The sequence below is a fragment of the Parapedobacter indicus genome, assembly GCF_900113765.1.
GTDB classification, from domain to species: Bacteria; Bacteroidota; Bacteroidia; order Sphingobacteriales; family Sphingobacteriaceae; genus Parapedobacter; species Parapedobacter indicus.
Genome location: NZ_FOQO01000002.1, coordinates 1 through 57,671, shown reverse-complemented (window position 1 = coordinate 57,671; position 57,671 = coordinate 1). Strand labels below are relative to the sequence as shown.

45 protein-coding genes are annotated in these 57,671 nt (G+C 49.0%); 23 read left to right on the top strand and 22 right to left on the bottom strand.

Going from position 1 to position 57,671, the window contains the following annotated elements; all coding sequences use genetic code 11:
- The first annotated feature begins 62 nt into the window (after positions 1-62).
- The 4 genes from BMZ56_RS04010 to BMZ56_RS03995 all read left to right on the top strand — a co-directional run bounded on the left by BMZ56_RS04010 (position 63) and on the right by BMZ56_RS03995 (position 4,318).
- On the top strand, positions 63-1,664 hold the full coding sequence (locus BMZ56_RS04010; protein ID WP_090624562.1) for a peptide MFS transporter: 1,602 nt from the start codon (positions 63-65) through the stop codon (positions 1,662-1,664).
- Positions 1,665-1,700: 36 nt separating this feature from the next.
- Positions 1,701-2,426 carry a polyprenol monophosphomannose synthase gene (locus BMZ56_RS04005; protein ID WP_090624560.1) on the top strand — a complete coding sequence of 242 codons (726 nt, stop codon included), beginning with the start codon at positions 1,701-1,703 and terminating at the stop codon, positions 2,424-2,426.
- A gap of 46 nt (positions 2,427-2,472) precedes the next feature.
- Positions 2,473-3,495, top strand: coding sequence for a Holliday junction branch migration DNA helicase RuvB (gene ruvB / locus BMZ56_RS04000; protein ID WP_090624558.1), 1,023 nt, complete (start codon positions 2,473-2,475; stop codon positions 3,493-3,495).
- 76 nt (positions 3,496-3,571) lie between these two features.
- On the top strand, positions 3,572-4,318 hold the full coding sequence (locus tag BMZ56_RS03995) for a hypothetical protein (RefSeq protein WP_143072845.1): 747 nt from the start codon (positions 3,572-3,574) through the stop codon (positions 4,316-4,318).
- On the opposite strand, the gene BMZ56_RS03990 is transcribed toward BMZ56_RS03995, so the two are convergent.
- Positions 4,307-4,873 carry a HEAT-like fold family protein gene (locus BMZ56_RS03990; protein WP_090624554.1) on the bottom strand — a complete coding sequence of 189 codons (567 nt, stop codon included), beginning with the start codon at positions 4,871-4,873 and terminating at the stop codon, positions 4,307-4,309. The two genes, BMZ56_RS03995 and BMZ56_RS03990, sit on opposite strands and share 12 nt — an antisense overlap.
- Before the next feature lie 97 nt (positions 4,874-4,970).
- Between BMZ56_RS03990 and BMZ56_RS03985 the strand changes: the two genes are divergently transcribed.
- On the top strand, positions 4,971-6,188 hold the full coding sequence (locus BMZ56_RS03985; protein WP_090624552.1) for an NAD(P)/FAD-dependent oxidoreductase: 1,218 nt from the start codon (positions 4,971-4,973) through the stop codon (positions 6,186-6,188).
- Between the two features lie 58 nt (positions 6,189-6,246).
- Here BMZ56_RS03985 and xylA read toward each other — a convergent pair whose 3' ends face one another.
- On the bottom strand, positions 6,247-7,578 hold the full coding sequence (xylA, locus tag BMZ56_RS03980; protein ID WP_090624550.1) for a xylose isomerase: 1,332 nt from the start codon (positions 7,576-7,578) through the stop codon (positions 6,247-6,249).
- A gap of 30 nt (positions 7,579-7,608) precedes the next feature.
- On the bottom strand, positions 7,609-9,132 hold the full coding sequence (locus tag BMZ56_RS03975) for a xylulokinase (RefSeq protein WP_090624548.1): 1,524 nt from the start codon (positions 9,130-9,132) through the stop codon (positions 7,609-7,611).
- 120 nt (positions 9,133-9,252) lie between these two features.
- On the opposite strand from BMZ56_RS03975, the gene BMZ56_RS03970 reads away from it, so the two are divergent.
- Positions 9,253-10,269, top strand: a complete 1,017-nt coding sequence (locus tag BMZ56_RS03970) for a LacI family DNA-binding transcriptional regulator (RefSeq protein WP_090624546.1) — start codon at positions 9,253-9,255, stop codon at positions 10,267-10,269.
- 65 nt (positions 10,270-10,334) lie between these two features.
- Here the strand turns inward: BMZ56_RS03970 and nagA are convergent, their stop codons facing one another.
- The 5 genes from nagA to BMZ56_RS03945 form a co-directional block, all read right to left on the bottom strand.
- Positions 10,335-11,525 carry an N-acetylglucosamine-6-phosphate deacetylase gene (gene nagA, locus BMZ56_RS03965; protein ID WP_090625765.1) on the bottom strand — a complete coding sequence of 397 codons (1,191 nt, stop codon included), beginning with the start codon at positions 11,523-11,525 and terminating at the stop codon, positions 10,335-10,337.
- A 2-nt stretch (positions 11,526-11,527) separates the two neighbouring features.
- Positions 11,528-12,838 (bottom strand): sugar MFS transporter, encoded by a 1,311-nt coding sequence (locus BMZ56_RS03960; protein WP_090624544.1) that lies wholly within the window; start codon positions 12,836-12,838, stop codon positions 11,528-11,530.
- Positions 12,839-12,901: 63 nt separating this feature from the next.
- Positions 12,902-13,642, bottom strand: a complete 741-nt coding sequence (locus BMZ56_RS03955; protein WP_090624541.1) for a glucosamine-6-phosphate deaminase — start codon at positions 13,640-13,642, stop codon at positions 12,902-12,904.
- A 17-nt stretch (positions 13,643-13,659) separates the two neighbouring features.
- Complete coding sequence (locus tag BMZ56_RS03950; RefSeq protein ID WP_090624539.1) at positions 13,660-15,099, bottom strand: Gfo/Idh/MocA family protein; 1,440 nt, start codon at positions 15,097-15,099, stop codon at positions 13,660-13,662.
- Between the two features lie 27 nt (positions 15,100-15,126).
- Positions 15,127-17,190, bottom strand: a complete 2,064-nt coding sequence (locus tag BMZ56_RS03945) for an alpha/beta hydrolase (RefSeq protein ID WP_218146457.1) — start codon at positions 17,188-17,190, stop codon at positions 15,127-15,129.
- A 244-nt stretch (positions 17,191-17,434) separates the two neighbouring features.
- On the opposite strand from BMZ56_RS03945, the gene BMZ56_RS03940 reads away from it, so the two are divergent.
- Together BMZ56_RS03940 and BMZ56_RS03935 are read left to right on the top strand one after the other, a co-directional pair.
- The gene (locus tag BMZ56_RS03940; protein ID WP_090624535.1) at positions 17,435-18,457 is read left to right on the top strand and encodes a LacI family DNA-binding transcriptional regulator; all 1,023 of its coding nucleotides are present in this window, start codon (positions 17,435-17,437) and stop codon (positions 18,455-18,457) included.
- Between the two features lie 19 nt (positions 18,458-18,476).
- Positions 18,477-18,989, top strand: a complete 513-nt coding sequence (locus tag BMZ56_RS03935) for a TlpA family protein disulfide reductase (RefSeq protein WP_090624533.1) — start codon at positions 18,477-18,479, stop codon at positions 18,987-18,989.
- Positions 18,990-19,143: 154 nt separating this feature from the next.
- Here the strand turns inward: BMZ56_RS03935 and BMZ56_RS03930 are convergent, their stop codons facing one another.
- A complete protein-coding gene (locus BMZ56_RS03930; RefSeq protein ID WP_090624531.1) occupies positions 19,144-19,506 on the bottom strand; it encodes a DoxX family protein in 363 nt (120 codons plus the stop codon).
- 99 nt (positions 19,507-19,605) lie between these two features.
- Here BMZ56_RS03930 and BMZ56_RS03925 point away from each other — a divergent pair, with 99 nt between their 5' ends.
- Positions 19,606-19,947 (top strand): winged helix-turn-helix transcriptional regulator, encoded by a 342-nt coding sequence (locus tag BMZ56_RS03925; RefSeq protein ID WP_090624529.1) that lies wholly within the window; start codon positions 19,606-19,608, stop codon positions 19,945-19,947.
- Between the two features lie 63 nt (positions 19,948-20,010).
- Here the strand turns inward: BMZ56_RS03925 and BMZ56_RS03920 are convergent, their stop codons facing one another.
- Entirely contained in the window at positions 20,011-20,802 is a 792-nt protein-coding gene (locus BMZ56_RS03920) for a (Fe-S)-binding protein (RefSeq protein ID WP_090624527.1), read from the bottom strand.
- A 56-nt stretch (positions 20,803-20,858) separates the two neighbouring features.
- Positions 20,859-22,166: a 4Fe-4S dicluster domain-containing protein gene (locus BMZ56_RS03915; protein ID WP_090624525.1), complete on the bottom strand. Its 1,308-nt coding sequence runs from the start codon at positions 22,164-22,166 to the stop codon at positions 20,859-20,861.
- Positions 22,167-22,417: 251 nt separating this feature from the next.
- On the opposite strand from BMZ56_RS03915, the gene BMZ56_RS03910 reads away from it, so the two are divergent.
- Complete coding sequence (locus tag BMZ56_RS03910; RefSeq protein ID WP_090624523.1) at positions 22,418-24,838, top strand: alpha-ketoacid dehydrogenase subunit alpha/beta; 2,421 nt, start codon at positions 22,418-22,420, stop codon at positions 24,836-24,838.
- On the opposite strand, the gene msrB is transcribed toward BMZ56_RS03910, so the two are convergent.
- The 6 genes from msrB to BMZ56_RS03880 all read right to left on the bottom strand — a co-directional run bounded on the left by msrB (position 24,835) and on the right by BMZ56_RS03880 (position 31,418).
- Entirely contained in the window at positions 24,835-25,971 is a 1,137-nt protein-coding gene (msrB, locus tag BMZ56_RS26230; RefSeq protein ID WP_090624520.1) for a peptide-methionine (R)-S-oxide reductase MsrB, read from the bottom strand. The genes BMZ56_RS03910 and msrB overlap by 4 nt on opposite strands.
- A 186-nt stretch (positions 25,972-26,157) precedes the next feature.
- Positions 26,158-27,024, bottom strand: a complete 867-nt coding sequence (locus BMZ56_RS03900) for an ROK family protein (protein WP_090624517.1) — start codon at positions 27,022-27,024, stop codon at positions 26,158-26,160.
- Complete coding sequence (gene aroC, locus BMZ56_RS03895) at positions 27,008-28,111, bottom strand: chorismate synthase (protein WP_090624515.1); 1,104 nt, start codon at positions 28,109-28,111, stop codon at positions 27,008-27,010. Before aroC ends, BMZ56_RS03900 begins: the two co-directional genes overlap by 17 nt.
- Positions 28,112-28,182: 71 nt before the next feature.
- On the bottom strand, positions 28,183-29,442 hold the full coding sequence (aroA, locus tag BMZ56_RS03890) for a 3-phosphoshikimate 1-carboxyvinyltransferase (protein WP_090624513.1): 1,260 nt from the start codon (positions 29,440-29,442) through the stop codon (positions 28,183-28,185).
- Complete coding sequence (locus tag BMZ56_RS03885) at positions 29,442-30,548, bottom strand: chorismate mutase (RefSeq protein WP_090624511.1); 1,107 nt, start codon at positions 30,546-30,548, stop codon at positions 29,442-29,444. Before BMZ56_RS03885 ends, aroA begins: the two co-directional genes overlap by 1 nt.
- A 39-nt stretch (positions 30,549-30,587) precedes the next feature.
- Entirely contained in the window at positions 30,588-31,418 is an 831-nt protein-coding gene (locus BMZ56_RS03880) for a prephenate dehydratase (RefSeq protein ID WP_090624510.1), read from the bottom strand.
- A 264-nt stretch (positions 31,419-31,682) separates the two neighbouring features.
- On the opposite strand from BMZ56_RS03880, the gene BMZ56_RS03875 reads away from it, so the two are divergent.
- Positions 31,683-34,400 (top strand): alpha-2-macroglobulin family protein, encoded by a 2,718-nt coding sequence (locus tag BMZ56_RS03875; RefSeq protein ID WP_090624508.1) that lies wholly within the window; start codon positions 31,683-31,685, stop codon positions 34,398-34,400.
- A 10-nt stretch (positions 34,401-34,410) separates the two neighbouring features.
- Here the strand turns inward: BMZ56_RS03875 and BMZ56_RS03870 are convergent, their stop codons facing one another.
- Together BMZ56_RS03870 and BMZ56_RS03865 are read right to left on the bottom strand one after the other, a co-directional pair.
- Complete coding sequence (locus BMZ56_RS03870) at positions 34,411-34,956, bottom strand: GNAT family N-acetyltransferase (protein ID WP_256213775.1); 546 nt, start codon at positions 34,954-34,956, stop codon at positions 34,411-34,413.
- 18 nt (positions 34,957-34,974) lie between these two features.
- A complete protein-coding gene (locus BMZ56_RS03865; protein WP_090624506.1) occupies positions 34,975-35,586 on the bottom strand; it encodes an FMN-binding negative transcriptional regulator in 612 nt (203 codons plus the stop codon).
- Between the two features lie 72 nt (positions 35,587-35,658).
- On the opposite strand from BMZ56_RS03865, the gene BMZ56_RS03860 reads away from it, so the two are divergent.
- Positions 35,659-37,155 carry an aminotransferase-like domain-containing protein gene (locus tag BMZ56_RS03860; RefSeq protein ID WP_090624504.1) on the top strand — a complete coding sequence of 499 codons (1,497 nt, stop codon included), beginning with the start codon at positions 35,659-35,661 and terminating at the stop codon, positions 37,153-37,155.
- Between the two features lie 382 nt (positions 37,156-37,537).
- Complete coding sequence (locus BMZ56_RS03855) at positions 37,538-38,836, top strand: NAD(P)/FAD-dependent oxidoreductase (protein ID WP_090624502.1); 1,299 nt, start codon at positions 37,538-37,540, stop codon at positions 38,834-38,836.
- On the opposite strand, the gene BMZ56_RS03850 is transcribed toward BMZ56_RS03855, so the two are convergent.
- Both BMZ56_RS03850 and BMZ56_RS03845 read right to left on the bottom strand, forming a co-directional pair.
- On the bottom strand, positions 38,813-39,184 hold the full coding sequence (locus BMZ56_RS03850) for a DUF423 domain-containing protein (protein ID WP_090624500.1): 372 nt from the start codon (positions 39,182-39,184) through the stop codon (positions 38,813-38,815). The genes BMZ56_RS03855 and BMZ56_RS03850 overlap by 24 nt on opposite strands.
- A gap of 23 nt (positions 39,185-39,207) precedes the next feature.
- Entirely contained in the window at positions 39,208-39,990 is a 783-nt protein-coding gene (locus BMZ56_RS03845) for a patatin-like phospholipase family protein (RefSeq protein ID WP_090624498.1), read from the bottom strand.
- A gap of 38 nt (positions 39,991-40,028) precedes the next feature.
- On the opposite strand from BMZ56_RS03845, the gene BMZ56_RS03840 reads away from it, so the two are divergent.
- Positions 40,029-41,018, top strand: a complete 990-nt coding sequence (locus BMZ56_RS03840; RefSeq protein WP_090624497.1) for an ABC transporter substrate-binding protein — start codon at positions 40,029-40,031, stop codon at positions 41,016-41,018.
- Here the strand turns inward: BMZ56_RS03840 and BMZ56_RS03835 are convergent.
- Positions 41,015-42,049 carry an LLM class flavin-dependent oxidoreductase gene (locus tag BMZ56_RS03835; protein WP_090624495.1) on the bottom strand — a complete coding sequence of 345 codons (1,035 nt, stop codon included), beginning with the start codon at positions 42,047-42,049 and terminating at the stop codon, positions 41,015-41,017. The two genes, BMZ56_RS03840 and BMZ56_RS03835, sit on opposite strands and share 4 nt — an antisense overlap.
- Positions 42,050-42,196: 147 nt before the next feature.
- Between BMZ56_RS03835 and BMZ56_RS03830 the strand changes: the two genes are divergently transcribed.
- From BMZ56_RS03830 to BMZ56_RS03790, 9 genes are all read left to right on the top strand, one after another.
- Positions 42,197-42,787, top strand: coding sequence for an RNA polymerase sigma factor (locus BMZ56_RS03830; protein WP_090624493.1), 591 nt, complete (start codon positions 42,197-42,199; stop codon positions 42,785-42,787).
- Positions 42,788-42,875: 88 nt separating this feature from the next.
- Entirely contained in the window at positions 42,876-44,075 is a 1,200-nt protein-coding gene (locus BMZ56_RS03825; RefSeq protein WP_090624491.1) for a FecR family protein, read from the top strand.
- 272 nt (positions 44,076-44,347) lie between these two features.
- Entirely contained in the window at positions 44,348-47,743 is a 3,396-nt protein-coding gene (locus BMZ56_RS03820) for a SusC/RagA family TonB-linked outer membrane protein (protein WP_181127796.1), read from the top strand.
- Positions 47,744-47,756: 13 nt separating this feature from the next.
- On the top strand, positions 47,757-49,199 hold the full coding sequence (locus tag BMZ56_RS03815) for a RagB/SusD family nutrient uptake outer membrane protein (protein WP_090625763.1): 1,443 nt from the start codon (positions 47,757-47,759) through the stop codon (positions 49,197-49,199).
- Positions 49,196-50,683 carry a BNR-4 repeat-containing protein gene (locus tag BMZ56_RS03810; RefSeq protein WP_090624487.1) on the top strand — a complete coding sequence of 496 codons (1,488 nt, stop codon included), beginning with the start codon at positions 49,196-49,198 and terminating at the stop codon, positions 50,681-50,683. Before BMZ56_RS03815 ends, BMZ56_RS03810 begins: the two co-directional genes overlap by 4 nt.
- A 122-nt stretch (positions 50,684-50,805) precedes the next feature.
- Positions 50,806-51,396, top strand: a complete 591-nt coding sequence (locus BMZ56_RS03805) for an RNA polymerase sigma factor (RefSeq protein ID WP_090624485.1) — start codon at positions 50,806-50,808, stop codon at positions 51,394-51,396.
- A 106-nt stretch (positions 51,397-51,502) separates the two neighbouring features.
- Complete coding sequence (locus BMZ56_RS03800) at positions 51,503-52,639, top strand: FecR family protein (protein ID WP_090624483.1); 1,137 nt, start codon at positions 51,503-51,505, stop codon at positions 52,637-52,639.
- Positions 52,640-52,844: 205 nt separating this feature from the next.
- Entirely contained in the window at positions 52,845-56,114 is a 3,270-nt protein-coding gene (locus tag BMZ56_RS03795; RefSeq protein ID WP_177195020.1) for a TonB-dependent receptor, read from the top strand.
- A gap of 10 nt (positions 56,115-56,124) precedes the next feature.
- The gene (locus BMZ56_RS03790) at positions 56,125-57,582 is read left to right on the top strand and encodes a RagB/SusD family nutrient uptake outer membrane protein (protein WP_104443689.1); all 1,458 of its coding nucleotides are present in this window, start codon (positions 56,125-56,127) and stop codon (positions 57,580-57,582) included.
- The last annotated feature ends 89 nt before the right edge of the window (positions 57,583-57,671 follow it).

Here is a 57,671-nt window from a genome sequence, read left to right as displayed (position 1 = left end):
TTATTTGCAGCAGGTTATCCTAAATTATACTTGCCTTTTATGCACAAAATGAATATATTTTTATGGGATTTACGAATCACGAAGACCAACTGGATGCGCATCTGATTGAGCGCGGAGTCAGCACAAAACGGGTGTTTGACCATCCCGTGGGATTATTTGTACTTTTCTTTACCGAAATGTGGGAACGATTCAGTTATTATGGGATGAGGGCTTTGTTGACCTTGTTCCTTGTTTCTGAATTGGCGAAGGGGGGATGGGAATGGACCCGAGAAGACGCGATGCAGTTATACGGATGGTATACCGGGTTGGTTTACTTAACTCCGTTGATCGGTGGTTTCATCGCCGATAGGCTTACAGGCTACCGGAAGGCGGTTGTCCTGGGAGCGCTGATTATGACACTGGGACATGCCTCCATGGCGTTGGAAGGTGTAGGTTCCAGCTTTTTCTACATCGGTCTGGTATTAATGATTTTAGGGAATGGGCTATTTAAACCGAATATTTCTTCCATCGTGGGACAATTATACCCCGATAACAGCACCAAAAAAGATGCAGCTTACACCATTTTTTATATGGGGATTAATGCAGGCGCTTTTCTAGGAATGCTGCTTTGCGGGTATATCGGTGAAAAAATCGGCTGGCATTATGGATTTGGCTTGGCGGGTATATTCATGTTCTTTGGTATGCTGCAATTTTATTTTGCCCAGCGTATTTTTGGCGTGCTGGGTGAGTCGCCCAAAGAAACGCGTGAGCGAATAGCGGGCGAAAAACAGGTCAATGCCGTCGACGATTCCATCGAAAGCGAAACTTCTTCGCGTGTCGTGAGAGACCGACTGATTGTAATCATTGTTCTTTCTTTGTCGAGTATCTTTTTTTGGATGGCTTTTGAGCAAGCGGGCGGGTCCATGTCCATCTTTGCGAAAGATTATACCCAGCGGGTACTTGCAGGTAATGCAGCGCTTACCTTTAAATGGGTCGACGCTGCGTTAACACTTTTTCCATTGGTGATCGTCACGTGGGTGCTGTTTTCGCTGGCAAAGAAAATATTTTCCGAGTACCCAATTTCGATTCTGTTTACCGGACTGAGTTTCTTTGTCATTTGGTGTCTCGGTATATGGAAAGTATATCGTGAATTTAATGCATTGGAGACGGAAGTTGCTGCCTCCTGGTTTCAGATACTGAATTCGTTTTTCATCATTACATTGGCAACTCCATTCAGCAAAGTATGGGAAAAGGTATTTAATCCAACAGGGCCAGTTAAATTTGCGCTGGGATTAATCCTTCTTGGGATCGGTTTTGCCGTGTTGGGATATGGTAGTAAAGACATTCCTCAAGGAGCTGCTACCGCACAGGTCAGTATGATTTGGTTGGTTTTAGCCTATTTTTTCCATACCTCGGGTGAGTTGTGTCTTTCGCCCGTAGGGCTTTCCTACATGAGCAAGCTATCCCCACAGAAATTTGTGGGATTGATTTTCGGCGTATGGTTTGCATGCAGCGCAGTGGCCAATTGGCTGGCTGGTATGTCTGGCAGCTTGATTGACAAAATCAGCGAAACTTACTCACTTTCGACGTTCTTTTTGATTTTTGCTGTGATTCCTGGGCTTGCAGGGTTATTATTGATCTTGTTTTCTCCCATACTGAAACGGATGATGCATGGCATTCATTGATATTCCGTACCTTTACACGTAAAATTGAGAGTCAACGTGTCAGATAGTGTCGTTATCATCCCAACGTACAACGAAAAGGAAAACATCGAAAAGATCATCCGCAAGGTCTTTTCACTAGCGGTTGATTTTGATATATTGGTGGTAGATGATGGCTCGCCGGATGGGACAGGGATCATTGTTAAGCACTTGCAAAACGAATTTCCTGATCGGCTCTTCCTGGAAGAGCGCAAAGGGAAATCGGGCTTGGGAACAGCTTATATCCACGGTTTCCAATGGTGCCTGGCTAGGAATTACGCCTATATTTTCGAGATGGATGCAGATTTTTCCCACAATCCGGATGATCTTATTCGCCTGCGTGAAACGTGTGTGGTAGGAGCAGACATGGCCATCGGATCCCGGTATATCAAAGGCGTAAACGTCGTCAACTGGCCCATGAATCGCGTGTTGATGTCGTATTTTGCGTCGGGATATGTTCGGTGGATCACGGGGATTTCCGTGCGGGATGCCACGGCAGGCTTCGTTTGTTATCAACGCCACGTACTGGAAACGATACCGCTCGAACGGATTAAATTCGTCGGATATGCATTTCAGATCGAAATGAAATTCACAGCGATCAAATATGGATTTAAAGTGGTGGAAATACCGATTATCTTTACCGATCGTACCGAAGGAGAATCTAAAATGAGTACCCGTATTTTCAGAGAAGCTTTTTTCGGTGTCATCCAAATGAAAGTGAATAGTTGGTTCCGAAAATATAGCTGATAGCCGAAAGCTGATTACCGAAAGCTGATTACCGAAAGCGAAAAACATGAACGAAAATTTGGATCCGAATGCCGAAAGATTGTCGAATACGGAGCGCGAACTGGAAAAAGTACTCCGCCCCCAGGCCTTTGAAGATTTTACCGGCCAGCAAAAAATATTGGCAAATCTGAAGGTATTTGTGCAAGCAGCGAAATTGCGTGGCGAGGCACTTGACCACGTACTGCTGCATGGTCCGCCGGGTTTGGGTAAGACAACTCTTTCACACATCATTGCCAATGAAATGGGGTCGGGTATTAAAATTACTTCCGGACCGGTGCTAGATAAGCCAGGCGATTTAGCGGGCCTGCTTACAAATCTTGAGGAGGGTGATATTCTTTTCATCGATGAAATACACCGTTTAAGTCCGTTGGTGGAAGAATACCTTTATTCAGCTATGGAAGATTTCCGGATCGATATTATGCTTGAGACCGGCCCGAATGCACGATCCGTGCAAATTACCCTCAACCCGTTTACGTTGGTAGGAGCGACTACCCGGTCTGGGCTGCTTACGGCACCACTGCGTGCGAGGTTTGGTATTAATGCCCGACTGGAATACTATGATGCCAAGCTATTGACCACCATTGTGCTCCGGTCGGCCAGCATCCTTCGGACACCTATCACAGAAGAAGGGGCCTATGAAATCGCCCGTAGAAGCCGCGGTACACCCCGCATCGCGAACGCCTTGCTCCGGCGTACACGCGATTTCGCTCAAATCAAAGGAGACGGAAAAATTGACGTGCCCATTGCTCAGTATGCACTCAATGCACTCAATGTTGACGAACATGGCCTTGATGAAATGGACAATCGTATACTGCTTACTATTATTGAAAAGTTTAAGGGCGGTCCGGTAGGGATCAAGACCGTTGCAACGGCGGTGGGAGAAGACGAGGGGACTATTGAAGAAGTTTACGAACCCTTTTTAATACAGGAAGGATATTTAATGCGTACTTCGAGGGGCAGAGAATGTACAGAATTGGCCTATAGGCATTTGGGGAAAATAAATCCGGCAAAAGGGAATACACTTTTTTAATGCTTTTTGCGCAGAATGGTATAAGTATTGTTAGGTGATCCCTTGAAAAATTATCCGGTACGGTGAATCTATCGTTATGAGAAGAAGTTGCTTGATTGTATTGTTTGTTGTGGTCTTTCCTTATTTTGGTCGTGCGCAGTTTGGAAATGAATCGCCCATTCCTTATTTCCGTTATTCAGTATCAGCCGGTTTGGGCCCTACCCTGATGTATGGCGATTTGGAAAAACGGCAAGTCGGAGGAGCTGTATACTTGCGAGGCAATTATTTCCTCACACATGGAATCAGCCTCGGGCTGGAGTTGCAGGAAGGGCTGTTACGGGGGACGGACGAAGATAACGTAAGAAAGGCAACCAATCTATACCATGCCGCTATTTTGGGTGTCAATTTCCAACCCATTAAGTTTCTGCAGGACGACCACCTTCGGCGGATTGAATACCGTGAATCGTTCGGAAAGCGCGCACTTAATAGCGTATATATCGGTGCGGGTGTGGGCGCATTGTATAGCTTGCAGTGGGAGGGGCAGCGAAATGAGAAGCCCACAGGACCTAACAATAACAACAATACCATTCCGCAAGGACAACTTCTTTTGCAGGGAAGCCGGCAGGGGGTGAGTTACCTTGTAAATACCAACTTAGGAATTGAAATACCCCTGCATAACCTTAAACCGGATTTGCTTGATTCCTATATATGGAATCTGGTGGTTAATGGGCAGCTTAATTTTTCGTTAAACGACGAGTTGGACGGGTATAGCGGTGCTTACACGGGCAACGAGCACGACGATGTTTATGGGCTGTTTACCGTCGGTGTTAATCTACGGTTTTGATTTACTGAGCTTCGCCAATACTTTCTTTCCCCGGCTCTGCATGGCCGCCGATCCTTCACGTAATAGGTATTCGGTCTGTTGTTTCAATTCGTCTTTGATCCAATCAAATTCTGCAATCAGGTTGTAAAGAATGTCTAAGCAGTTGACCTGTACAGCCACAGGCGTACTTGTATCGATGAGCCATCCGAAAACCGTTTCTGCCAAGCGTTCGCGATCGGTCTGGAGATAGGCGTCACGGTAACTGTCCGGCGCCTTGGGATCGGTAATCATCATCAGTATTTTAGTGAAGTGGCGTTGGCAGCTGCGGTTTCGTTGATCTGGCAGCCTGGAGAGGAAATCTGCGAAAACCGATGAAAAGCGTTCCGGATAATAGGCTGCAATGTGCTCTAATACCCAGGCAGCACGGAAGGCTAAGGAATCATCCTGCTCATGGTAGGATAGCGCATGCCACCATGTCACCGGGATGGCTGTATCTGCAGCAAATACTGCCAAATCCGGTATTTTAATTTTTGCTTTCTTGGCGGTGAACGGGTCAAAAAGATTTTGCTTATCCATGCGTGCTGATAAACTGCAATAATAGGCAAAATATGCCAATGCATGAATAGCACCAAACAATCGAAATATTTTGCTGTTTATTGGGAAATTAAACTGTATGGACCTTCATTCCGGTCTTCCTTACTGGATTGTCAAGAACAAGTTGTTTGATTATTTCAACCCACTTCGCGCACCTTATACGGTTGACGTGGCAATCATCGGGTCGGGGATTACCGGTTCGCTGGTGGCGCACGAACTGTGTGAAGCGGGGATTCCTTGTGCCGTGTTTGACAAACGTACGATTGCCACCGGGAGTACGGCAGCCAGCACTTCGCAACTCCAATACGAAATTGATACACCGTTGTGCAAAATGGTGGATACTGTAGGCATGGATATGGCAGTGAAGGCTTACCATGCCAGCCTGCAATCCATTACTGATATCGAAAAAGTCTTTGACATCACGCGGGTACGCCCGGATTTCAGGCGAGTTTCCAGTATTTTCCTTGCCAGCGACCGCGGCGGGCTGCGCTTGCTCGAGCGGGAATACCAAATCCGAAAAAAACAGGATCTACCGGTAGATTTCCTGGATGCTGATGCGTTGTTTGCCGATCATCGGATCGACGGTCACGGTGCATTGAAGAATAGCGAGGCAGCGCAAATGGACTGTTACAAAGCGGCTACGGGGCTTCTTAAATACCATCTGAAGAAAAGTGGACTTACGCTTTTTTCGCATACGGACATCGTGGATTACGGGGAGAAGCCGAACGGATACGAGCTGTTGACCCGAGATGGAATACGGATCAGCTGCAAATATGTGGTCATTGCCGCTGGGTTTGAAGCAGGAAGGTTCCTGCCACGGCAGGTGATGAATCTGATTTCTACGTATGCGTTGGTATCGCAGCCGGTAGAACCGTCACTGCTTTGGCCTGAGCGAAGTCTGATTTGGGAAACAGCAAGTCCGTATTTCTACATGCGTACCACATTGGATAACCGCATGATGATCGGCGGCGAAGATGTGTCGTTTAGAAACCCCGAACGACGGGACCGCTTGCTGCGTTGGAAAATTAAGCGACTTGAAAAGAAATTTAAAGAAATTTACCCGGAGATTCCCTTCGCGGTAGACATGGCGTGGTGTGGAACCTTTAGTTCCACGGCCGATGGGCTTCCCTATATTGGTCTCTGGCCGGGCAGAAAGCGTATGTTCTTTGCCTTGGGATACGGAGGCAACGGAATCACTTTCAGCATGATTGCAGCTCAATTGATAAAAAATAAACTTAAGGGCATCAAAGACGATCGGGACAACGTATTTGGATTTAAACGGACAGGTAGGATTTGAAAAAGTTGGAAATTAAAAATGGAAATCTCCACTTTCAATTTCCAACTTTAATTTTCCACTAAATAAACCGGTTTATTATATTTTCAAATAGCTCCTGCTTGCCGCTGAGGATTTCCGGTTCTCCGGATGCTGCCGCGATATTGCGGAGATCAGCTAGCGTTAATTTGCCATTTTCAAAATCGTTGCCTTTTCCGGTATCAAAAGATGCATAGCGCTCGGCCCTCAGCTTGCGGTAGTCTGACTTCTGTAGGATATTGTCGGCCGTAACCAACGCGCGGGCAAAGGTGTCGGCACCGCCAATGTGCGCATGGAATAGGTCGGCACGATCTGTCGAATTGCGTCGTACTTTGGCATCAAAATTAATGCCGCCACCTCCAAAACCACCGGATTCGAGGATGATGAGCATGCATTCCGTGAGCTCATTGATATTATTCGGAAACTGATCCGTATCCCATCCATTCTGGTAGTCGCCTCGGTTGGCGTCCATTGAGCCGAGTAATCCGGCATCCGCAGCCACCTGCAACTCATGCTGGAACGTGTGTCCGGCGAGTGTTGCGTGGTTCACTTCCAGATTAAGCTTAAAGTCGTCAAGCAGGTCATACTGTCGGAGGAAACTGATCACCGTCGCCGCGTCGTAGTCGTATTGATGCTTTGTAGGTTCACAAGGTTTAGGCTCAATAAAAAATGTGCCTTTAAAACCTTGAGCACGAGCATAGTCCCGGGCGATGTGTAACATGCGCGCAAGGTGCTCTTGTTCCCGTTTCATGTCGGTATTCAGCAAAGTCATGTAACCTTCGCGACCTCCCCAGAATACATAATTTTCTCCGCCGAGGGCAATGGTAGCATCCAATGCCGTTTTGATCTGTGCACCTGCATGCGCGATAACCGCAAAATCGGGATTGGTGGCGGCTCCATTCATGTAGCGCTGGTGGGAAAACAAGTTGGCAGTACCCCATAGTAATTTCACCCCACTGGCGGTCTGCTTCTGCCCGGCATACTCCACCAAAGTCTGGAGCCGGCGTTCGTTTTCAGCGACATCATTTCCATAGTCAACCACATCTACGTCGTGGAAGCAATAATACGGCATTCCAATTTTCGTGAAAAACTCAAAAGCCGCATCCATCTTATCCTTCGCACGTTGAATGACATCGCTGTTTTCGTCCCAGGGAAAAAACAAGGTAGGTCCGCCGAACGGATCGGTACCATTGCCATTGAACGAGTGCCAGTAGGCTACGGCAAACCGCAGGTGTTCTTCCATGGTTTTGCCGGCAACAACTTTGCTGGCATCGTACCAGCGGTATGCAAACGGATTGTCCGATTCAGGACCTTCATATCCAATTTTACCGATCCCTTTAAAGTATTCTCTTTCGCCGATAAGTACGTTTGACATGTTCTTTTGTTTATTCGTTAATTTGTTAATTTATGAGGCGGTTGGTTCGCCGTTTTTTGAATTTTTCAATTCCTGGGTCAGTTGATCGTCAAGCAGTTGTTTCCATTCTTGGTATAATCCTTCGTAATAATCGGAGGTTTGCGGTTCGATGGTTTTCAGGGCTTTCAACTGGCTAAACGCTTCCTGCGGTGAGTTGAAAATACCCGCACCGATGCCTGCACCGAGGGCGGCACCGACGCTGCCATCGTTTTCATAGAGCTCAACGGGCACACCGGTGACGTCTACAAAAATTTCTGCAAATAGCTCGCTAAGGAACAGGTTAGCCTGCCCGGCACGGATAATGGACGGATTCATGCCGTTTTCACGGATGATATCAAGTCCATACCGGAATGCATAAGCAATACCTTCCTGCGATGCCCGGAATACATGGGAACGTCCATGGGCATTAAAATCGAGATCAATAAACCTTGCGCCGAGAATACGATTGTGAAGGATGCGTTCTGCACCATTGCCGAAAGGCAGGATTTTGAGGCCGTTGCTACCGGGACTTACGGCCTTGCCGATTGCATTCATCTGTCGGTAGTCGATGCCATGTCCGAAATGGTCCTTAACCCAACGGTTGAGGATACCGGTTCCGTTGATGCACAACAATACACCCGTCCGTGGTTCCTCTGCCGTGTAGTTGACATGAGCGAACGTATTTACCCGCGATGCAGGATCGTATACTAATTCATCACTTACTGCATAAATTACCCCGGATGTGCCCGCAGTGGCAGCAACTTCACCGGGCTGGAGCACATTGAGGGAGAGGGCATTGTTGGGCTGATCCCCCGCCTTGTACGAGACAGGGATGCCGGGCTTGAGTCCCAGCTGTTGGGCTACCTCGTTCCGTAACGTGCCATGCTCGCTAAACAGTGGTTTGATTTCAGGGAATATGGTTTCGTTAAACCCGAAATACTGTACGACGTCTTTTGAAATGCCATTGGCTTTGAAGTCCCAGAATACCCCTTCGGAAAGGGCCGATATGCTAGTGGTAGCGGAGCCGGTCAATTTGAGTGCGATATAATCGCCGGGAAGCATGATCTGGTGCGCCTTGGCGTAGGTATCCGGTTCATTTGCCTTTACCCAAGCCCATTTTGCCGCCGTAAAATTGCCGGGCGAATTGAGCAGGCGTTCCAATACATGATGTGGGCCCATATGCTCGAACGCCGTTTCGCCGATTTCCACAGCCCGACTGTCGCACCAGATAATGGAATTTCGTAGCGCGTCGCCGTTTTCATCAACCACCACCAATCCATGCATCTGATAGGCGATTCCAATTGCGCCGACATCCTGTGGTTTGAACGTGCCACCCGCTGTAAGTTTGCGAATCGCCAGTGTCGTCTGTTCCCACCACATATCCGGCGATTGTTCCGCCCAGCCAGGTATGACCGAAAGAATGTGGTTTTCCTGATCCTCCGGATAGCGGGTAGCCGCAATACAAGCCTGTGTATCTGCATCTACCACAGATATTTTTATAGATGAGGTGCCGATATCAATACCTAAGAGTAACATGGGGAAACTAATATAGGTTTCATAAAAATGCTAACGTTGGCATAAAGGTAGGTTATTCTTTGGGTATTTCCAAAATCTATCGTTATTTTGTTTACTTTTGGACACTAACCCGATTCGAATTTGAAAAAGATAACCATTTTAGATATCGCCAAGGAGCTTAACATCACCTTTTCCACGGTAGCCCGGGCACTTAATGATCACCCGGCCATTAGTGCGGCAACCAAAAAGGCCGTTCGTGAAACGGCGGATAGACTCGGATACCGGCCTAATAAAGTGGCTTCATCGCTACGTTCGGGTAAAACCAAGATCATCGGGGTTTTGGTGCCACGCTTGGATGTGAGTTTTTTTAGCTCGGTCGTGCATGGGATTGAGGGAGTAATGAACGAAAATGGGTATACCATCTTATTATATCAATCCCAAGAATCCGTTAAACAGGAAAATAAGGGCATCGATACTTTTTTGCGCTCGCGTGTGGATGGCATCATTGCTTCCATATCCCTGGAAACGGAGGGGCCGGGTGGATATGAGGAAGTGAAGGAGCGAAATATTCCGTTGGCTTTTTTTGACCGGGTGCCGCAGGGACTTGATGTACCCTCGGTTACCATCGATGACTATCGTGGTGGATTCATGGCCACCGAACACTTAATTAAGGCGGGGTACCGCCGGATTGTGCACATCAACGGATACCGGAATGTCCATATCTTCAACGAACGCCTGCGAGGTTATCTGGATGCCTTGACACAACACGGCCTTCCCATAGATGAAGACCTGATTGTCAAGGGCGACTTTTCGCTTGAATTTGGTCGCAAATGTGTGCGGGATTTATTGGCCAAGGGCACAGCCTTCGATGCAGTTTTTACGCTGGAAGATTTCACGGCCATGGGAGTGGTGCAGGAACTGAAGGCAGTTGGAAAACATGTTCCTAAAGAAGTAGGCGTAGTCGGATTTGCCAATGAAGCGTTTACGAGTTTGGTGAGCCCAGCGGTCTCCACATTGGATCAACGCACCGTTGAAATGGGGGAGGAGGTCGCTCAGCTGTTCCTTAGGCTACTCAAGAAGGGTAATTATTACAGCCACAAACCTGAGAAAATTGTGTTAATACCCAAGCTATTGGTCAGAGAGAGTTCGTCGCGATAAGGGGATAAAGATATGCTTACCTCGCTGGTTTACGTCAAATTGAGAGGTGCACATCGATAAATGGGTCAATGGTCGGTCGCGTTGTTATATACGAAGATCCCGTTGACAAGGGTGGCTTTGATAGTAAGCTTTTCATCAAATATAACAATATCAGCGTCTTTTCCAATGGCGAGCAAACCTTTCTTGTCGTGTATACCCAAAATCCGTGCGGGAGTAGCCGTAATCATCTGAATGGCTTCCGGGAGGTCGACTCCAGCAAGTTGAACCATGTTGCGGACAAGCCGGTCGGCTGTGGCTACGCTTCCCGCGAAGGAGCTACGATCGGGCAGTTTTGCCACCCCATCTTCAACGATAACCTTCAATCCGGTATCCCTGTTGCCGAGTACACTTTCTCCGGGAGGCATTCCGGCGCCTCGCATGGCATCGGTAATCAAGGCAGTGCGATGCGCTCCCTTGAACTTGTGTGCCATTTTGAGTAGCGACGCCGGCAGGTGGATGCCGTCTGCGATGATTTCGACATCCATTTCATCAAGTAGGTAGGCAGCTTCAATGACACCGGCATAACGGAAGCATTCCCGGCGTGTCACACCGGACATGCCCGAGTACAGATGTGTGGCCAATGTATATCCATTTTCTACGGCTTCTACCACATCTTCATAGATGGCATCGGTATGGGCTACCGCCGCCAGTACACCCTGCGATCGCAGGTAGCGCCCGAATTCGAGTGCCCCTGGCAATTCGGGCGCAGCGCTCCACCGCCGGATGTGCGAAGAAGCCGCAAGGATTTCCCGGTATTCCGCCGGGTCCGGATTGCGGATGTATTTCGGATCCTGCGCCCCGCGCTGACTGAGCGCAAAATAAGGTCCTTCGAGATGCAGTCCAACGAATTGTGCACCGCGACTATTCCGGCGATCTGCCCGCTCGTATACTTCCAGTGTTTTAAGCAGATCAGCCTTCTCTGCGGTGAGTGTGGTAGGGCACAACGCTGTCGTGCCATAGCGGGCGTGCGTTTCCGCGATCGCGAGGTAGGCCTCCACCGTATTGTCCATAAAATCATGACCACCACCGCCGTGTACGTGCAGGTCGATGAAACCGGGGGATACATAGTGGCCACCGGCGTCGAGGATTTCGGCATGGGGCACGTCGATATCACCTTGGCGGATATCGGCGATTTTACCGTCCATCACCAGTATGCAGCAATTGTCAAGGATGCGGTAGGGCATGATGGCCTTGCCGTTGATTATTTTTGTGTTCATCTTCAGATCCATTTTTTTATCCGGTACCCCCTGAACGCATAGAAAATAAGGTATACGTAGCAGGGTACCAATACCCAGTATCCGTCGCGCAATGAGTGGCTGTCTGCCAGGTATCCGTACAGCAGCGGTAGGAGTGCATTTCCGCAGAGGCCCATGATCAGGATGGAGCCGCCGAGTTTCGTAAAGCGCCCCAGGCCGTCCAACGCCAGGGGCCATATACCAGCCCACACCAAGGAGTTGGCCAGGCCCAACAGTACTACGAACCATATCGATACATGCGTCTCGTGTCCCAACAGTCGGATAGTGCCGGTGGCAAAGAGTATACCGAAAGAAAAGATCAGTCCGAGCACTGTGCAAAGCCGCAGAGCGGTGAGCTGACTGAACAATCGGGGTGTGCAGACAATGCCGATCAGGTAGCCGATGATGGTAGCCGAAAGTGTATAGGAAGGAAATGACTTGGCCTCCAACAAGTCGATGTCCATCGAGCCGGCGTAGCCAATAATGGTATCAATGGCAATGACCTGCGTGCCTACATGAAGGAAAATAGCCACAGCACCGAGGATAAGATGTGGAAACTGAAAGATGCTGGTCCGGCCTGCATTGACAGACGCCACCGCTTCCGTTTCATGCTCGGTGTCGATTTCGGGTAGCGATGAGTATCGTACCACCAGCCCAAGTGTAAGAAGTACCACGCTTACGCAACTGTAAGGCACGATGACGCGCCGGATGAGTGCATCGAGCGTCTGTGCACGTGTTTGATCGTCCATCAACGGAATCTGGCTGAATAGCTCACCGTCCGTCGGGCGGAGGATGACGGCAGCAAAAACCAATGGAGCTAGGATGCCGGCTCCCTTGTTGCAGATGCCCATGATGCTGATGCGCTGGGTAGCACGTTCCTGCGGACCCAGCACCGTGATATACGGATTGGCAGCTGTTTGCAGTACCGCTAAACCCGCACCGAGCGTAAATAAGCCCAGTAGGAAAAATTCATAGGTCCTTACCATCGCGGCAGGGACAAAAATAGCCGCCCCCAGGGCCATCATCCAAAAACCGGCCATCATCCCTTTTTTGAAGCCAACCCGTTTCAACAGGTAAGCGGAAGGCACGGACATTACAAAGTAGGCGATGTAGAAGGCAAAAGCAACCAAATACGATTGGAAGTGGTTCAGCTCGCAGGCAATCTTGAAATACGGGATGAGTATCGCGTTGACCCACGATACGAAGCCGAAAATAAAAAACAGCATCCCGATGATAAAAATCGAGCTATAGGTCTGTCGTTTGGTGAGTGATGCAGCAGTCGTTGCTATAGGCATAATTTGGTTTTATCTTGACAAGACGGCCGCTACCCTTCAATCGGATAACAGCCGTCTAGGTAATTACTGATCGCTAAGTAGTTTTGCAGATTCCCGGTCTAGGAAAAAGCTACAATCCGAATGCTGCTGTAAGATACTAGCGGGATACTGGTTGCTCACGGGCCGCTCTAAACTGTCTTTTACGGCTTGAGCTTTCCGTGCATCGGGTACCGAACAGATGATATGCGCTGATTTCATGATCTGGCGTACCGACATACTGATGGCTTGCCGCGGTACGTCGTCTACAGATGCAAACCAACCTTCGTTGTATTGCTGAGCCCGGCAGGGACCGTCAAGATTGACCACCAGATACGGTTGATCGGTGTCGAAATCTGCGGGTGGATCATTGAAGGCGAGGTGTCCGTTTTCGCCAATTCCCACCAGGGCAACATCAATGGGATGTTGCTGGATAAGCTGTCCCAGCCGCTCGGTTTCGGCTTCCGGGGTGGTTTCTCCGTCGATGAGGTATGCAGCTTTCAAAGGAGGCATCTGTTCGAGAAAACGCTCTTTTAAGTATTTGCGGAAACTGGCCTTGTGTGTAATGGGTAAGCCGATGTACTCATCAAGGTGGAACATGGTCACTGCAGACCAATCGATACCTTCTTCGGCAATCAATTGCTTGATCGTCTCGAACTGGCTCGTTCCCGTTGCCAGGATGATGTTGGCTGTTCCTTTTTGGGCAATGGTTTCGCGGATAATGGCCGCTGCTGCAGCTCCCGCCGCTTTACCTAATTCTTGTGTGTTTGAAAAAATATGAATATTCATTAGTATATTGAGTGTAATTATGCTAAGATGACATCAGTGTTTGCGCCTTTTTCAAGAGAAATATCCACGGGCTGGTTCGTTTTCCAGGCACCGTTGGTGAAGTCCGGGATGTCGATGGGTGCGCTTCGGTTGGCGGATGACCATTCGCTGAGGGGGCCGACAACGCTCCATGTCGCAGCGTCGTAAACATCCATATCCACGGGAAGGCCATTCCGCAGGCAGTCGATGAGGCGCCAATCCATCAAGAAGTCCATACCACCGTGCCCACCTACTTTTTTGGCCAGATCACCTACTTTCCGAACGATAGGCGGTGTATATTGCGCTTCCAGTTTGGCGAATTCCGCTTCGTCCAACCATCCCTCGTGTCCCGTAGCAATGCGAGGTGGGAGTGGGTATTTCTGTGCAGTTGCCTTCGTGCCACTCAGCAGGTGAATACGTGAGTAGGGGCGTGGAGAAGAGACGTCGTGCTGGAGCAGTATGGTCCGTCCCTTTGCGGTACGGATGGTGCTGGAGTTCATGTTGCTTCTGGAAGTCGGCCCGACATGGCTGCGCAATTCCGGATGTTCCTTTGCTGCTTCTTCAATGCGTTGCTTCAGCATGAAATCGTCAGACGCCATCGACGTCATGTATTCGAGGCGGTCGCCGCGGTTGATGTCCATGGCCTGACAAATCGGTCCGAGACCGTGCGTGGGGTAAAGATTGCCATTACGATGGGTGTTTTCTTCCAGCCGCCAAAAGTTATAGCGTTTTGTAGGGTCAACCAAACTGTCCAAGATATCATGGATATAGGCTCCTTCGCCGTGGATCAGTTCGCCGAAAAAACCTTGCCGAATCATGTTGAGTGTAAGAAGCTCAAAGAAGTCATAGCAACAATTTTCAAGAATTACACAGTGCTTGCGCGTCCGTTCGGAAGTCTCCACCAGCTTCCAGCAGTCTTCCACGGAGGTTGCCGCCGGAATTTCTGTGGCCACGTGCTTCCCATGTTCCATCGCATAGAGCGCGATGGGCGCATGCAGCTTCCAATGGGTGGCAATGTAGATGAGATCGATGTCTTCGCGTTCGCAGAGTTCCTTCCACGAATTTTCGTCGGTCGTGTATAAGGTCGCCTCATGCCCCGGCCGCTGGATGCGCTGCTTGGCGGCTTCGGCCTTTTCGGGTCTGACATCGGCAATTCCTTGGATGGAGACACCTTGGATATAGCTCATCCGCTGCACGGCGGCAGACCCGCGGTTGCCAACCCCGACAAAACCGATACGCACATTTTCCAAAGGAGGGGCGGCGTAACCACACATATTGAATTGCTTCGTGTGCGATTGGTTTGCCTGTTGGCGGATGTGCGACAGCGGCTCTTCTGTAGCCTTGGTATTTTCCGCGCAGGCTACCCCGAGCAGGGAGGTGCTAAATAGTCCCGCACCTGCGAGACCGGATTGTTTCAGAAACGTTCTTCTATTTGACATGTTTATTGACTTTTAATACCCGTGGGCTTATTGTTTATCAGCGAGGGCCGACCAAGGTTCAATTTGTGTGATATTTTTCGATGTCAGCGCAGTATAGCATTGGGGTAAGTCGAATTGGGCTAATACTCCGGGAATCAAGGCAGACAGGGGCCAATTGTATCGTTCACTTTGGGCGATATCCGCGTAGCTGGTAGGCGCATTCTTCAACGTTACCTGTGTAACGCCATCTGCCAATAAGGCGGCAAACGTAGCCGGGATGGCTCCCCAGCCCTTACCCACCAAATGAATATTTGTATGCCCGACAGACTTCAGTAGGTTAACTACCTGGAGTACGTCGTAAGTTCGCTGCCCGGCGTAGGGGTAATCGATCATCAGACCATGTACCGCGTAAAAGTAATCGCTTCCATAAGGCGTGTCAAATCCCCGGTTTGTGGTGTTAGGTTCCGATTCACCGATACCGCGTACGTCACATGCATAGAAGGCGGTGTCCGGGTGTTGAGTGATCAACTCCTTGACCAGTGGTTCGACACGGAGTTCCGCATCTGACGAACGGTGAGCAACATACAGGATCGCCGGATTTTGCTGGACGGGAAGGCGCGAGTAGTGTGGCTCGTTACGAAGCAAATAAAGTAAGGAAAAAATCCCTTCCTCCGTTTCAACTGCGTAATGTGCTGAATACTTAGTCGGATAAGACCGGTCGCCCGGACTTCGTAATATTCTGTAATCGGGCACTCGGTCAATAAGCGGGCACTTCAAACCCTTCAATACCGTTGTCTTGAGCGCTTCGCTTGTAGGGGTTTGCCTTTTTTTCGTTAACGTGATAGCTCGTTCATGAATGAATTGGTGAATCGTTTTTGAACCCAGTGCCCTGACCTGTCCCCGGGGTGTGCATTGTAGCGTTTTGTCCGTTTCGATGGTGAGGGCAGGTTCAAGGTGTTCGGTCGACAAGCGAGTGAACCGATTGAACCACCCATACATCGCCTCCCGGTTTCCCTTGGAATAACCATGGTAATCCGATCCGATGTGGCATTGGATTTTGTCTTCTGCACCCAGCAGTTTGTACAAATGTTTTAGGCGTTCAAAAGCTTCAAGAGCACCACGGACATCAAAAAAGTCTTTTTCTTGGGACAGGATAATCACGGGCTTAGGGGCCATCGCTGCTAGAAAATCGCTGTGATCTAATCCTTGGGCAATTGCGTTGGGTGGGCATTGTTCCGCATCGGCTGCCTCTTCATTTTCCAGATTGCGCCTCCACGTGGTAATGTAACATCCCGGTGCGGCCATGGTGATACGGGGATCGACTCCGCACAGTAACGCGGTTTGCGTACCTCCCCCGGAATTCCCTGTTACGCCAACGTGTTTTGGGTCCACTTCGGGTCTGCTTAGCAAGTAGTCCAAGGCACGAATTCCATCCCATGCAAACCAGTGACTGAGTGAACTTCCATTTAGCGTCAACTGATTGCCTATGTAATTATGCTCTTCCGTGCCGATTCGCATAAGGGGTTTGAGGTTCTCATCGACGTATTGCAATCGCTCTCCCTGTCCTACAGGATCGAATATCAGCACCACATACCCCTTTTTGACGAGTCCTTGGCAAAACGACTGGTAGGCAGCAGAAGCCTTTCCGTTGTCGCTATGTCCGCATGTACCCAATACGCCAGGCAACGGATGTTTCTGGTTAGTAGGAAGGTATAAATTTGCGGTCACCAGAAAATTTGGTCGGCTTTCAAAGACCACTTTTTCGATTACATAGCCTTCCCGTTCCACCTTTCCCAGTGTTTGGGCATTGAGAGGTGTTTTTTCCGGCCATGGACCCAATATGGTGTTGATTTTGCTTCGGACGTTTTCGATGTATTTTTCCGCGTCTTCCTTCGTCTTTAGTCCATTTCTTATCGCGTTGCTTTGGTGTTCTTTTTTGCGAAGGTAGCTTACCATGTATTCTTGCATGACACGCGGGAAGCGGTTGAGGCGTTCCAGCACCGATTTGTCGCTGTCGGGGATTGCTTCTATCCCAGCCCCGGCAGCAGATGGAGAAGACAAATGAGGGGAGGTATGCGCGGTTAAAGCCGTAAACCCTCCAATGCTTGCCATTTTTAGGAAATCTCGTCGGTTGTTATACGTTTTCATATGGTTGTTCGTCGAATCTGAGCCCTTTGTTTGAATAACTGGTTTTACCAAATTGGTATCTCAAAAGTATCGATAGCGTGCCTTGAATACAACAAAAAAAGGGCTTAAATTAGCGAGAACGTTGCCGAAATAACCGGGTAAAAGCACTGATTTCACTCATTATTTGCATATTTGCGTTTACGTACCAACAGATTGAACCACGATAGTTATGCCAGCACACGTCACCATTAAGGACATCGCCCGAATGCTGAATATTTCGATTTCAACGGTCTCACGCGCATTGCGCGATGCCCACGACGTCAATCCGGAAACGCGTGAGAAAGTGCTGCAATTGGCCAAGGAACTGGACTATAAACCCAACTTCAATGCTTCGGGATTAGCAGGCGGTGGAACGCGTAACATTGGGATTATCCTGCCTTTCATCACCAATTATTATTTTTCAATGGTAATTACGGGCATTCAGGAGATGGCCTATGCAAAGGGATATAATATCGTACTTTATGTAACCAACGATTCGCCTGAACGGGAATTAGACGTCGTCAAAAATCTGAATACGCAGAATCTGGATGGGGTATTGGTATCCGTTTGTTCCGATTCTGCTGCGAATTGCAATTTTGAACGCATCATTGGTGAAGGGACACCGGTAGTTTTTTTCGATCGCGTATTGGGCGGCGTGGATGCATCCAGAGTCGTTCAGGACGATTACAACGGCGCATTTGAGGCTGTTGAACACTTGATCCAGCAGGGATTCACCCGCATTGCACATGTAGCTGGTCCTGCAGATCTGGATTTTACGAAAAATCGATTGGCGGGTTATTTGGATGCGTTGGAGAAGCATGATATGCCGGCCAATCCCAAATGGATTATCCATTCGGGATTTTCACAGGCACATGGAGAAGCTGATTTGACATCCCTGTTTGATCAAGCGGAGCGACCCGATGCGGTTTTTGCTGTAAATGATCGCAAAGCTATTGGTGTGATGCAAGCACTCAGGGCACGTGACGTAGCCATTGGTCGGGATTTTGGTGTCATTGGATTCACGAATGATCCCATGTCGACCATCATCTCACCTACACTTTCTACTGTGGCAGAACCCGCTTATGAGGTCGGAAAGTTGAGTTGTGAGCTTTTACTGCAGCATATCGTACGGAAATCTAATTTTCAACCTCGCGAGATTGTCTTGCCCGGAATGTTAATTCCAAGAGAGTCCACACTGCGAACCCTACGTTAAAAAACTGTACCTTTGCTTTATGAAAGCCACTGTTTTAATAATACTCGGTATTTTCGTTGCACAGCTAGCGATGGGACAGAAAGCCCCAATAGTGTCCAAGACCGAATTTTCGGAAAAAGCATTACAGCAACCGTTGTTCGGATTAGATGGCCAGCAAAAATCCGCCGGCGAGATCTTGCGCGCGAACAAAGGGAAAACGGTGTTGCTATACATTTGGGCAACCTGGTGCCCCGATTGTATCAAAGGATTTCCCGAACTGCATGCGCTTCAAAAAGCCAACCCCGATGTCCATACCGTATTTTTTTCACTTGATCGGCAGGAGCAACCGTGGAAAGACGGGATTAAAAAGTTCCACCTCGAGGGTGAGCATTATTGGTTTAAAACCGATTGGAAAAACGATTTTACCAATGACATAGAGCTGAATTGGATCCCGCGTTACCTGATCATCGGTCCGGACGGACATATCGCGAAATATTATTCAATTAAAGCTGATGATCCGGTATTACAGGAAGCGATCGATACGTCGCGATAACGATACGATACGCTACTGTATTTCATACGAATCTATCCTTTGCTTCTCAGGCAAATGATTCAAATGTGGCATTTCACCATTTCGGTATTCTTTGTAAAGCCTTGGTATAGTAACGGACATTAATTTTTGATAGGGTTCTTTGTAACATGGCATGTTAGTTTTTTGGTAATAGTCTTTGTGTAAATTCGGGAAAACGAATAAAAGCGGTAATCCATAAGATAATCTGAATAATCACAGCAATGACTATCGGTTCGTGATGTTCAAGATGCGTAACAATTGCCCCACCCATATACGCAACCAGCAAAAGTGTACCCAATACGCCGGTCCTTGGAATGATAAATAAGATCAAGCAAAAGAGCTCGATAAAGCCGACATACATAAACGTCGTAGCACTCATTCCGTACGCGATGATTTCGGTCCCGGTTTGTGTGAATTTCATAAAGGCACTCTTCGTGAACAGCAGTGCTAATAAAATGGTTAATACCCAACCGGTGATTTTTATTGCTTTTTGTGACATACATTTATTCGTTTAATTTCCATGCAAATCTTCAAATAAATACTATATATTTGTTATTTGTTACAAAAAGGATAGTACTTACAAAAAGAATAGTGAGCAATGGAACATACGCTGGAAAGCTGCGCTAAGGCGAAAATGGCGATACGGGATACGTTAGATATAGTAGGCGGGAAGTGGAAATTGGTGTTGATTACCGTTTTAAGAAGTGGAAAGAAGGGATTTAACGAATTGTCGCGAGAGGCGGGCATTTCGCCCCGTATTTTATCCAAGGAATTGCACGAATTGGAAATGAACGGATTAGTTAGCCGGAACGTCCGCAACACCAAGCCGATTACGGTTCAGTATGAACTAACCGAATACAGTCAAACTTTGGAGGAAGTATTGGGCGCTATGGAAAGATGGGGTTACCACCACAGGCAGAAAATTATAATGGGCGGGTGAAACTTGTCAGTAGTAATTTGCACGTTATGACTTCAGGTACTCGCATTTCCCATCAGAAGATCATCATAATCCATTGGCCCTTGCCGTGATTTCGGCAATATCCAACACGTGCACATCGTGTTCTTTTTCCTTGATCTTCACCCCATCGCGCAGCATGGTCATGCAGAAGGGGCAAGCAGCTGCAATAATTTCAGGCTGGGTTTCGAGGGCTTCCTCGGTGCGTTCGATGTTGATATCTTTTTTTCCTTTTTCGGGCTCTTTAAACATTTGCGCACCGCCGGCACCGCAGCACAGGCCGTTGCTGCGGCAACGTTTCATTTCTACCAGCTCGGCGTCGAGACATTCCAATGCCTTGCGCGGCGCTTCGTATACGTCGTTGCCGCGCCCTAAATAGCAGGGGTCGTGGTAGGTAATGCGCCGTCCCTTGAAGGATTCACCCCCTTCGGCCTTAAGTTTGCCTTCATCGATCAACTGTTGGATAAGTTGGGTATGATGAATGACCTCGTAATGGCCACCCAGATCAGGGTATTCGTTTTTCAGCGTATTGAAACAATGCGGGCACGCGGTAACGATTTTCTTTACTTCGTATCCATCAAGGATTTGAATATTCATCATTGCCTGCATCTGGAACAGAAATTCATTGCCCGCCCGTTTTGCAGGATCGCCCGTGCAGTTTTCTTCAGTGCCTAAGATCGCATACCTGATACCCACATGGTGCAGGATTTTGCAAATGTCGCGAGTAATGCGTTGAGCACGCTCGTCAAAGCTACCCGCACAACCCACCCAAAAGAGGATGTCGGCCGTCTCACCCCTAGCCACCAGTTCGGCCATCGTCGGTATGTGTAGTTCGTTCATTTTTTTAAAATTGAAAGTTCATTTTCAATTTTCAATTCCCCTCCATTTACCATTAATTAATCATCAACCCAATTTGCCCGATCCGCCTGCGCGTATTTCCAGGGCGCACCGTTATTCTCCACATTGCCAAACATCGCATTGAGCGGGATGGGGGCCTGTGATTCTTCCATGACCGCATAGCGCCGTAGTTCGACGATGATTTCCAGCGGATTGATGTTTACGGGGCATGCCTCCACGCAGGCATTGCAGGTGGTACATGCCCAAATTTCTTCGCGGGTAATGTAGTTGTCCAGCAGCGACTTGCCATCATCCTTATCTTCTTTGTTCTTCCGGATATTGTCCCCCACCTCTACCATCCGGTCGCGGGTGTCCATCATGATCTTACGTGGGGAAAGCAGCTTGCCTGTGATGTTTGCCGGGCATACCGATGTGCACCGACCGCATTCGGTACAGGTGTACGCTTCTAATAGGTTTTTCCAAGTAAGGTCCTGTATATCTTTCGCGCCGAAACGAAGGGGAGCTGCCGTGGTTTCCAGAGTATACGAAGGATCAAGCATGGCCTTGACCTCATTGGTCACACTGTCCATATTCGTAAAGCGCCCTTTGGGATGCAGGTTTGAAAAATACGTGTTGGGAAAAGCCAGGAGAATATGCAGGTGCTTGGAATAGGGGAGGTAATTGAGAAATATCAATACTCCGATGATGTGGAACCACCAGGAAAAACGTTCGATGCCGATGAGCGATGGAATGCTGTCGGGTAATGCAGAGAGCAACCAACTGCTTATGGGAAATGCACCCGCCTGCGTATAGTGTGGGGCGCCCAATAATTGCAGTTTATGGTCGGCCGCATTCATGGTTAGAAAGGCAGCCATCAACAAGATTTCGGCGGTAAGAATCAGGTTGGCATCGGTACGGGGCCAGGGAGTCATCTCTATGCCGAAAAAGCGCCGGACACGGGTGATGTTGCGCCGGGTGAGGAAAATTACACAGCCCACCAGAACACTCAACGCCAGCCATTCAAATGCACCGATTAAAAAGGAGTAAAAGCCACCCAAACCCGAAAAAGCTCGGTGAGTACCAAACAGGCCATCGATGACGATTTCGAGCATCTCTAGGTTGATGATGCAAAATCCCAGGTAAACAAATAAATGAAGAAGTGCCGCAAAAGGACGTTTGAACATTTTTTTTTGCCCGAATGCTACCAACAACATCGTTTGCAACCGCTTGCCCGTTTGATCGGCGCGTTGCTCACTTCTACCCAGCCGGATGTTTTGAATGATCTTCCGGGCATTGAATATGGCCAATGCCAACGCAGCTACGAATAAGACTGCGAAGATCAGTTGGCTTATTACCGGTGGCGTCATGTTACGAAATTACGGAATTAAAAATACTATGCAAGCATAATAAATTATTTAGATGGATTTTAAAAATTGGCTCGATTTGGCTTGTATCACACAATCTTTATTAGGTTTATACGTTATAATTACTGAAACAATGCAAAAGATGTATTGACGGCCAATTTTGCCAAAACCAATAAACGCGCCTGAATTTAGAAGGTCAATATCGCTTTTAAAAAAATATATTTTTCTATTTTTGGAGCCAACGCAATTTAATTATGTCAAATACTCATATTAAACCAAGCGAGCAACCCACACATACCAAACTCAGTTTTGACGATTTCAAAGCAATTGTCATAGCGGATTACCGGGTAGCAGCGGAAAGCAGGTTCGTGAGTTTATTGGGCCGGAAGGAAGTGCTTACCGGTAAAGCCAAATTTGGCGTATTCGGCGATGGTAAGGAATTGGCGCAAATTGCGATGGCCAAGGTATTCCAATTAGGCGATTGGCGCTCAGGTTATTACCGCGATCAGACGTTTATGTTTGCCGCAGGTATATTCACGGTTTATCAGTTTTTTTCCCAATTATATGCGCATCCAGACGTAGAGGCAGACCCGTCTTCTGCCGGAAGACAGATGAACAGCCATTTCGCTACGCGGATGCTGACACCGGAAGGGCGGTGGGTGGACCAGACATTGATGAAAAACTCGGCGTCGGATATCTCCACTACCGGGGGACAGATGCCACGGTTATTGGGTTTTGGACTTGCTTCCAAATTGTATCGAAACAATCCCGAATTGGCGGAATTGAACCAGTTCTCAAATGGTGGAAACGAAGTGGCATTTGGTACCGTGGGCAATGCCTCTACTTCTGAAGGCGTCTTTCTGGAGGCGGTAAATGCTGCCGGCGTAAAGCAGATACCTACCGTTATCTCGATCTGGGACGATGGATATGGGATCTCCGTACCCAATGAAATCCAGACGACTAAAGCAGATATTTCCGAAGTACTCAAGGGATTTCAGCGCGATGAAAACGGCGAAGGTTTTGAAATCTTCAAAGTGAAAGGCTGGGATTATCCAGGGCTTTGTGAAACGTATGAACGGGCAGCGACCATCAGCCGGGAGCAGCATATCCCTGTATTGATTCATGTGACGGAAATGACTCAACCACTGGGGCATTCTTCGTCTGGATCTCATGAACGGTATAAATCGAAGGAGCGCCTTGCCTGGGAGAAGGACTTTGATTGCGTTGCCAAAATGCGTGCCTGGATGATCGAATCGAGCATTGCAGAAGAAAGTGAGCTGGCCGAGATTGAGCGCGGCGTGAAAGAGCATGTACGTGCCGAGCAACGACGCGCATGGGCGGATTATAACCGGGCGCTCAAAAAGGACGTTACGGAAGCCATCCAATTGATGGCGGCCATTCCGGATGAGACGGTGCAAACACTGCTCAATGAACTGAAATCCATTACGGAACCTTCCCTCAAGGAAGTATATAGTACCGTTAGACGGGTAATCCGTTTGCTGCGACATGTGCAGCACGAAGAAAAGAAGGCGTTGCTTTCCTGGTATGAAAAAAAGCAACAGGTCAATCACGATCGGTACAATTCCCACCTGTTTACGGATACGGTGGAGTCGCCAAAGCAAATTCCCATCGTAAAGGCCGACTACGGTACAGATAGTAAGACCGTAGACGGCCGGGAAGTGCTGAACGCGTGTTTCGATGCGAATTTTGCACGTGACCCTAAACTGGTCGCTTTCGGTGAGGATGTAGGCAAGATCGGTGATGTAAACCAAGGATTTGCAGGCCTGCAAGCGAAGTACGGTGAAGACCGTATCTTTGATACGGGCATCCGGGAGTCGGCTATTATCGGGCAGGGAATGGGATTGGCTATGCGGGGCCTACGGCCGATTGCGGAAATCCAGTACATTGATTACCTGGTATATGGCTTAACGGTGCTGACCGATGATTTGGCAAGCCTCAGCTACCGAACTAAAGGTGGGCAGAAAGCGCCGCTGATCATTCGTACCCGTGGTCACCGGCTGGAAGGAATCTGGCATTCCGGATCGCCCATGAGTATGATCCTGGGGTCGATGCGTGGTATTCACGTTTGTGTACCCCGTAACATGACACAGGCGGCGGGCATGTATAATACACTGCTACGGTCGGACGAGCCGGCGCTCGTCGTCGAGTGCCTCAACGGCTATCGGCTCAAGGAGCGCATGCCGGTCAATGTGGGCGAATTTACCGTGCCGTTGGGTCGGGCTGAAATCGTGCGGGAAGGTCGTGACGTGACCGTGGTCTCGTATGGTTCGACGTTGCGGGTGGTGCAGGAAGCATCTGCAGAATTGGAGAACCTTGGCATTTCCATCGAAATCGTGGATCCTCAAACCTTGCAGCCGTTTGATGAGGAACATCTTTGTGCACAGTCCCTCAGTAAAACCAGCAAATTGCTGGTCGTGGATGAGGATGTGCCCGGAGGGGCCTCGGCATTTATTCTACAGCAGATTTTGGAAGTCCAGAACGGATACTATCACTTGGATGGCCAGCCGCGGACACTATCCGCAAAAGCACACCGACCACCGTATGGTTCAGATGGAGACTATTTTTCCAAACCATCGGCCGACGATGTGATCGAAGCCGTTTATGCCATCATGCACGAGGCTAATCCGAAAAATTATCCCCGACTGTTCGATTAGTGGCCCGATGAAGCTACGGCATCGGCAGGTTTTACCAGCGGCAGATACTTGGCATATCCTTCTTTCTCCATATCTTCTTTTGGAATGAAACGAAGCGAAGCGCTGTTGATGCAATAGCGTAAGCCACCTTTCTCCTTAGGCCCGTCGTTGAATACGTGGCCCAAGTGGGCGTCGCCCGTCTTGCTGCGTACCTCGGTGCGGCGCATGCCAAACGAATTGTCCTGTAATTCGTCAATCAGCGAGTCGTTGATCGGCTTGGAGAAACTCGGCCATCCGCAACCCGATTCGAATTTGTCGGTCGATACAAAAAGTGGCTCCCCGGTCGTGATGTCCACATAGATACCTTCACGGAACTCGTCGTTATATTCGTTTTCGAACGGTCTTTCGGTGGCGTTTTCCTGCGTCACGGCATATTGTTGTGGCGTGAGTGTTTTCCGGAGCGTTGCGGCGTCCGGTTTTGTATAGGTCTGCGTAGCATCGGTTTCCTTCTTTACATTTGCTTTCCTGGCCAATTCGAACAGCGCTGGACTGATGTGGCAATACCCATTGGGGTTTTTATCCAAGTAGTCTTGGTGGTAATCTTCGGCGGTATAGAAATTTTCCAATGGAGTAACCTCCACTACGATCGGTTGCGCGTATTGCTTGGCAACCGTTGCTATTGCGTGTTTGATCAATGGAAGCTGCTCGTCCTGCGTATAATAAATACCCGTCCGGTATTGAGTACCCCGGTCGTTGCCTTGTTTGTTGAGGCTGGTTGGGTCAATGGTTTTGAAATACAGATCAAGCAGGAGATTTAAATCAACGGTCTCGGGATCATACGTTACCTTTACCGTTTCAGCAAATCCCGTGTTATTCTGTACGACTTGTTGATACGTAGGATTTTCAATGTGCCCGTTGGCGTATCCTACTTCCGTGGTGCTTACCCCTTGTATTTGCTTGAAGAAATGTTCCGTTCCCCAGAAGCAGCCTCCGGCAAAATAAATGATTGCTGAGCCTGCCGTTGTTTTTTCGTTATTCATGACGTTATTGTTTTTGTTGGAATGTTTACTGCCGCTTACCACACGATAAACGGCACTGCCCATCAGCGCGAATCCGATCAGGCACACCACCGATGTAATCACTATCTTTTTCATGGCTATCACAATTTACCCCGCTTAGCCGTTCTAGCGGGTATTACCTAAATAACAAATTTACTGAATTTTTGGTTTAGGTGTTGATAGCTTTGTGCAATAGCTGATTACATCGGTTGTAAAATGACAGTGTCATTACAACCGATGTAGTGAAGAAATCGGGTGTTTTGCGGGTACCGCAAATCAGCGTTACGATGCAAATAACGCCGCTGCACCAATCAGCGCGGCATCTTCACCCAATTGACTGATGTGGATGTCAAACTGCGCAAATGCTTCCGGGTTGAACCCTTTAAAAATGTCCCACGCCCGTGAGATGTTGCCACCGATAATAAATTTATCCGTTTTTTCCTTTTGGCTGAAAAATGTGAGAAATTGAAGCAGGTGATGGCTGTATTCGGCTAGGATGTCTTCCACGAAGGCATGCTGACCGCGCAGTTGGAGAAGTTCACGCAGGCCGGTAACGTTTACATCATGTTGGGCCGTACGGCGGACGAACCAGCGGGTAACAAGATGCTCCTCCATGTTGCTGTCGAGGTAAGGGGTTTTCCACAGATCTGCATCCACGGCATTGTTCCCTTTTTCCCAGACCGCACTTCCGAGGCCTGTACCCAGCGTGATGCCCAGCATTTTTGCATGACCATTGTGCTTTCCGGCAAATACCTCGCCCTGAAGGAACGCCGCAGCATCGTTGATAAAGCGGATATTCATGCCGTCCACGCCGATGCGTTCCGCTAATTCCCGGCGGATATCCATGCCATAGAGGTTGTCGTATTTATCTTGATCCCGCATGCGTGAAATGCCATTTTCATAATCAAAGGGCCCGGGCATGGCGATGCCGATCACCGGGGAGACAAGGGTAGGGTGGCTGGCGATTACTTCCTTGAACGGAGCAGCCCAAGCTGATAAAATCGATTTAGCATCGGCATGCGAATTAACCGACTGTCGTGTCGTTGATTCATTGCTTACCTGCCATTGACAGATATCGACTAAGGCAGCAGTTATGTGGGTGCCCCCGATATCGGAAGCGATGACAAGCGGATTATCTTGTTGGGTCATATAGTTGGTTTTTGAGTAAATGATCGGCTATAACCAGTGCAGCCATGGCTTCTACGATGACAACGGCACGCGGTACCACGCAGGGGTCATGTCGGCCTTTGCCGGTGATTTCCGTGCTTTCTCCGGCTTCGTTGATGGTTTGCTGTGCACGCATGAGGGTGGCTACGGGCTTGAAGGCCACGCGGAATGTGATATCCATTCCATTGGAAATACCCCCTTGGATACCTCCCGAAAAGTTGGTCAGCGTTTTCAGATTATTTGCGTCCCCGTCGGGATTAACAAATACGTCGTTGTGTTCCGAACCTTGCATTTGCGATCCGGCGAACCCCGATCCATATTCAAATCCATGGACTGCGTTGATGCTCATCATGGCTTTTGCCAGATCGGCATGGAGCTTATCGAATACCGGTTCACCCAAACCTACGGGTACCTGTTGGATGGTTGCACTGATGCGGCCGCCTACGGTGTCTCCAGCTTTGCGGATCGCATCAATGAAAGCAATCATTTCATGGGCTGTGGCAGGGTCGGCACAGCGCACAATGTTGCTTTCTCGGAGGGCGGTCAGCTCATCGATGTCGTGCGTTGCCAGGTTGGGTGCTTCAATCTTGCCGACACCGGAGACATGGGCAAAGACATGGATACCGAATTGTGCAAGAAAACTTTTTGCTATAGCTCCCGCGGCTACGCGTGCCGCGGTCTCCCGTGCCGAAGAGCGTCCACCGCCGCGGTAATCGCGGATGCCGTACTTCATTTGATAGGTATAGTCGGCATGAGAGGGGCGGTATTTATCCGCGATATGCGAGTAGTCCTTCGAACGTTGGTCTTCATTGGGAATGACCATTGCTAAAGGCGTGCCCGTGGATTTGCCTTCAAATACACCGGAAAGGATTTTAGCCGTATCGCTTTCCTTCCGTTGCGTGGTAATCTTGGATTGACCCGGGCGGCGCTTGTCCAGTTCGGATTGGATAAACGCCTCGTCGATGGTGATATTTGGCGGACACCCATCGATAATCACGCCAATTGCCTCACCATGCGATTCGCCAAAGGTTGTGATACGGAATACATCCCCAAAAGAGTTCCCAGCCATTTTTAGATATGAGACATTAGATATGAGACATTAGACATTAAATATCAGACTTTCGGTCTTTTAACAGGCGGCTAAGTTATAACAAATCCGTGTTGTTTCAAATGTTTCCAGAAATCGGGATAAGATTTTTCCACCACATTGGGTTCGTTGACCTGTATTCCATCAAACACTAACGCGAGCGGAGCAAAGGCCATCGCCATCCGGTGATCTTCATACGTATCGAAAGACAACTGCTCAGGTTGTCTTAATTCTGCGGTCCGCAGGTGATACACGGATCCATCTTCTACAAGCTTCACACCGAACTTGCCAAGTTCATTTTGCAGGGCAGCGATCCGGTCGGTTTCCTTGATTTTAAGAGTGTGTAAACCGGTAAACGACAGATCCCGCCGCAGGGCTGCTGCACAGACGATGACCGTCTGGGCGAGATCCGGACATTCTTTGAAATCAAGTAGCGTGACTCCGGTGGGCTGGTGGCCTGCTATCTTCCGGATGGATAATCCACCATCGGTAAAAGACGATGTGATACCGAAATGTGCCATGATGTTTACGATGGCCGCATCACCCTGTAAGCTCTGGCTTTTCAGGTTCGGAAGAAATAAATCGGCGGCTGCGCTTAATGCTGCCATCGCATACCAGTAAGATGCCGCGCTCCAATCAGGTTCAACGACGATGCGGGTAGCGTGCGCCCGTTGTGGGGCGATGTAAATGGTATCTCCTTGCCAGTCGTGCTGGATGCCCGCCTCGCCCAGCATATCGAGGGTCATAACGAGGTAGGGGCGGGATGTAAGCTCGCCTTCAATCTGCAGGCGCAAGCCATTGGGTAGGGTAGGAGCAATAAGCAATAAGGCCGACAGGTATTGGCTGCTTACATCGCCTTTTACAGTAACCGCATCCGTGGCCTGATTAAATCCGCCGTTTATTGCCAGTGGTGGATATCCGGTTTGTCCGGTAAATTCAACGTGGGCACCCAACGTTCGCAGTGCGTCCACCAAAATACCGATGGGGCGCTGTTTCATCCGCTCGCTTCCTGTAAGGAGGTAACGTCCGTTGGTGGTTGGAAGGTAGGCAGTTAAAAACCGCATGGCAGTACCGGCGGGGCCTACGTCGATTACGGTAGTTCCATCCCCGCCTGTAGTATGTACAATTGCGCGCAGTGCCTGTTTCAGCGTTTCGGTATCGGCGGCCGACGAGAGGTTGCCTACTTCCACCAAGCCGCCGCCCCAAGCCTGGATGATCAATGCCCGGTTGCTTTCACTTTTTGACCCCGTCAGTTCAACGGCTCCCTTGAGCGTTTTCGTAGGGTGCGAAAGTCTAATGGCGTTATTTTCCATTAGGCCTCCGCTACCGGTTTGCTGTTCATGATTTCATTTTGTTTCCGAATGGACTCGTTGTGGACAAGCTCCAATAATTTTACGACAAAGTCTTTATCCAGCTTGAGCGCCTGCGCCACGTTGCTGCGTTTGTGGATGATCTCGTCCCATCGGTTTACCTGGAGAATCGTCACGTTATTATCGCGTTTATACTCACCGATTTTTTCAACGATTTTCATGCGGTCGCTCAATATTTTAATGATCTGGTCGTCCAGCTTGTCGATGTCTTTACGCAGTTCGGCCAGTTTGTCCTCGAATACTGGGTCGTCCGATTTGGCGTGGCGGTATGTCAGGTTGCTCAACAGATCAGACAGTGCCTGTGGAGTTACTTGTTGTTTGGCATCAGTCCACGCTACAGAAGGATCGATGTGTGATTCCACGATAAGTCCTTGCATGTCCATGTCGAATGCTTTTTGCGCAATGTACGGAATGAGTTCACGGTTGCCGCAGATATGGCTCGGATCGTTGATAACGGGCAATTCAGGCACCAACGTCTTCAACTGGATAGCAATGTCCCACATCGGCTCGTTGCGGAATGCCGTTTTCTCATACGAAGAGAATCCCCGGTGAATAGCCGCCAATTTTTTAATGCCGGCACGATTCACGCGCTCCAAGGCGCCGAGCCATAGCGAAAGGTCTGGATTTACCGGATTTTTGATAAGTACGGGAACATCCACGCCTTTCAATGCATCGGCAATTTCCTGCACCGTGAAGGGGTTGGCGGTAGAGCGTGCACCGATCCAAAGAATATCGACACCTGCCGCCAATGCTTCTTCAACGTGCTTTGCAGTGGCCACCTCGGTGGAGATGGGCAACCCGGTTTCTTCTTTGGCTCTGCGGTACCATTGCAGCCCGATGCTACCGATGCCTTCAAACTCGCCCGGACGCGTACGGGGTTTCCAGATGCCTGCGCGCAGTACGTTCACCTTGCCTGTATTCGCAAGCAAATGTGCAGTAGCGACCAATTGTTCCTCGGTTTCGGCGCTACAGGGCCCTGCGATGATCAAGGGGGCGTCGCCGGTGTCAAACCACGATTTTAAGGGTACGATGTCTAATGTCTGTTTCATTGTATTATTTGTTTTTGCTTGTTTGTTTTTTTGCGTTTTTTAAACCTTTTCATTCTTCACATATTCGCCCATGATGTTGAAATTGTTGGTGTGCTTAAGTACTTGGCGGATCGCTGCGTCATAGTCCGCTTGGTCTTTCCATTCCACATCCACGTAGAAATCGTATTCATTGCGCTTGCCGAGTACGGGCATGGATTGTATTTTACTGAGGTTAATGTTCTGCTCAGCGAAACACCGGAGCACCGTGGATAACGATCCCACGCCATTTCCCGTCTGGAAAGAAATCGAAGCCTTATTCACTTTCGCCTTTACTTTTTCTTCGGGTTTATCCGTCAGAATAAGAAAACGGGTGTAATTTTTCTTATTGGTTTCAATGCGGCGTTCTAGGATTTCCAGTCCATATAATTTTGCTGCGAGCTGGGGAGCGATGGCTGCGGTATCTTTCAGTTGGAGCTCACTCACCCGTTGTGCGCTTGCAGCGGTATCCTCGGCTTCGGTTACCTTGAATTGGGGATTTTCTTCCAGGTAGTCGTTGCATTGCTGTAGGGCAATCGGGTGGGATTGAATAAATTTGATGTCTTGCAGTGAAACACCCGGCAACGCCATCAGATGCAGCTTGATGTGCAGGTATACTTCCCCGACAATCGGGAATCGGTAATCCCGAAGCAAGGCATAGTTGGGAATTAAGCTGCCTGCAATCGAATTTTCGATCGCCATCACCACATAATCGACCTTGCCCTGTTTCAGCAACTCGCAAGTCTTTTTGAAGGACTCGCATTCGACAGTTTCGATCGCTTCGCCGAAATATTTGTAGGCCGCTTCCTCGTGGAACGAACCTTTAACGCCTTGTATGGCTACTTTTGTGCTCATATATCATTGTAAAGGACAAAAAAAAGTCCCGGCTTTTCTTGCCGGGACTTTTTTACATTTATATCTTCTCGTTATTAATGCATATCAATCCCGGCTCTCACTGCTAAAGTAAAAGAAACCAAAAAACCAGTATGCATTGTTTCGCGTTAACATCATTTTTTTTGATGTGCCAAATGTACGTGATTTTTTTAAATTGTCAATAGAAAAAATAAAAAAAAGCGCATCAGGAAGAGATGGGAATTTCCTATTTTGCAATCTGTTACTATGATACGGATATATAACGTACTAGCATCGCTCGCTTTTTTGTTCTATATACTGCCAGTTCATGCTCAATCGGGGCATCTTGTTGCCCATGCGGCTTTTGCGGAAAAAATATACCTGCAGCTGGATGCTGACGTATATACGACCGAAGACACGATCTGGTTTAAGGCTGTGGTTGCTGAGTCGGCGGACCATCGGCCCAGTGCCCTCAGTGGCGTGCTTCATGTGGAACTAATCGGGCCGGATGAGCAGGTCATGGATCGCAAACGTATCAAATTGACCGGGGGTGTCGGATCGGGTGGTCTCAAACTTGAGAAATCATACAAACAGGGTGACTACCTGATGCGGGCTTATACGGAGTGGAACAGGAACTTTGGTCCGGATTTCATGTTTCAAAGGTATGTGAAAATAGTTCCCACCAACGGAGAGGTTGGCCGCAATCCCATGACGGGGTTACACCGGGTCGAACGGGAACCCGGAAGGTACGCGCTGCAGGCCCAGCTAAATCCCACGTTAATCGATCCGGAACACAAGAAGCAGCTTACGGTGTACCTAACGGTTGACGGAAAGAAAGACACACTTTCGGTAAAAGGCGCACGTAATGGGTATTACCCGTTTGATTATGCATTGCCTAAAGGCGCAAAAATAGCCACGTTGAATATGGAAACACAACGTGGAATCCGGTACACCAAAACCCTTGCGTTGCAGGATAGTGTGTTGGATCTGCAATTTTTTGCCGAAAGTGGGGAATTGGTGCAAGGGTCGACCAGTAAGGTAGGTTTTAAGGCACTCAACGGTTTGGGCCGGAGTGTGGCTGTCTCAGGGGTTATCATGGACAGTCGCGGCAATACCGTAGCGCCGTTTACGACCAATCACTTGGGGATGGGAAGTTTCACGTTGACCGCCGATAGCGGCGTTTCGTATTATGCGGTTCTGGATTCATCATCCGGAAGAAACAGTGTGCATCGCTATCCGCTTCCTGAGGTAATGGTTGCCGGTCGGGTACTTTCCATCACCAAAACAGGCGACGAAATCGGTGTGTCCGTTTATTCCAACCGAGCCGAAAATGATAGCCTGTTTGTTCAGGTAAGTTGCCGCGGTGTGTTACATTACCTCATTCGGGCATCGTTGAAAAATCATCGGATAGCTACATCCTTGCCGGTTGCCGATCTTCCCGAGGGCATCTTGGCATTCACATTGATGGATAAGCATATGCAGCCATTGGCCGAAAGGCTCTTTTTTAATCAGCGACCGGAAACCAGACTGCATATCGACGTATCGACGGATCGGGCCGAGTATCGGAAACGGAATAAAGCGGATCTTTCGATACAGGTGACCGGGAGCGATGGAAAAGCGGTGGATGCCAACGTCTCCGTTTTGGTCATGAATAGGGACCACATAGGGAACGCAAGGGCCTTGCGGGAAAACCTGCTTTCGCGCCTATTACTGTCGTCGGAACTGCGTGGCAACATCGAAGAACCGGGTTATTATTTCCAGGAAGCGGGCGATGCGCCAATTGCCGATCTGGATGCGTTGATGCTTACCCAAGGATGGCGAAGGTACCGTTACGATAAGCCCCCGCAAGATACGTTTCTCTTTCCAAATGAACCCTATCCGTATGTCAGCGGGCAGGTAGGCGGCGTTTTTTCCAAAAAGGCGCAGGCGGGAATCGGTCTTACGTTGATGACATTCGGCGAAAAGCAATCCATAACCGCTCAAAATACGGATAGCTTGGGACACTTCTATTTCGGATTGGCCGATGAATATACCGATTCCTTGGATGTGTTGATTCAAAGCGCTAATAGGGCAGGAAAAAACCGGAACTACACGCTATCGCTGGATGAACGGAAGCCTCCGGCGATCGTCTATGACCAGGGTCGGTCCGTTGAACGGATCGACAGTGTTGTTTCCTACGTGGTCCAAAAACGGCAGGAACGGGCGCAGCGGGAGTATTCCTATCGGCTTGCGGCCGGTGAAATCCTATTGGATGAAGTGCTGGTGGAACGCTGGGCGCTCAGCCCTCAGCAGCAAAAGGTGTTCGACCGGTATGGGGAGTCTGACGTGGTGATTTCGGGCAAAGCGATTCAGGACAAGGAAGAAAAATGGTCGTACGGGTTATATAGTGTGCTGCTGTTCAATTTCCCAAACGATTTACGTATTGACCGTGTTGGAGATCATGGCGGTTACCTCCGTGCGAGCATCATCGGAGGCGAGGCCACTTTGGTCGTTGTAGATGGCATTCCCGTGCCGGGGCATAGTTATGAAATCATTCCGAATATCCCACCCAGCGAAGTGAAGAGTGTGGAGCTCATCCGTTTCGCCAAGCATTTCAGCCAGCTGTACCAGGAAGTGTATCCGGAAGCTTCTCCGCTAAAAATACCACCCGTCGGTAGCGTGATTGCCATTTATACACATGCGGGAAAGGGCGTTTATGCCGTTCGCAAACCCACGGGCCTTTTACAGGCTACGGTGCCCGTGTATTCGCCTACCATCGAGTTTTATGCCCCGCGTTACGAATCGCCCGCAGAAGCCGCGTCGGCAAGGCCCGATTTACGTACGCTGATCCATTGGGCGCCGGAATTAACCACAGGCGATAGCGGAACGGTCAAAACCTCATACTATCATTCGGATGCGACCGGTGAAACTATTGTTGTGGTAGAGGCCCTGTCATTGGATGGAGAAATCGGTTATAAGGAGCTGGTGTATGAAGTGGACAACTGAATTGCTTTCATTACTCATGATAGCGGATTTCATACGTGAAATTCGACTTCAAACCATCCCCGTGGTATTCCACGGACGTTTCCGCCACCTTTCGGGCGCCCAATTTCTCAACAGCCTTCTGGGAGCGGAAGTTGGTACTTCCCACCTGAAAATATATGGTATCCACGTATTGAAACGCATGTGCCAACATCAACTTTTTCACAGAAGGGTTAAACCCTATACCCCAATAGTGCACCGCATAGAAGGTATAGCCGATGAATATACTCCGGTTTTGGACATTGTAATCATAGAATCGGGTGCTTCCGGCTAGGGCTCCGGTGGCTTTGTCGATGATTTTAAAAGCACTTCGGCTTTCGATGGCGCTTTCAAAGAAAATGCGGAAGACTTCCGCTTTCCACCGATCGGTCTGCGGATGTTGTTCCCAGATCCGTGGGTCGGATGCCACGGTGTACAGGGCATCGAAGTCCGATTCGTGCAATGGCAGCAGGAGGACACGCTCGTTTTCCAGTTGGATAGGAGTAATAAATTGTTGATTCATGCGGATGAAATTTGCCATGAGAAGAAGCTGTGGGTGTTATTTCAACGTCTGGTGGATATAGTGAGCAAGGTCCTGCTCTGCGCCGACCGCGCTTCCCTCCAGTTGCCGGATGATACGTGTGCGTTCGGCGACCGTTTTATTCTGGCTGAGTTTCCGCTGGCCCCGGAGCTCCGTCACTTCCAGGGTAAAAGCTACCAAACCGTTCAGCATACCCATTTTGAAGCGGTTGGACAGAGAAGCCCATTGGTGTAGGTAATCTGGTTCGTAAAAGCGGATCATCTTTTCCAGCAGTGTCAGCTTGGTATCGACATCGCGTTCGATCCGACATTTGCCGTACGCATGGACGGCGATATAGTCCCAAGTCGGCACACTTTCCCGCTTGTCGTAATGGCGGGGTGAGATATAGGCGTGCGGTTCACAGAAAATGATGAGGGAAGGATTTGCTTCGATGTATTGTGTCTGGTCATTGCCAGCCGCAAAGTGTGAACTTAAGATAAGCTTTCTGCCTTTTTCTTCCACCACAAAGGGTAAGTGCGTTGCCAGGGGCTGATTACCGGCTACCGTAACCATCGCCGCGAATGGATAGCGCCGCATGAAATCGATTTTCTCTGCAGGGTTATCAAACTGGAAACTCTTAGGGATATACATGCATTCAATTTTTCTTTTCCTATACAAAATTACCGTCTGATTGGACTATCTTTATCATCCAATGCTGATAAAATGGGTAGTCCAATTTTACATTCGCTATTTTCGGGGATAAGCCTCCGACCCCAATCGGAGAAGGCAGTATATCTGCAACTGGCAGAGGCCATCGCCGTGTTCATCCAACGAGGTCATATACCAGCTGGGGGCCGATTGCCCAGTTCTCGTGAGCTGGCGGGCATTCTCCAGTTGAATCGCCTGACAGTCACCAAGGCGTTTCAGGAATTGGAGATGCAAGGGTGGTTAGAAAGTCATGTTGGCAAGGGTACATTTGTAGCTGTTAACTCACCTCAACTGAAACCGCGGGCTTTGGGTCAAAAGACCATGGAACCAAATGGCAAACACAGGGCAGGTTTTGAAATCAGAAATGCAAGTTACCTGCACCACGGGGTCGCCCCGGTGACGACAAGGCTGCACCTCGACGACGGCTTCTCGGACCCCTCGCTCGCACCTTTGAAGGAACTTTATCGGGCTTACCGTGCGCAATTGGATCGGGGCGATTTATATCGACGATTCGGTAGCTATGGTTTCGCCAATGGCTCCGAACGTTTTCTTGATTCGATGGCCCGATACCTCAACTTGACACGCGGACTGAACATCTCCGCGCGAAATGTGCTGTCGGTGCGCGGCACGGTCATGGGCATCAATTTAGTCTGCAATGGCCTTGTCCAGCCCGGGGATGCGGTTGTGGCGGGTATACCTGGCTGGCGACGGGCGGAGGCTAATTTTCAGCATGCAGGAGCACAACTCTTGGGAATCCCGATAGATGATGAGGGTATACAGGTGGATGCGCTGGAGCAGCTTTGCCGGTCTACCAAGGTGCGCTTGGTATATGTAACTCCGCATCACCATTATCCGACCACGGTGTCTTTGTCGATGGATCGGCGGCTGCATCTGTTGGATTTGTCGCGACGGTATGGGTTCATCATTTTCGAAGATGATTACGATTTCGATTACCATTACAAGCATAAACCGTTACTCCCACTGGCCAGTGCCGATCAGGAGGGAATGGTAATCTATTGTGGTTCATTCAGTAAAATATTTTCGCCCGCCTTTCGCCTGGGGTATCTGGTTGCTTCCGAAAATGTCATTGAACACCTCGCGCGCGTACGGACCTTGCTCGATCGGCAGGGGGATCACATTTTGGAGCGCGCCATGGCCGAACTGCTGGACGATGGGACCATCCAACGCAGCCTGCGGAAGGCCCTGGCCGTATATCATGAACGCAGGGATTATTTCTGCGGCTTGTTGACAGCGGAGTTGGCCGGTCGGGTGGAGTTCGACATCCCCGAAGGCGGGTTGACCGTATGGACGCGATTTGATAGGCGCATCGATCTTTCTCGCCTGGCCGCCGAAGCCCGTAAAAAAGGGCTGTATATTTCGGATGGAATGCCACATCGGTATCCGTCCTTTGATACACAAGCGATCCGGCTGGGATTTGCGTCATCGGGCAGGGATGCGTTAACGGAAAGTGTGGAGGTGTTGAGGAATATTTCAACTTTTTTCGTACCTTAGTTCCAAAACCCAAGCAGAATCCTTTTTCTTGTTAGCGAGCGGTTGCCCGGTTAATACGTGACCCACACCAGGTAGGTACCTGCTTCGCTATGAGCGAGAAGAGAAGCTGTAATGAGTCCGTGGTGAGACCGTGTTTTCAGCCAAAAAAGTCGGACTCACTACGGACTCATGTCGGACTCACCTTGGACTCACTCTAAACGAGGTAATACGAAAGCACGAGGGTTGTATCCAGTAGGTATAAAGGCAATGCGATCAAACGGGAGAACGGGTTGGTCTGAAATTGGTTGGGGAAACTAAGATAAATAAATTGAAAGATAATCTCAAGTTTTTCTGCTTATTTGGCAGGTATATGTAATTTAGCAGTTGTTCAGATAAGACCCGTATGAAAGAAAATACCAAGCACGTCATTGTCATCGGAGGAGGGTTTGCAGGAATCAATTTTGTTAAACATCTCGGGAAGGATAAGCGGTTTACCATCACGTTGGTAGATCGGAATAATTATCATTTTTTTCCACCATTGGTTTATCAGGTTGCCGCTGCATTCATTGAATCATCGAACATATCCTATCCGTTCCGCCGGTTGTTTCAGGAGAAATCCCATATCCGTTTTCACATGGGTGAGTTAAAACGTATTGACCCAACGGAAAAAAAGGTGGAAACCACTACGGGCACGCTTTCGTACGATTACCTCGTATTGGCAATGGGCACCGGAACCAATTATTTCGGCTTTGAAAACATCGCCAAGTATGCCATGCCCATGAAAACGCTTGATGACGCAATGAACCTGCGGAATCATATCTTGCTCCGCATGGAATGTGCGGTACGATCCACCGATCCGTCTGAACGCAACAAAGCGTTGAATATCGTGATTGCCGGAGGTGGACCTACCGGTGTGGAGTTGGCGGGGATCCTCGCCGAGATGGGCAGGGAGATCGTGGCCAAGGAATACCCGGAGTTGACCGATCTCAAGTCTCATTTGTATATTATCAATTCTGCACCTGTCTTATTGCCACCGATGAGTGAGAAGGCACAACAGGAGGCTTACACCGTGTTGAACAAGCTTGGTGCTAAAATTATACTCAACACCAAGGTGGTCGACTATGTTTCGGGCAATGTGAAGCTAAGCACCGGAGAAACTATCCCCACAGACACATTGATCTGGACATCCGGTGTGGTAGCCGTTCACGTGGAAGGACTTCCCGAAGGCGCCGTAGCGCGGGGAGGTCGGATTAACGTAGATGCCTATAACCAAGTGATGCATGCCGAATCGATCTTTGCGTTGGGCGATCAATGTTTGTTGACCGACGATAAAAACTATCCCGAGGGCCATCCCCAAGTAGCGCAGGTGGCGATTCAGCAGGGAAGTTTATTGGGTAGGAACTTATCGCGTCTGATTGAGGGCAAACCCATGAAGCCATTCGCCTATCGCAATAAAGGAACGATGGCCATTATTTCCAAGTACCGGGCGGTTGCTGACCTGCCCAAAGGGTTCCTCCGTGGATCCATCGCATGGGTCGGTTGGCTGTTTGTGCACATTATTCCACTGATCAGCTTCCGGAATAAATTCGTGCTTGCCATGAATTGGGCATGGTCGTTTGTGACCAATGATCCGACATTGCGACTGATCCTGCGTCCGAATAAGGAAGAAAAGGTGGCATCATCGAAGGACTGCAAGCAATAACGAAAGCCATCCCGCTACAAGCAGCAGTCCACCAAGAGGCGTTATCGGTCCAAGAAAGCGCCACTTTGTACCGAATGCGCCGCTCAGGCAAAGGCCATAAATGCTAAATGAAAACAAGATCGTGCCGCTGATGAATAACCAGGTGTAAGCTGCGGGGTCAATTAACCCGGCGGTTTGCGCAAAACCGGTTATCAACAATACCAGTGCATGGTAAAACTGGTATCGTACACCTGTTTCAAAACTGTCCTGTTGGTCTTCCGTGAATTTTTTCTTGAGGGCATGCGCTCCGAAAGCGCCGAGTATGACGGCCATTAGCCCGAAAATAATACCGAATAATTGAGCAAGCATCCTGTTCGTGTTTTGTGGTTCTTTTACTGTTTTGCCAACTGTCTGGAAGCGTGTGCGTATACGTGTTCATAAATTTTCATCAAATTCTTCTTGTCAAACATGCCAAATTGCAGCATATCGGGTGGTTCGATGAACAAATCGCACTTTGTCGCATTTTGTGCCACGGATTGACCGATGGCGAGGTGGATGACACGGTCGAGTGTCTTAACCGTAGTCAACTGATCGGATTTGATGTTGTCTGGAGCATTGACATGGACACCGATTAAGAAATTACATTGGTCGGTTAAGGGCTGGATGGGAAGATTGTCAAGTAACCCGCCATCGTAGTAGATCGCATGTTCGTGTTTGACAGCAGGGAATAGCAGCGGTACACTGGCCGACGCCAATAATGCCTCATCCAATGGGCCCGTATGGAAGTACTCCGTTTTACCCGACAGGAGATTCGTAGCCGTTACGTACAACGGCTTCTTAAGCGATTCAAACGTATTGTCGGGCATGTGTGTCCGAAGAAGACGCGAGAGGAAACGTGTGTTGACAAACCCCGAGGTACGTAGGCGAAGACTTGTGGTTGGAAAGAGATCGTTTTCCTGTACGATACGTAACATCTCATCTACCGTATAGCCCGCCGCGTAGAAAGCGCCGATGATCGCTCCGGCGCTACTGCCCGAAAGCACAGCTGGCTGGAATCCATGTTCTTCCAGGGCCTTGATTGCACCTAAATGACCGACTCCCCGCAGTCCGCCACCGGAAAGGGCAAGGCCCACTTTGCGGGGCTTTGTCCACCGCTTTATCCAATTGAAAGCCATGGCGTAAGGTTACGATTTTTTTCGCTAAGTTTGCCTTTATGATTGAAATACGCAATGTTTTGATAGCCATACTTCTCGTGAGCGTGCTATTTTCCTGCCAATCGCCACAGCAACAAAAGGGAATTCCGATGGTAGGTTTTGTCGAAGCTTTCGAAGATGCGACCATCGGCCAGGCCTATGAGGGTTTCATAGATGCGTTAAGCGACAGTGGATACAGCGAGCAGGACGGTACACTTGAAGTTATCCATCGCAATGCGCAGGGCGATGCGGCAACACTCAATCAGATTATCAGCTATTTTAACAGCCAGCAGGTACACCTCATTGGTACCAGCACTACACTGGCAACCATTGCCGCAGTACAGCGCAGTAAAGATATTCCGGTTTTTCAAACCGTGACTGCTATGCCTAGTATCCTGGGATTATTGAATGCCGCAGGGCAGCCGCCGATAAACCTTTTCGGAACCGGCGAAAACCTAAATTACATCGATACATCGTTTGCGGTCATCACCGAAATGGTAAAACCCCGGGGAGACCAGTTGACGGTTGGAATGATTTATAACCAATCGGAGCCTCAATCTGTGGAGGCTTATGAGCATATCGCCGAGCTTGCCGACAGCATGAACGCCCAATTGGTTGCACTACCGCTTAACTCATCCGCCGAAGCTCAATTGGTCGTACGTTCGCTGCTGACCAAACACATTGATGCTTTTTTTGCCAATCCAGACAATACGGTCTTTGCAGCCTTCGAAACGATATTGAAGAATTGCAATGACCAGGGCATACCGGTTTTTACCAGTGAATCCGGATTGGTGGCAAGGGGAGCCGTAGCCGCTTTTGGTGCAGATATCTACCAATGGGGGCATCAAAGCGGAGCGCAGGCAGCCCATTACCTCAAAAGTGGCTCAACCGAGGGCTTAAAGGTGGAGATGCTCAACGTACGGAAGCGGGTATACAATCCCGAAGCGGCCGAACGATTCGGATTTACCTTTCCCGGCACGTACGAGCCCATAACACCTGTTTCCAACTAATTCCGGATTGCAGCCCTTACCTGGGGGACGATCTTTGTACCGTAGACTTCGATGGATTTCATCATCATGCTGTGAGACGGAGCCCCTATGTCCATATGTGCGGCGAACCGGGTAAGTCCAAATAGTTCCTGCATGTGGAGGATTTTGTCGACCATTGCAGCGGGTTCCCCAATGAATAGTGCGCCGTGTTTGGATTTGCCAAAATCAAACTGCGTACGTTGGTAGGGAGGCCAGCCACGTGACCTACCGACCCGGTCCATCTGAGCAGCATATAGCGGGTAATAGGCTTTGCTCAATTCCGCATCATTATCGCCAAATAGGGCATGGGAATGAATGCCTACTTGAAACTGTGCGGGGTCATGTCCGCTCTCAAGGTACGTTTTTTTGTAGAGCTCAAAAAGTGGTTGAAATTGTGCAGGCGATCCGCCGATGATGGCAATCATCAACGGTAACCCGAGTTGCCCGGCGCGGACAACCGAAGCAGGAGTACCCCCGACAGCAATCCAAATAGCGAGCTTATCGCCTACTGCTCTTGGTAAAATTTCCTGGTCATTAAGGGCCGCCCTGAATTTTCCTTGCCAAGTGACACGTTCATTATTATTAATCGTTAGCAGTAAATCTAGCTTTTCAGCAAATAGTGCGTCGTAATCGTGCAGGTTATATCCAAACAGTGGAAAGGATTCAATAAAGCTGCCCCGACCGGCCATCAACTCGGCACGGCCTCCGGAAAGTTGATCAATCATCGCAAAGTTTTGATAGAGCTTTACCGGATCGGACGAACTCAATACGGATACTGCACTACCCAGTTTTATATTTTTCGTAACCGTGGCCGCCGCCGCCAGGACAATCTCAGGCGTGGGTACGGCGTAGTCGGGCCGATGGTGCTCGCCCATGCCGAAATAATCGAGTCCCACTTCATCCATCAATTTGATTTCCTCGATAATTTCGCTTAATCGCTGTCCGGCAGACTGAAATTTCCCGGTTGCTTTATCGATCTGTAGATCGCCAAACATACTAATGCCTAGTTCCATTTTTTCTCCTTGCTTGTTTAAACACAAATGTACGGAAGATGTTTGGGTTACGGCATTGACCTAGATTAAGAAATATCGGAAATAATATTTTTGCTACTTTTGTATCTTAACTCCGCGCGGTTTGACCCAGGAGGACGGTAGCCGATTATGAAACAACATTTGCGTACGCTTTCAGTCGTTTCGGACGAAAACCTGTTAATGGGAATGAAACAGGGTGATGGAGCTTCTTTTGCTGAATTGTACCGAAGATACAGCGGGCGGATCTATGGGAATATACTCAAATTAGTCAAGGAACAGCAAGCGGCGGAAGAACTTTTGCAAGACGTATTTGCCAAATTGTGGGAAAAACGGGAAACAATTTGCATCGAGACTTCTTTCCAATCGTATCTCTTTGTGGTTTCGAGAAATGCAGTCTATAATTTTATGCGGCATCTAGCAAAGGAACGGCGTTTACGCAATGAAGCCGCGCTGGTTTACTTATCAAGTTATCAACATGTAGAGGAACAGCTCCTGGAACGGGAGTTGCTAAGTGCTTACGAATCGTTGGTTCATGCACTTCCACCAAGACGACAGGATATTTATCGTTTGTGTAAGTGGGAAGGCAAGTCCTATGAAGAGGTCGGCGCAATGTTAGGTATTTCGGTGGCGACGATTAACGACCACATTGTGAAGGCAACCCATTTCATCAAGACCCAGTTGAGCCACATCTGCATCTTATTGCTGTTAGTTATTTATTAGGTTTCCTGACCCTAAATTTTATTTTTTTTCATAGTGAACAGATGATCGATTGGTTCTGGGTGTCTTTATTCCGGAAATCACCAAGTCTATGGATAGGAAAGCAGAGATTCAGGCTCTTTTGGATAAGTATAGGCAAAATCGATGTACGCCGCGGGAACTGCGTTTACTGGGAGAACTTTTGCAAACGTCATCCTTCCGGGATGAAATAACACAAGTGTTGGGCAAGTCGCTGCTCGATGGCATTCCTTCTTCTTTTTTAGAGCAGCCGGAGGTGCAGGAATCCCTTCACCGCGTGTTTAGCCGGGTTATGCCGGATGAAACTACATCGATCCCGTTGCGTAAGTCGGGTAGACGGTGGAAACTCCCAGCCATCGCGGCGGCGGCGGTCATCCTGTTATCGGCCGGGATGTTTTGGTATTTCCCGCTGTATGATCAAACCCACCCAGATCGTCAGAGTGCCATGTCTTGGGGCGATGCACAGGCTGGTGGAAATCGAGCTGTATTGACATTGGCAGACGGGCGGACGATCGATTTACGTGCAGATCAAAATGGAATTGCAGTGGGAAAGGAAGTGAAGTACCTGGATGGATCTGGAATTGTAGCGGATGTAGACGGTACCGCAGGAGCGAATACCGACTTAGGCTCAGGCCTTATGACGTTAAGTACCCCGAAAGGAGGGACTTACCGGGTTGTCCTATCGGATGGTACCGAAGTATGGCTCAATACAGGCAGCACCTTAACATATCCACGTCAGTTCGGACAGGAGGAACGGACGGTGATGCTGGATGGGGAAGCTTTTTTTTCTGTGAGCCGCCAAGCCCGCATTCCATTTAGCGTGGTCACCAGCGAGCAGGTTGTCAATGTACTGGGCACCCAGTTTAATATTTCTGCATATCAGGAAGATACGTATTCAAGTACCACGTTGGTAGAAGGAGCGGTGGAGGTACTAAATAGAACCTCGGGGAAAGCCATTCGATTGGATCCCGGTGCGCAAAGCATAATCACCGATGATCGAATAACGGTAACAGCGGTCGACCTGGATGCGGTTATCGGCTGGAAAAAAGGTGTGTTTCTTTTCAATGATACGGAACTGCGGGACGCGATGAAACAGATTACGCGGTGGTACGACATTGCCGTTGAATACGAAGGATACGTCCCACCGACACATTTTTTCGGTGAAATAGGCCGGGATAAAACATTGGAGCAGGTATTGAGGATATTCAAACAGGGTAAGGTGGAATTCCGGTTTGATGAGAAAAGAAACAAATTAATTGTATACCACCGGTAACGCCCATAGGACGAATAAACCAATTTGTTAACCTTTAAATGATCAATGACCATGGATCCGAAAACATAGCTTAACACCCGATGTAACGTCCAAAAAAATAGCCGACCGGTGCTCACGACACCGCCCGGCAGTATTTGGCAGTTTGCGACAGTTGCTTAAAGCAACAGGAAATCAATTATTCATGTCACATTTCCAAACAGTACAAACATATGAATTTATATGCATGTGTTAAAGGCGGTTGTTGGCCTTTGACCTACCGATTATTAATTACCATGAAGCTGACCGTATTGCTAACTTTCTTTTTTACCTGCCAGGTAATTGCCAACGGTTATGCGCAACGCGTTACCTTAAAGGCGAAGGAAATCACGCTCTCGTCAGCTATGAAACAGATACAGCAACAAACCGGGTATCCTTTTTTTCTGAATGGCCGGAATATAGCTTTCAAAAAAGTTACGGTGGATATCCAGGATGCTGCGCTGGACCAGGCGATGAACCTGCTATTGGCTGATCTACCGATGGATTGGGTATTGGAAGATAAGACGCTTGTTATCAGTTCAACGGACACCCCCAAGAACCGCTCTTCGTCCGGTAAGTTGTTGCAGGAACGGATCATTACGGGGCAGGTAGTGGATGAAAGCGGAAAACCGCTGGAGGGGGCAACTGTCGGCGCAAGAGGTGCGGCCGTGGTGACTACCGCCGACACACAGGGGCGGTATCGAATCACAATTCCGGATGGCGTAAAGCAATTGATTTTTACGATGCTTGGCTATCATGCAGAAGAGCGCTCACTGACGGGGTCAACGGTCATTAATGTAACCATGAAAGCGGCCGTCAGTGATCTCGACGAGGTCGTCGTGGTCGGGTATGGTACCCAACGGCGTCAGGATCTGACCGGCGCCGTGTCGTCTGTCAGTGCAAAGCAGATTCAGGATGTCCCGACCCCGAGTCTGGACGGAGCACTCGTTGCTAAGATGCCCGGTGTGCAGGTGTCGCAGACGACCGGTGCACCGGGCGGCGGTATATCGGTTAAAGTAAGGGGAACAGGTTCGATCGGTGCCGGTAATGAACCGCTTTACGTGATCGATGGCTTTCCCGTTACCGCAAATTATGAGCAGAATAACAACCCGCTTAATTCGCTCAATACGAATGATATTGCATCGATTGAGGTTTTAAAAGATGCTTCGGCCACGGCTATATATGGTTCCCGGGGAAGCAACGGCGTGGTGATCATCACCACGAAAAGCGGAGCTTCAGGCAAAATGAAGGTCAATCTGGATCTGTATTCGGGATTCCAGCAACCCACGAAATATCTGGACGTGATGGATGCAAAAGAATACGCCAGTTACATTATCGATTCGCGTAACAATGCCTGGGTCGACACGGGCGGCGATCCCAGTGCGCCCAATTCGGAACGGAGTGCCATTTACCGGATTTTGCCAATCTTGCAGGATGCATCGGCATTGGCAAATTCGACCGATTGGCAGCGGGAGTTGTTCCGGACCGCGCCCACACACAATGCACAATTGACGTTTTCAGGAGGAAATGAGCAGGTGCGTTACCTGACGAGCGCAGGTTATTACCGTCAGGATGGGATCATTATCAATTCGGATTTCAGTCGGTATGCCTTCCGGGTGAATCTCGATGCTGACGTGTCAGATAGGTTCCGTATCGGGCTGAATCTTTCGCCGTCCTATTCCGTTCGGAATCCGATGGTGGCAGAGGGGCATTTCAGTAGCGGAGGTAATGGGGGAGCGGTTGTTTTGGCAGCATTGATGATGCCGCCCTTTATGCCTGTTTATAACGACGATGGTAGTTACACGACGGCGCTTTCCTTGGGGAATGGCTTCAGCAGCCTCGAAAACCCCGTGAAGTCAGCCCGGGAACGGGTAAACCGCGCCACCGATTTCCGGCTGTTGGGTACGGTATTCGGCGAATACGATCTGTTGGATAAACTGACTTATAAATTATTGGTGGGCACCGATCTGCAGAACGGCAAGAGCAACACATTCAGCCCATCCATTGTCGGATCGGATGGTAACCCGCCACCGGTCATCCCCAGCGCCACTTATCGTGGTCAGGAATCATACAACTGGCTAATTGAACATACGCTGAACTATGCAGCGGATTTCGGGAAGCACCATCTCGACGCTTTGGCCGGGTTCACGGCCCAGAAAGTTCATGCAGACGATGCGGTCATCGCTGCGACGAATTTTCCGAATGACCTCGTCCACACACTCAATGCCGGTGTGGTGTCGTCGGCTTCCACATCGTCTTTTGAATGGACTTTATTGTCGCTGCTTGGCCGGGTGAATTATAGTTTTGCCGACAAATACCTGTTAACGGCCACGCTGCGCCGGGATGGCTCGTCACGTTTTGGTATGAACCAGAAGTGGGGGATGTTTCCTTCGTTGTCGGCCGGGTGGCGCATTTCCGAAGAGTCCTTCCTGCAATCGGCTGATTGGCTCAGCGACTTGAAGCTCCGCACCAGTTTTGGCTATACGGGCAACAACCTAATCGGTAATTACGAGCATGTAGGGCTTCTTTCCATCCAGAATTATGTGTTTGGTGTGAATGGTGGCATCTTAGTCAATGGCTTGGGACCAAGCAGCGTAAGTAATAACGATCTAAGCTGGGAGAAAAACCGGCAGTTTGATGTGGGACTAGAAGTCGGATTGTGGAGTAATCGCCTCTTTTTGATTGCCGACTTTTATGATAAGATTACGTCGGATCTGCTCCTTAATGTTCCGGTGCCGTCACTAACGGGTTATACCAATGCCAGGCAGAATATTGGAAAAGTGAGAAACCAGGGATGGGAATTCGGTATTTCTTCCCGTAACCTGACAGGTTCACTGACTTGGAGCACGGATCTTAATTTTTCGACCAATCGGAATACTGTACTCGCCTTGGGGCCGAGTGCGGAGCCTATTTTTGGAAACTATGGCCTTACCAATAGCCATATCACGGAGGTTGGAAGATCCCTGGGGAACTTTTATGGTTATCAGGTTGCAGGGATTTTCCAGAACGAGGAAGAAGTGGCCAATCTTCCCAGCTTTGCCGATTCGGCCCCCGGCCAATTCCGCTTTGCGGATGCAGATGGTGATGGGAAGTTAAGCGTGGGCGACCGTACCGTGTTGGGCAGTCCGCTTCCGGATTTCATTTTCGGTATCACCAACAATTTTGCATACAAAGGAATGGAACTGAGTTTCCTGATTCAGGGTGTGCAGGGGAACGAAATTATGAATTTAAGCCGTCGTTTTATCGCAAATTTCGCTGGAACAGCCAATGCCCTTCGGGAGCTGAATGGCCGCTGGCGGTCACCCGAAGATCCCGGCAATGGAATGATCCCTCGGGTGAATCGGGACCTGTCACGCTATAGTAGCAGTAATGCCAGCGCCAATATTTCATCCACACATATCGAAGACGGATCGTTTGTCCGGCTAAAAAATGTCACATTGGGATACAATGTGCCTTCGGGTTGGCTAGGTAAATGGAAACTATCGTCGGCCCGGATTTATGTGAATGGACAAAATTTAGTTACCATCACCCGTTATTCGGGGTACAACCCTGAAGTCAGTGTTACGGGCATCGATCCATTGACGCCCGGGGTCGACTATGGTGGGTATCCCATTGCGAAGGTGTATACATTAGGTTTGAATGTCGGATTTTAAAAGGGTGAAGAAAATGAAAACGAACATAAGACTAATAGCATTTGTGGGTTTTTTGCTGTTTCCGAGTTGCGCAAACGATTTCTTAGATTTGGCACCCATATCGCAAACCAACAACGTTAATTTTTACAGGAACCAGCAAGATATGCTGAATGCGGTGAACGCAGCATACGCCGCCCTGCGGGTAAACGGTGAATATAATCAGGCGATGTACGCCATCGGGGAAGTAGCATCAGACAATACCGAAATCTTGGATGCGCAGTCGGGTATCGATATCACGCAGATCGACGATTTTACGACCCTCACCAACAACAGTATCCTAAGTACGATGTGGAACGCACATTACAAAGGGATTGCTGCCTGCAATGCGGTGATCGACCGGATCGGAGCCGTTGATATGGACGAAACCCTGAAAGCCAGGTATATTGCGGAAACCAAATTTCTCCGTGGTCTTCAATATTTCAATATGGTACGGACATTTGGAGATATTCCATTGGTTACGAAGGAAATCATCAATGTGCAGGAAGGGTATGATTATGCCCGGAAACCGGTTGACGAGGTGTATACCCAGATCATTGCTGACCTGGAGGAAGCGGCATCGAACCTGCCCCTGTCGCATGACAATGCAGACGTTGGACGGGCTACAGCTGGCGCTGCAGCGGGCTTGCTGGCTAAGGTTTATCTGACACGTGGAAATTGGAGTGAGGCTGCGGCAAAGGCTGATGCAGTAATTCAATCCGGACGTTATCGCTTACTGGACGATTACGCAGAAGTCTTTGCGATCAGTAACAAGAACAACGAAGAGTCGATATTTGAAGTACAGTACAAAGCAGGTGGATTTGGAACCGGTTCTCCCTTTAACAATGCGTTTGCTCCCCGGGGTTCGGGTTCGATTGTATCGACCATTGGAGCCGGTTCGGGGCAGAATCAGCCAACCGCCGATATTTCGGAAGCCTACGAAGCTGGTGATCTGCGCAAGGATATTTCGCTGGCCGAAGGTTATATGAACGGAGGGGAATTTGTGCCGGTCCGGTACATTAAAAAATTCTTGGATCCCAATCTGTTTGCTAGCGGGGATGCTAACAATAACTGGCCTGTTCTGCGCTATGCCGATGTGTTATTGATGCGTGCAGAAGCGCTGAACGAACTTGGATACGAGCCCGATGGTGAAGCGTTTGACCTGCTGAATGCCATCCGGGATCGGGCAAACCTGTCCCCAAAAGGGAGTACCGATGTTCCCGACCAGCAAGCTTTCCGCTTGGCGATTGAACAGGAACGGCGTGTGGAGCTTGCGTTTGAAAACCATCGGTGGTTTGACCTGTTACGCACGGGGCGGGCGCTCGAAGTCCTGCAGCAGAAGGGGGAAAACATTCAGCCCTTCCGGCTGGTATTTCCCATCCCGCAGACACAAATAGATATTAATCCCCGTATACTCACTCAAAACGAAGGTTACCAATGAGAACGATCCCATTTCTATTGTGCCATTGTATGGCATTTTTTACCTTGGCGACGGCTCAGCAGAAAACGGTGCATCCCGATGCACGTTACGCAGAAGCCGTATATATTCACCGAAAGGCCGATGGATTCAAAGGCATCTGGTACATGAACCAGCCCAGCAACGACGAATACGTCTACAAATACAGTGGCGGCATGGCAACTTATCCGGCCAATCATCGTCCTTTTGCCATCTATTCAGATAAGGTGAAAAAAACCTTTTTCTGCTTCGGCGGAACGGACGAACAGAACAGCACGTTGTTTCACAACGTTTCTTATTTCGATCACCGGTCGGGCATGCTGGCCAACCCCACTGTGGTGCTGGACAAGCAGACAACAGATGCGCACGACAACCCCGTCATTTCTATTGATGGAAAAGGATATATCTGGATCTTTTCCACTTCGCATGGCACTTCACGACCATCGTACATTTCCCGATCGGTCAAACGATACGATATCGAACGCTTCGAACAGGTGCCTGCAACGGAAGTTGTCAATGGTGAACGCGTCCCTTTTAGCAACTTTTCCTATTTCCAGGTGTATTACGTGAAGAAGAAGGGATTTATTGCGCTTTTTACGAAATACAATAAATCGGGGCATCGGGTGATCGGATTCAATACCAGCAAGGACGGAAAATCGTGGAACGAGTGGCAGGTCATCGCGCACATCGAAGACGGGCACTACCAGATCAGTGCAGAGCGGGATGGAAAAATCGGTGTAGCGTTTGACTACCATCCCAAAGGAAAAGGGCTGAACTACCGGACAAACCTCTATTACCTGGAAACAGCTGATTTTGGCAAAACGTGGACAACTGCAGCCGGTAGTGAAGTCGTTTTACCCTTGACCACCATCGAGAACCCTGCATTGGTACACGATTATTCTGTTCCACATTGGAATAGCTACCTGCTTGATATTAATTTTGACGAAAAAGGCCATCCGGTAATCCTGACTGTAACGAGCAAAGGGTATGAGGCCGGGCCGGAGAAGGGGCCTCGTCAATGGACATTCAGCAAGCACGAAAACGGCCAATGGAAGGCCTATCCGGTAACGGTGTCGGACAGTAATTACGACATGGGGTCTATCTATCCCTTAGGTGGAAAGCGCTTCCAGATCATCGGGCCGACTGTTGACGGTCCGCAGGCATTCAACCCGGGAGGTGAGATCGCGATGTGGCAAAGCGAAGATGGAGGGCAGCGTTGGAAGCTTGTCAAACAGCTAACCCATCACAGTTCGATGAACCATACCTATGTTCGTCGGCCCAGACAGGCAAGTCCCGCATTTTATGCCATTTGGGCCGACGGGCACGGCCGGAAGCCCTCGATATCTTACTTATATTTTTCCGATGAGCAGGGCAACGTATTCCGGATGCCCCGGGAGGGTTCGGGGTCGCTCCTGTTACCCGAGCGGTTAACCGATAGCACGTTCTCCCAAGCGGTGTCACAGCCCTGAGGACATAATCCAATAAACAAAATAATGGATCTATAAAAACGATGCGGAATTTCACGAATTCCGCATCGTTTTTATATTTTTGAATTTGTATGGACCAAATTAGCTTATAGAATCGAGGATTAATGAAATCGTTAGGTCGGAATCAGGATCGTTCCCGAAGCGGTGAAGCGGCTGATGAGCAGCTGTTTTCTGATATTTATGACCATTATTGGGAACGTTTATTTCGATATGTGATCCGAATTTTGCCTGATGAAGATGATGTGGCAGATGTGCTTCAGGAAACGTTTGTCACGTTTTGGGAATTGAGGAATCAATTAGAACGTGTAAAATCAGTGAAATCATATTTGTTCACGATTGCCCGTAATCTAGCGTTTAAACGTTTCCGGGAACGAGCCAAGGAAGCAGACTTTGCAGATCGTTTGGTTAGGCATTATGGTGAAGCGGATGAAAGCACGGCCGAATCCCTGTATGGAAAGGAGCTAAATGAATGGTTTGATCGTGAGGTGGAACGATTACCCGAACGTATGCGCGAAGTAGTTGTTCTCAGCCGGAAAGAGCAACTTTCTTACAAGGAAATTGCCGAACGACTGAATATATCTGATCAGACCGTCAAAAAGCAGATAAGCAAATCCCTGAAATTACTACGCCTAAAACTCGATGAAGAATACATCCCTTATTTGATGCTGTTGCTCTTTATCGACTATTTTTGCTGATTTTTACAGCTTGATTATCAGTATTTTGTAGCTTTTTTTAATACCAAGATACCACCTCGGTTGTACTTTTTTACTCTCTCTATTGTAAAGCCAGTATAAACCAGGGATGGAACAAGAAGCATTCAGGAGATTGTTACGTCGGTATGCAGAAGGTAGCTGCAGCCAGGAAGAAATCCGCTTTTTGGAGGACTTGATTCTCCGAGATCCGGTGGTTGAACAGTGGGAATGGAGCAGTGAAGAAGAACGGCTGCTGATGGGATTGCGCATCAAGCGGGCAGTTGATAAGCAACGGCTGGCGAGGAAAAAAATCGGACGTAGTCGATGGTGGGGCATTGGTGTCGCAGCTTCCTTGTTATTGATTGGAGGAGCAGGGTGGTTTATCGCCAGCCAAGCTGAAGCTAATCATCCGGTGGTTATCTCAGAAACTTCACCTTTTCCTACGGATGGAATCAGGCTTACATTAGCTGATGGATCGGTGGTAAGTCTGGATAGCCTGCAAAACGGCTACGTAGATAAAAAAGATGGTAAGCAGCTTGCTAAACTGGATGACGGCAAGTTAACATATGTTTATGGTAGTCATCAACCTACTGAAATCCAAGAGACGATACAAAAAAATACCATCCATGTACCGAATGGAAAACAATTTCAAGTGACGTTACCAGACGGGACAACCGTCTGGATGAATACCGCGAGTTCGCTGACATATCCCGTATTATTTTCCGGTAGTGAACGCCGTGTCCAACTGGAAGGAGAGGCTTATTTTGATATCGCTAAGGATGCTTCCCGGCCTTTCAAAGTGCAGACAAAAGATGGGACTGAGGTTGTCGCAACGGGCACTGAATTCAATGTCTCCGCTTATTCTTCGGATGGAGTGGTGGCTGCGACGTTAGTGGAGGGAGGGATAAATGTCCGGAAACAGGGAAGAGAGATTTCCCTCACCCCGGGCTATCAAGTGCTTGTTAGTGAATCGGGAGGAATTGAACGCCGTAAGGGAAACTTGAATCAGATCTTAGCATGGCGGGAAGGCTATTTTGTCTTTGATGACATGGATGTTTTAGCGGTCATGCGCAGCGTAGCACGCTGGTATGATGTGCAGGTGGAGGTCGGGACACATGTGCCGCAACAACGTTTTGGCGGTAGTTTTCCGGTGAATGCCGGAATCGACGAGTTGCTGACAGATCTTGCTTTAGTAGGTAAAATAAAATTTGAACGAAAAGGAAAGGAGGTGCGGATTATATGGTAACCTGAAGCATTACTTATTTGGTGCCAAAAAGCCAGAAGTGCCGCTAACACTCCTGGCCGATGTGGCATAATGCCTGACACAGGCCGATCACAATTGGATTTATTAATTAAATATCGCAATTAAACCTGTATTGCAAATGTATGCATTTTGTATTGCACGAGGGTGCAAAATATTTCTTTATCATAAGCTTATTAAGCTTTTGATTATGGTAAAAATAATAGTTGCCGTTATTATGATTACTGCTGCACAAGCCAGTGCGGCGGTATACGCCCAAAAGGCCACAATCATTGTGAACAACGCGCCGCTGCGCGAGGTGTTCAAGGAATTACGTGAGCAAACCGGCTACCATTTTTTGTTCTTAATGGAAGATTTGGAGGCAACAAAACCGGTTACGCTGGATTTAAAACAAGCATCCCTGGAAGAGATCCTTGCCCGTTGTTTCGTTAATCAACCGCTAACCTACCGGGTTCGTGGAAATCGCGTCCTTGTTTCCAGAAAAAGTGAGTTGACAAATGCAGCCGAGAAAGAACCCGTTGTGGAACAGCAGCAAACCGTTACCGGTATAGTGACGGATGAAAATAATCAGCCGATGCCGGGGGTAACGGTATCTGTTAAAGGATCGACCTTGGCGACTTCCACGGATGATCAGGGAAGGTTCCAGATTCAGGTACCCAATCCGCAAGCGGTTCTTGTTTTCACCATCCTTGGATATAAGACCCAGGAACATCCGGTAGTAGGCAATCACGTGATCAATGCTAGATTAATCGCTGCGATCAGCGACCTGGACGAAGTGGTGGTGGTTGGATACGGGACGATGCGTAAATCTGACCTGACGGGATCTGTGGCGCAAATTAAATCGGAAGATTTACAAGCCGTTCCGGTTTACAATATGGAACAGGCATTGAAGGGCAGGGCCGCGGGCGTACAGGTCACGCAGAATTCTGGGCAGCCCGGCGGAAGGATCGAAGTGCGAGTGCGCGGTGGGAATTCGATGATCGGGGATAACCAACCGCTGTATGTGGTAGACGGCTTCCCTCTGACCGGTGGATTAAATTTCCTCAATCCAGCAGACATCGAGTCGATCGATATTTTGAAAGATGCGTCCGCTACTGCCATCTACGGAGCGCGTGGCGCCAACGGTGTGGTGATCATCACCTCCAAGAAAGGAAAAAAGGGATTGCCAGGGCGTGTAGAGCTAAATAGTTATTTCGGCGTGCAGGAGGCTACTAAGCGGTATGATCTGATGGACGCCCGCGAATACGCCATTATTGCTAACGAATGGCTGAAAAATGAAGGACAGGAGCCATATTTTGATCTGGATGAAGTACAAAGCCCAGGGACGGATTGGCAGGATGTGGTGCTGCGAACCGCGCAGATACAAGATCATACCCTCACGTTTTCGGGTGCTTCCGAGAAAACCCAATATTCCCTATCCGGCAACTATTACGATCAGGACGGAATCTTGATAAACACCGGGGTGAAACGGGGTTCGGCACGCCTCAATCTTGGACACGATGTGAAAGACTGGCTCCGGTTGAATGTGAATCTGAATTTATCCCGCCGTGAACAGTTATCCGTGCCGGTTAATAACGGATACCGCGGTACCGGATCGGTCTTATCGGCAGCGGCATCGGCGCCACCTACCTTGCCGGTATATGACGAAAATGGACTGCCTACGCAGATCGAGCGGATCTACAATTTCGGATCTGCTGATATGCGGAATCCGATGGTTTTTGCGCAGAATGAAACGAGAAGCCTGGGCAATACCGGCGTCGGAAATGCGAGTTTAGATGTGAAATTAAGTGAGCATTTGACGTTCAAGACCATGGTCGGGTTAGAATATGCGTACACGTTGAACGACCAATTCACTCCCATTATATTTGATACGGATCGCGGCTCGGCAAGTCAACAGACCTACTATCGGAGTTCTTTTCTGAATGAGAACACGCTGAATTACACCAAAGAATTCGGTGATCGCCACCGGTTGACTTTGTTAGGTGGTTTTACCTACCAGACTGACCGGAATCGTAATTTTAAGGCCAGCGGTTCGGGACTTCCGGGTAATACCACGCGCAATTTCGATCTGTCTGCGATGGAAACCATCAATCCGCCGACCTCGAGCATTGAAGAATGGGCCCTGGCTTCCTGGTTGGGGAGGGCGAACTATGTATTGGCAGACAAGTATCTATTCACTGCCAGCGTCCGTGCGGATGGCTCCTCTCGTTTCGGCGCAAACAATCGGTGGGCTATGTTTCCCTCCGGCGCATTCGCATGGCGGCTGTCTGAGGAGTCCTTCATGCAGGATGTCCGTTTCATCAACGATCTGAAAGTGCGTGCAAGCTACGGGGTAACCGGTAATACGGCATTAAGCCCATACCAGTCGCTTGACCGGATGGGCGCAGAGCGCACAATCTATGTGGGCAATGAAGCAGTAATCGGTTATTCGCCGTCGAACATTTCCAACGCCGATCTGAAATGGGAAAGTACGCAGCAGACCGATGTTGGTTTTGACCTGACCATCTGGGATAATCGGTTGAACGTGACTGCAGATTACTATTGGAAGTATACCACAGACCTGTTGGCTTCCGTTCCCCTGCCACCCTCTGTGGGGTTTGGTTCGGTATACCAGAACATCGGCGAAATCAAAAACCAGGGGATTGAATTCGGTGTCAGCGCGGATATCTTAACCGGCGAATGGAAATGGAGCCTATCAGGGATGTTGTCTGCCAATCGGAACGAGGTGGTTAAGCTAGCGGGAGGCAGTGATATTTACAGTGCCGGTCAGGGGGCGGTGTGGTCCAGTACCAACATCGCCCGGGAGGGTAAGCCTCTGGGAAGTCTTTTCGGATATCTCGAAGACGGGCTGAATGAAAATGGCTATATTCAATATAAAGATGCCAATGGCGATGGGACGGTCAATTCGCAAGACCGTGTCATTCTCGGTAATCCCAATCCGGATCTGATATATAGCGTAAACTCCACCCTGTCCTACAAAGGAGTCAATCTTAGCGTATTTCTGGAAGGTGTGCAGGGTAATCAGGTTTTCAATGCGACCGACGGTACGCACCTGAATTCTTTCCAGCGGGGAAGCAACCAGTTCCGGGATTTGCTGGGTAATTACTGGACGGTAGAAAATCCCGATCCAAATGCCAAATATCCTAGACTCAGTTCTTCTTCCGGCTTCGATATTTCCGACCGGTTCATTGAAGACGGAAGTTACCTGAGACTAAAGTCTGTTAATCTGGGCTATGACCTGCCTGTGGCCAATTGGGGATTGACTTGGTGCAATGCACTGCAGATCTATGTATCCGGTACAAATTTGCTCACCTTTACCAAGTACACAGGGTTGGATCCGGAAGTTAATACCCGGGGTGATGACTCAAACGACGTTGGTAACCGATTGCGGATGGGACATGACCAGAGCAGTTATCCGAATGCACGGATTTTTGCGATGGGATTAAAATTAACCTTTTAACGTGAAACAGATGAAGAAGATAGTCTTATCAATTATAGGAATTGGCATGTTGTTTACATCCTGTCAGAATATGCTGGATGAAGTGCCGAAAGATTTTGTTGCAAAGAATAACTATTACCGGAACGAAGCGGACGCACAGGGAGCCCTGAACGGTGCCTATGGCTCGCTGGGCCCAGATTTTTACGGAATCAACAACGGTATTCTCTCCGTTCTGCACAGCGATCTGGCACTTGGTCGCGGATCGCAGGCACCGATTTCCAATATGGATCAACTGCTTGATCAGCAGAATATCGGAAGGGCATCCGGACTTTGGTTAGATTTGTATGCTGCCATCAATCGCGCAAACGCCGTGTTGGATAATGTGCCGCTGATTGAGGATATAAATGAAGACGCACGCACCCGCATTCTTGCGGAAGCTCATTTCCTCCGTGCGCTTGCCTATTTCGAATTAGTACGCGGATGGGGCGCAGTTCCCATCAAAACAAAAGAAAGTACGGATTTATCAGATCTGGAGTCTCCGCGTCGGCCTGAAGAAGAGGTATATGCGTTAATTATCACTGACGCTCAGGCTGCGGAGGCAGGTATGCTGGAAGCGGTGGGTGACGCAACAGGACAAGCATCTAAGTCGGCCGCCAAAATGTTGCTGGCTCATGTTTATTTGACCATCGGAGATTGGGAAGCAGCGGCTGCCAAAGCGGAGGAAGTGATTTCAGAGGGCAAATACGCGTTGGTGGAAGTGCAGGAGCCGGACGATTTTTACCGGATTTTTGCCGCGACCACCAGTTCGGAAGATATTATGTCCGTGCATCATTCTGAAATCCTGCAGTCCGGTATCACCACGTACATCCATATGGGGAACAACCTTCCGTACAACTACAGCAGCACGGGTTTTTTCGCATGGTTGCCCAATAGAAATTCATTTATCGGTGATGCGTGGGATGATGAAGACCTCCGGAAACCCTTCAATCTGTATACACAATACCAGAATTCAAATGGCGACTGGGTGTCGCTCCCGGGAACCACTCCAGTGCTCTTTAAAAAATTTGTTACGGACAACAATGGCTTGAGTACATACAGTTATCCCATTTACCGCTATGCGGAGGCCTTGCTATTCTACGCGGAGGCTTCTTGCCGGGCTGCCGGCACGCCTTCGGCGTTGGCATTAGAACGGTTGAACATGATCAAGCGCCGGGCGTACGGATATGATCCAGAAGCGCCGTCGCCGGTGGATTATCCGACAGGAATGGACGAGGAAACGTTTGTCGACGCAGTGATCCGTGAGCGGGCTTATGAGTTCTTGATTGAACGGCGACGGTGGTGGGACCTGAAACGAATAGGAAAGGCTAAAGAAGCTTTTGCTGCCATTGGCAAAACACTGATCGATGAGCGCCTGCTTTGGCCGATTCCAGAAAACGAAATCAATAACAATCCGGCAATTGGTCAGGAAGATCAAAATCCCGGATATTGAGTGTCACGAACAACTATATGAGAGTTGATGCTGTGCATATGATGAAGGTGGGCCCTTCGGTATCGGAATACAGGTTCCGGTACCAAACC

Bases quoted from the DNA above. Each gene is read 5' to 3' on its own strand.
- BMZ56_RS03860 (WP_090624504.1), top strand. From the start codon at position 35,659: ATGGGTAGTCCAATTTTACATTCGCTATTTTCGGGGATAAGCCTCCGA.
- BMZ56_RS03940 (WP_090624535.1), top strand. From the start codon at position 17,435: ATGCCAGCACACGTCACCATTAAGGACATCGCCCGAATGCTGAATATT.
- BMZ56_RS03975 (WP_090624548.1), bottom strand. From the start codon at position 9,132: ATGTTACTCTTAGGTATTGATATCGGCACCTCATCTATAAAAATATCT.
- BMZ56_RS03845 (WP_090624498.1), bottom strand. From the start codon at position 39,990: ATGGCTTTCAATTGGATAAAGCGGTGGACAAAGCCCCGCAAAGTGGGC.
- BMZ56_RS03815 (WP_090625763.1), top strand. From the start codon at position 47,757: ATGAAAACGAACATAAGACTAATAGCATTTGTGGGTTTTTTGCTGTTT.
- BMZ56_RS03855 (WP_090624502.1), top strand. From the start codon at position 37,538: ATGAAAGAAAATACCAAGCACGTCATTGTCATCGGAGGAGGGTTTGCA.
- BMZ56_RS03870 (WP_256213775.1), bottom strand. From the start codon at position 34,956: ATGGCAAATTTCATCCGCATGAATCAACAATTTATTACTCCTATCCAA.
- BMZ56_RS04010 (WP_090624562.1), top strand. From the start codon at position 63: ATGGGATTTACGAATCACGAAGACCAACTGGATGCGCATCTGATTGAG.
- BMZ56_RS03930 (WP_090624531.1), bottom strand. From the start codon at position 19,506: ATGTCACAAAAAGCAATAAAAATCACCGGTTGGGTATTAACCATTTTA.
- BMZ56_RS03920 (WP_090624527.1), bottom strand. From the start codon at position 20,802: ATGAACGAACTACACATACCGACGATGGCCGAACTGGTGGCTAGGGGT.
- BMZ56_RS03915 (WP_090624525.1), bottom strand. From the start codon at position 22,166: ATGACGCCACCGGTAATAAGCCAACTGATCTTCGCAGTCTTATTCGTA.
- msrB (WP_090624520.1), bottom strand. From the start codon at position 25,971: ATGAAAAAGATAGTGATTACATCGGTGGTGTGCCTGATCGGATTCGCG.
- BMZ56_RS03950 (WP_090624539.1), bottom strand. From the start codon at position 15,099: ATGTCAAATAGAAGAACGTTTCTGAAACAATCCGGTCTCGCAGGTGCG.
- nagA (WP_090625765.1), bottom strand. From the start codon at position 11,525: ATGAACACAAAAATAATCAACGGCAAGGCCATCATGCCCTACCGCATC.
- BMZ56_RS03925 (WP_090624529.1), top strand. From the start codon at position 19,606: ATGGAACATACGCTGGAAAGCTGCGCTAAGGCGAAAATGGCGATACGG.
- aroA (WP_090624513.1), bottom strand. From the start codon at position 29,442: ATGGAAAATAACGCCATTAGACTTTCGCACCCTACGAAAACGCTCAAG.
- BMZ56_RS03825 (WP_090624491.1), top strand. From the start codon at position 42,876: ATGGATAGGAAAGCAGAGATTCAGGCTCTTTTGGATAAGTATAGGCAA.
- BMZ56_RS03935 (WP_090624533.1), top strand. From the start codon at position 18,477: ATGAAAGCCACTGTTTTAATAATACTCGGTATTTTCGTTGCACAGCTA.
- BMZ56_RS03800 (WP_090624483.1), top strand. From the start codon at position 51,503: ATGGAACAAGAAGCATTCAGGAGATTGTTACGTCGGTATGCAGAAGGT.
- BMZ56_RS03840 (WP_090624497.1), top strand. From the start codon at position 40,029: ATGATTGAAATACGCAATGTTTTGATAGCCATACTTCTCGTGAGCGTG.
- aroC (WP_090624515.1), bottom strand. From the start codon at position 28,111: ATGGCTGGGAACTCTTTTGGGGATGTATTCCGTATCACAACCTTTGGC.
- BMZ56_RS03945 (WP_218146457.1), bottom strand. From the start codon at position 17,190: ATGGCAAGCATTGGAGGGTTTACGGCTTTAACCGCGCATACCTCCCCT.
- BMZ56_RS03790 (WP_104443689.1), top strand. From the start codon at position 56,125: ATGAAGAAGATAGTCTTATCAATTATAGGAATTGGCATGTTGTTTACA.
- BMZ56_RS03880 (WP_090624510.1), bottom strand. From the start codon at position 31,418: ATGAGCACAAAAGTAGCCATACAAGGCGTTAAAGGTTCGTTCCACGAG.
- BMZ56_RS03885 (WP_090624511.1), bottom strand. From the start codon at position 30,548: ATGAAACAGACATTAGACATCGTACCCTTAAAATCGTGGTTTGACACC.
- BMZ56_RS03810 (WP_090624487.1), top strand. From the start codon at position 49,196: ATGAGAACGATCCCATTTCTATTGTGCCATTGTATGGCATTTTTTACC.
- BMZ56_RS03865 (WP_090624506.1), bottom strand. From the start codon at position 35,586: ATGTATATCCCTAAGAGTTTCCAGTTTGATAACCCTGCAGAGAAAATC.
- BMZ56_RS03850 (WP_090624500.1), bottom strand. From the start codon at position 39,184: ATGCTTGCTCAATTATTCGGTATTATTTTCGGGCTAATGGCCGTCATA.
- BMZ56_RS03995 (WP_143072845.1), top strand. From the start codon at position 3,572: ATGAGAAGAAGTTGCTTGATTGTATTGTTTGTTGTGGTCTTTCCTTAT.
- BMZ56_RS03985 (WP_090624552.1), top strand. From the start codon at position 4,971: ATGGACCTTCATTCCGGTCTTCCTTACTGGATTGTCAAGAACAAGTTG.
- BMZ56_RS03795 (WP_177195020.1), top strand. From the start codon at position 52,845: ATGGTAAAAATAATAGTTGCCGTTATTATGATTACTGCTGCACAAGCC.
- BMZ56_RS03910 (WP_090624523.1), top strand. From the start codon at position 22,418: ATGTCAAATACTCATATTAAACCAAGCGAGCAACCCACACATACCAAA.
- BMZ56_RS03955 (WP_090624541.1), bottom strand. From the start codon at position 13,642: ATGAATATTCATATTTTTTCAAACACACAAGAATTAGGTAAAGCGGCG.
- ruvB (WP_090624558.1), top strand. From the start codon at position 2,473: ATGAACGAAAATTTGGATCCGAATGCCGAAAGATTGTCGAATACGGAG.
- BMZ56_RS03835 (WP_090624495.1), bottom strand. From the start codon at position 42,049: ATGGAACTAGGCATTAGTATGTTTGGCGATCTACAGATCGATAAAGCA.
- BMZ56_RS03830 (WP_090624493.1), top strand. From the start codon at position 42,197: ATGAAACAACATTTGCGTACGCTTTCAGTCGTTTCGGACGAAAACCTG.
- BMZ56_RS03960 (WP_090624544.1), bottom strand. From the start codon at position 12,838: ATGCCTATAGCAACGACTGCTGCATCACTCACCAAACGACAGACCTAT.
- BMZ56_RS03805 (WP_090624485.1), top strand. From the start codon at position 50,806: ATGAAATCGTTAGGTCGGAATCAGGATCGTTCCCGAAGCGGTGAAGCG.
- BMZ56_RS03820 (WP_181127796.1), top strand. From the start codon at position 44,348: ATGAAGCTGACCGTATTGCTAACTTTCTTTTTTACCTGCCAGGTAATT.
- BMZ56_RS03875 (WP_090624508.1), top strand. From the start codon at position 31,683: ATGATACGGATATATAACGTACTAGCATCGCTCGCTTTTTTGTTCTAT.
- xylA (WP_090624550.1), bottom strand. From the start codon at position 7,578: ATGTCAAACGTACTTATCGGCGAAAGAGAATACTTTAAAGGGATCGGT.
- BMZ56_RS03990 (WP_090624554.1), bottom strand. From the start codon at position 4,873: ATGGATAAGCAAAATCTTTTTGACCCGTTCACCGCCAAGAAAGCAAAA.
- BMZ56_RS03900 (WP_090624517.1), bottom strand. From the start codon at position 27,024: ATGACCCAACAAGATAATCCGCTTGTCATCGCTTCCGATATCGGGGGC.